Below are 56,234 nucleotides of genomic sequence, written 5' to 3' on the forward strand. Positions count from 1 at the left end.
CTTTCGGCTCGGGCAATGCCGAACCGGTGCTGGTCCTTCCGGCCCATACGGTGGCCTATGCCGAAGAGGTCGGCACCGCCCACGTCCGCACGCGCCTCACCGGCGGCGACAAGGCCAGCATCGATGCCATCGCGTTCCGGGCCGCCGGCCAGCCGATCGGCCGGGCGCTGGCGGAGAACCGGGGGCGGCCGATCCATGTAGCCGGCTCTATTTCCGTCGATCGCTGGCAGGGGCGGGAGAGGGTGCAGTTCCGCATTCTCGATGTGGCGGTGCCGACCGAGCGGGTCTGACCTTCCGCGCAACCCCGCGGGGCGCAGGCCCGCGGCGGTGACTTGCGCCTGTCGCGATGGCCGACCGCTGCGATCCGGCGTTCCGCGTGACCGCGAAGGTTGTCTTTTCCCTTAAGATATGTATCAAATAGGTTGTATCGGCGCGATGAAGAAGCTCTTGCGGCCAGCGTCGATGCAACTCCCGCGCGACATGCTCTCCGCGTGGCAGGAATGGGCTGACATGCTTTAGGGGGAGTATGTTCCTGTCTGTTTGCGATCGTCCCGCGGCCGATTGATCGAAAAACATCTGGTTCTTCTGGCCCTGTTCGGCCCGCAGAGGTGAGGCACCTCCGCCGCCATTCGCGGCATGCGGAATGCTGAACGGTGAATCAGGCGGCATCGGCATCGCGCGGCGGACGGGCATCCTTCCCAGGCATTCGGCGTCCTCGGCGGACGTCCCATCTGCATTGTCGCCGCGGCATCGCGCTCGCCGGCGATCGACATGGCCGGGCATCCCGCATGGAGAAGACGCGTAACGTTGCGGATTGAGTTGGATGATGCTTCCGGTCAAACCGGGTGGCCGCGCGGCCCTTCGCGTGGCCGTTCTCGATGCCGGCAGGCGCAGCGCCGAGGAAGCGCTGCTGCGCCGGACGCACGACATCGTCCACTTCCTGCAGAGCCGCGGTGCCGCCGTCGATTGGTACGTGGACCGCGGCGATCCGTTGGAAGATCACGCCGGCATCTCGATCCATCGAGTCCTGCCGGCCGCGTTCAACGCGGCCGGTGGGCGCGGCTCCGGCCCGATGCGCCGAAGGGCCGGCATCAAAGCTTGCCGTGGCCTCCCGCGGCGACGCGCGCCGGTCGCACGCGATGTCTCGATGTCCCGGATATCATGGCTTGCAAGGATCGAGCGGGCGGATCGCTGGGCGCGCGCCACCTGGCATCATGGCGATGCCGCCATTCCAGCGCGCCTTGCCGCGCTGGGGCTCTGGGCTTTCGTGCGGTGCTTCTACCAGGCCCGCTGGTCGGTCCATACGGGCGGATGGTATCTCGGCGCGATGCTGCGCGCGGCCTGCCGCCACGTCCGCTGGCGGATGATCCATCCGTTCGCAAAACAGGCGCGGGACCAGGCGAGGCGCTTTTATTGGACCTTCCTGTTCCCGCGGATCGTCGAGCCTGCCGCGGGAGCCGCGAAGGGGCTGCGCTGGCGCGTCGTCCATCCGATCGGGCAATGGGCGGTGGCGCAAGCGCGAGGCTTCTACTGGCAGGTGCTTTTCCGCGTCGTCGTGGAGCCCGGCAGCGCTGCGGCGAAGCATGTCCGCTGGCATATCGTCCATCCCGTGGGGCGGGGGGCGGCATCCTTTGCACGGCGGCTCTATTGGCAGGTGGTCTTTCGCTTCGTGCGTGAGCCGGCCGCCGCTGCGATGCGATATCTGCGCTGGCGCGCCGTCCATCCGGCAGCGCAGCGGACGGCATCCTTTGCGCGGTGGCTCTACTGGCACGTGCTGTTTCGCGGCACGGCCGAGCCTGTCGCCATGGCCGGACGGCATCTGCGCTGGCATTGCTTGCATCCCATGGGGCAGGCCGTCGCGCGGCGCGCACGGCGGCTCTATTGGCAGGTGCTCTTCCCCTATGCCGTTGAACCGGCCGCCGAAGCCTGCGGACGAGCGAGGCGGCAGGTCATCGGCCGGCTTTCATGGGCTGCGAAAGGCCGGCTTGGCCGTCCGAGCGGCGCAATCGGGCGCCGCTTGCGGCCCAGGCGCCATGGGTTCCGCTGGTGGCTCCTCCAGCGTGGGCGGTTCGCGTTGCGCCTTGCCCGGCATGGCTTGCAAGGGGTGTGGCCGGGCTCCGGGAGCAGCCGGAACACGGCCGGCGCGCCGCGCGAAGACCTGGCTTGGATCGGAATGTTTGCGGCCGCGGGCGCGGACTGGCGCGCGCGAGGCCTGCCCCAGGTCGTCCTGCTGCCCGACGCGACACCGGAACGTCTGGAGGCCCTGTTCGATCTCGTGCCGTGCCTCGGCCTCGACGCGCCTCTCGACGTTCCGCTGGTCGCGCTCTTCGACCCGGACGGCATGCCGGCCTGCGGCCAGAACCTGCGTGAGCGCTGGCCAGTCGGGGCGCCGTTCCGGACGCTGCATCCGCTGACGATCCAGGGACCGGTGGCCGGTCGGGGACCTGCCTTGGCCCGCGGCGTGGCCGGCGCTCTGAAGGCGGTGAGGACGGCCACGGCCCGGGATGTGGCGCGGGCGATCCTGCGCATCGGCGGAAATCCCGAATGCGATACGCCGGGGAAGCTGGTCTGTGAACGCTTCGGCCCGCTCGCGGTCGTGCTCAGCGCGCTTTGGGGCCGGGTCGGCAGCACGGCGATCTTCGAAACCCAGACGGGCGTCCTGATGCGGCGGGGCTATCGCGTCGCGCGCGTCTATGTCGAACACTGGCCACACCGGGGCCTCGACCGCGCCAAGCGCCTGCGCGCGCTCGTCGAGGCGGATCAGGCGCGGCATCGCCCACATCTGACGCTGGTCATGGAGCGGAACGAGCGGCTGATCCCACCCCGGAGCCTCGCCGGGACGGTCGGCTTCAAGCCGGCGTCGTCGGTCGGTCGTTTTGCCCAGGCGCTCGCCAATTGCACGCTGCCCGACCCGGTGGCGGCGGGCTATATCGCCAGCCGCGCCGTCGTCGCCGTGGTCAATCACGCCCAGCACATGGCCGCGGCTCGCAGCCTGACGGCCGCTCCGGTCATTCTCGAAACGCACGACGTCCTGACCGATCTCCTCGATCTCCACGGGATTCCGGCCTTTGTTCCCGGGGGCCGCGACAGCCGCAGCGCGCGTCTCGCGGACGAGCGCGCGCTGTGGGCGCAGGCCGCATGCTGCGTCAACCTGTCGGCGGCCGATCACGCCGAGATCGCGCCCTTCGCCCGGCAGGCGGCGCTGATCCGGCCCTGTCGGCCGCTGTCCGGGGCGACAGGCAGGACCTGGCCGGAGATCGTGCAGGCCCATGACCGAGCCGGCTGGAGCGCCAATGCCGCGGGTTGCGGCAATTTCGACCTCATGCTGTGGGGAAGCTGGCACGACAACAATGTCCGCAGCATCCGGTGGTTTCTTCGGGATGTCCTGCCGCAGCTCGCCGGCGCGAGGCGGCTGCGTATCGTGCTTGCGGGAGCCGTCGTCCGCGCCATGGGTGATCTGTCCTTCGCGGCCTGCGATCTCGTGGCGTGTCCCGAGGTCGACGTGCTGGAAGATCTCGCGGCGCGCGCGTCGGTCCTGGTCATTCCCGATCAGGGCGGGACAGGCATCTCGATCAAGATGATGGACGCCCTGGCATGGGGCGCCTGTTTCGCCGCGACGCCCGGCGCGTTCCGCGCCCTCGACCTGACGGACGAAGAGCACTGCTGGTCCGCCACGGCCGCGGAGCTGGCAGAGGATATTAGCCGGCTTTTGAGCTCGATGCCGGAGCGCACGGCGCGGAGCATGGCCGGACGGCGCATCTTCGCCCGGAACTATTCGGTCGGCCGCTATGAAGCTGCCTGGGGAGAGGTGCTCGATCGCCTGGGGTTCGGAGGCGAGGTGCGCGGTCCCTCCGCCGGCACGGGCGCGGTGGCCGCCCCGCGACATCCGCGCGGGCCGCGCCTGAACCCGATGCGCACCGAAGCAAGGCGAGGACGGCCGCGCCTCTCCGTCGTCGTTGCGACCTGCGAGCGTTACGACGTGCTGCCCGACACACTCGGCGCGCTGCAGGCGCAGCGCGCTCCCGCGTCGATGGAGGTGATCGTCGTCGACCATTCCCCCGATACGGTGGCTGCCGCGCGGTTCCGCGCCCGCTATGCCGGATGCCCCGGCCTCCATTTCGTCGCTGACCCGGCCTTGCGGCTTTCCGAGGCGCGCGAGGCCGGCCTTCGGCGTGCCGCCGGCGCGATCGTCGCCTTCATCGACGACGATATGATCGCAGCGCCCGGCTGGGCGAAGGCATTGATCGCCGCCTTCCAGACTGACGGAGACACGGTTGTGGCGGTCGTCGGGTCCATCACGCCGCTCTGGGGCAGGGCCAGGCCGCGATGGCTGCCGGACGAGCCCCTGCTCGATGCCGCGGCGATCGGCGCACCGGGGGAAACGCGCGAGCCCGCCGGCCAGGCGTGGACTTGCGGCTGCAACCTGGCCGTCCGCCGCGAAGCGATCATCGAGGCCGGCGGCTTCGCCCCGATGCGTGGCCGCCAGGGCCCGCTGCCGTCGCATCAGCAGGCCGAATTGCTCGGACGCCTGAAGCGCGACGGCGGCCGCATCCTCCACGCGCCGAAGGCCGTGGTCGAGCAGGTCGTTCATCCCGAACGGCTGAGCCAGGACTGGTTTCTTCGCCGTGCGGCCTGGCAGGCGGTCTCCGATGCGATCGGGCGCGGTCACAGCACGTCCGACGGAGGGGGCGATGCCGGCGGCGCCTCGCCGAGCCGCGCCGGTCAAAGGCCAGGACGCGCGCTGCTGCCCTTCAGGGAGTGCGCAGATCCTGACAGCTTCGCCGCCGAGGCCGGGATCGCCTATGCGACCGTCGCCAGCCTCCTGGCCGGTGGGCGCGAGGAGGCCGGAACGCGGGACGCCGCCGTGGAGCGCTCCTCCCGGCGGCTGCCCGATCCGGTGCGAGCGAGATCGGCGGGCCGGCGCGTTGCCCGTCGAACCGCGGGAGAATTGTGTCTTTCGGTCGTCGTGGCGACATATCAGCGCTACCGCGACCTGCCGCGCGCCATCGCGTCGCTGCTGGCGCAGGACCTTGCCCGCGGAAGCCTCGACATCATCGTGGTCGACAATTCGCCGGACGCTGCGCGCGCCAGGGCCTTTGCCGACCGCTATGCCGGCATCGACGGGCTGACCTATCTCGTCGAAGCCAGGCCGGGTCTGTCGAACGCGCGAAATGTCGGGCTCGAACGATCACGTGCGCCGATCGTCGCCTTCATCGACGATGATGCCGTGGCCGCGCCCGACTGGGCGCGGCAGATCGACAGGGCCTTCGGCCTCTCCGACCAGAGGGTTGCGGCCGTGGGCGGGCGGGTCCTGCCGCGCTTCGTCTCGGCCAGGCCAGCCTGGCTCGCGGACGAGCTGATGGGCTATCTTTCGATCATCGACTGGAAGGGTGGGCTGCGCGAACTGGCACGGCACGAGTGGATCGCCGGCTGCAACATGGCGTTTCGCCGCGATCGGCTGGTCGATGCCGGCGGATTTCCATTGCAGCTCGGGCGCAACGGCCACGGCCATATGCTGCTCTCCAATGACGAGAGCGCCGTCGTGGCCCGGCTGCGCGAGCAGGGGCACGTCGCGGTCTACGCGCCGGAGGCCTGTGTCGAGCACGTCATCGATCCGGCTCGTCTCGATCGCGCCTGGTTCCGCCGGCGGGCGGCGTGGCAGGCCGTGTCGGACTGCATCCAGGACGATGTCCGCGCGGCAGAACATGTCGCCGCCTCCATGCAGCATGTGCGGCGGGCGGCCCGATCCGGGCTGTCTCCCGTCATGAGCGGCGCGTTTTCGCCGACGGTCGATCCCGATGTCTTTCGCCAGGAGGTCGCGCTCGCCTACGACATGACGTTGGTCGCGCTCGCCGGCCCTGTCGACGGCGCGCCGGGCCTCAATGGCAGGCGCATCGGCCTTGCCGACATTGCGGGCGAGGCGCGAGCGCATATGCTGTCGCATCCGCGCATGGCCCGGCTGGGCAAGCGCGTGCGCGACAGCGTCGTGGGCTAGCGTGGTTGCGCTCGGCGTTCGCGCATGCGGACAGCGCGGTCCGGCCAGCGCCGGCGGGGATGAACCGGTCGTCGGGGCAGGGAGCCATCGCATGGTGCTTGACGCCGCACGGTTGAGGCAGAAGCCCTGGCTGGACGACCCGGCCATTCCCGATCGTGTTCACGACGCCGTCGGCATGATCGGACCGGAGGAGCGGCGCTGTTACTGGTGGCTCGCGCGCAACTGGCTCGGCGAGCGTGGCTGCATCGTGGATGCCGGCGCCTTCGTTGGCGCGTCCAGCGTCGCCTTCGCCGATGGTGCGGCGGCCGCGGGGCGCCGTTCGTTTCGGGGACAGCCCATCGTCCATGCCTTCGACTATTTTTCCGTCGTCGACACCTATGTCCAGCAGAGCATCTCGGACGCGTTCCGCCGCATCCAGATGGGCGACAGCTACCTGCCGATCTATGAAAGGCAGACCCGAGGCTATCGGGACATGATCGCGGTGCATCCCGGCGATTTTCTCAGCCATCGCTGGGATGCGACACCGATCGAGATCCTGTTCGTCGACCTTGCGAAGACGCCGGCCCTCAACGGCCATGTCGTCGCGCAGTTCTTCCCGAGCCTCCTGCCGGGCCACTCGCTGGTGCTGCAGCAGGACTATTTCCACTGCTGGCACCCCTACATTCACATCACCATGGAGTATCTCAAGGATCATTTCGACCTTGTGGATGAGCGCGTCGATTATCAGACTGCCGTCTGGCTGCATTCCAGACCCATTCCTCCGGAGAAGATCGATCGCGTCGTGCGGTACGACTTCGATGCCGCGGAGCGGCTGGTTCTGCTCGATCGCCTGGGCGGCAGGTCGTCGGCCGCGATGCGGCCGATGATCGAAACGGTGAAGCTCTGGCAGCTGTGCCTGGATGAAAGCTACGGCGCGGCGCGGCACCAGCTCGGCGCGATGGACGAAGCCTATGGACTGCACGGCAACGAAGCCTTGTGGGCACGGCAGGCGCTGGAAATCGAGGCGCTGATCCCGCAGCCGATGCGCCACGGCGCGGGCCCGCCAGTGCCGCCGCCGGCGGCGTCTTCGGCAGGCGCGATCGATGCGCATGTGTCGTTCGACGCCATCATCGCGGACTATCCGCGTTTTCACCGCAAGCCGGATGGAACGCCCTGGTTTCTCGGCGTGAGCGGCGACACCCTCAAGGCGCTCGCGAGCCATATCGAGCCCGGCATGCGGACGGTCGAGACCGGCGCCGGCTTTTCATCGCTGGCTTTCATCCTGAAGGGCGCGCAACACATGGCGATCTGCCCCGATGACGACCTCGAGGCCTCCATCCGGCAATGGTGCGACGCCAAGGGGATCGATCACTCCCGCTTCGACTACGTGCAGGCGCTGTCCCAGGATGCGGTGCCCGCCCTGACGGGCGAGTTCGACTTCGCCTTTATCGACGGCGACCACGCCTTTCCGATCCCGCAGATCGACTTCTACTATCTGGCGCGCCGGCTGAAAGTCGGCGGCTGCCTGGCCATCGACGACACCAATATCTGGACCGGCATGATCCTCGCACAGCATCTGGCGACCGACAGCGATTGGCGGCTCGAGAGCGAGCACGACGGCAAAACGAGCATCTTCAGGCTGGTCGCGCCGTTCCGGGACAAGGGCTTCGGCAACCAGCCCTTCGTCCTGGCGAATTCCCGCGGCCTGCCCGAGGACTACTATTCGGTCTTCAAGCGGTAAGGTCGCCGGCGCGGCGCGGATCGATCAGGGATGCGACGCGTTCGATGCGCGCAGGCCACCGAAGAGCCGGGCGGTGGCGCGGCTGAAAAGGCCGGTGCGCGTACGGCCGGCCCCGCTGGGCGGGCTCATGGCGCGCTGGGCTTCCAGCGCGACGACCCGTGCGCGCGGCGCGAGGGCCGGATTGGCGGTCACGGCATCGCGCAAGGCCGCGAGCACGACAGGCGCACCGGCGGCCGGGTCCACGCAGGCCTGGGCATCATCGAGAAGGTCGCGAAACGAGGGTTTCCAGGCAGGATCGGCAAGGCGCCAGCTCACCAAGGCCCGGAGACCGTCATCGGGCTCCGTCGGATCCGGCGCAGGGCCTATGGCTGTCGACGTCAGGTCCACGGCACACCCATCCCGCTGTCATGCACTGTCCGAGGCCGGCAAGAGCGCCGGCCACACGACCATTCAGCGCGGGCAGAGGGATTCGGGCAACGGAATACCGCCCGGCCGGGCCGCTTTTCCACAGGTCGCCTTGGTGCAATGCGACTGAAAAACCTTCCGTTTTAGGGAAGGCGAGGCCGCCGGCGGGCCCGTCGTCGGCGGGGCGGGCCATGCTGCGTCGCGAAGCGGCGGCCCGATCGGGCAGGGATGCCCGACGCGGCGAGCCTTACGCGGGCGGGCCCGTCCTTCGGGCTTCGGGGGTCAAGGCTCCGGTTCCAGCCCGGCCACGATGCCGGCTGCGATGAACTGCTCGATGGTCTCTTCCGCATAGCCCGCCTCCCGCAGCACGTCCCGGCCATGCTCGCCGAAGCGTGGCGCGGCCCTGCCGGGCGCGGGCTGGCTGGCGCTCCAGCGCGAGGCGACGCGCATGGTCCGGACGCGCCCCTCCGAGGCGTGCTCCGACACGGGGAAGAAGCCGACTTCCGCGAGGTGCGGATCGCGGAGCAGCGATTCCAGCGTGTGCATGCGGGCATGCGGAATGTCGGCTTCGCTGAGCAGCCGTTCCCAATCGGCCGTCGGGCGGCCGGCGAAGATCGCCGCGATCGCCGTCATGATCTCGGCCATGTGGCGCGTGCGGCTGGCATGGCTGGCAAAGCGCGGATCGCCGCGCCAATCCTTGCGTCCGGCGATCTCCATGAAGCGCTGCCAGTGGCGATCGGTATAGATGACCGCGCAGAGATAGCCGTCCGCGGTCCGGAACGGCCGGCGGTCCGGGGCGAGCAGGCGCGCATAGCCGCCGCCGTCCAGGGGCGGGTCGTAGGACAGGCCGCCGAGATGATCGCCGAGGACGAAGCTCGCCATCGTCTCGAACATCGGAATGTCGATGCGCTGGCCCTGGCCGGTCCGGTCGCGATGGCGCAGGGCGGCAAGAATCGCCGCCAGCGCATGCAGGCCGACGACGCGGTCGGCAATGTTGATGGGCGCGTAGCGCGGCGTGCCGTCGCCGGCATCGGCGATCAGCGCCGGCACGGCGCAGAGGCCCTGGACGAGATCGTCATAGGCCGGCTTGGCGGCATAGGGACCGTCCTGGCCGAAGCCGAACGTGCCGACATAGACAATGTCGGCCCTCGCTGCCGCCACGGCCTCGTAGCCGAGGCCCAGCCGTTCCATCGCCTGCGGCCTGAGATTGTAGACGAGGACGTCGGCGGTCCGTGCCAGCGCGAGCGCGACGTCCCGGCCCGCCGCCTGCTTCAGGTCGACCGCGATGCTGCGTTTGGACCGGTTGGCGTGCATGAACATGCCGCCCATCGTGCCACCGCGGCTCGGTCCGACCTGGCGGATGAGATCGCCCTCGGGCGATTCGAGCTTGACGACGTCGGCTCCCATATCGCCGAGGATCGAGGTCGCGTAGGGACCCATCAGCACGGAGGTCATGTCGAGGACCCGGATGCCAGCCAGGGGACCGCTCATGGCAATTCGCTCGCTTCGCTGGGGAAATGACCGGCGCGGATCGGCCGCCGATCCTCATTATGCCCGGCCGGCTGAACCATGATGACGTGACCGCGGCGGCCTCGCGCCCACCGCCGTCGCTGCAGGCGAGGGAACGGCGCCTCGTGGCGCCGTGGGAAAGGCCGCGCGGCCGCGAAAAAAGGGTTCATGCACAACTTGCCTGATGATGCAGGGCGGTGACCGGTCCGGCGATATTGCTGAGCGAGCTTCGATCGGTCCAATATCCCGCCCGCGCGTTTTCGAGAATTCAGACTTCTTACAGAAAGGCATGTCCGATGGCGGCTGGCCGACGTCCCAGCAGCGCGATGCTCGAGCTCAGGCATCTGCGCTATTTCCTCGCCACCGCCGAGGAGCTGAACTACGGCCGCGCGGCCGAGCGGCTGCGCATCGCTCAGCCGGGCCTGAGCCAGCAGATCAAGAACCTGGAGGCGATCGTCGGAACACCCCTGTTCGACCGCACGCGCCGCTCGGTGAAGCTGACGCTGGCCGGCGAGCTCTTCGCCGAGGAGGCGCGCAAGGCGCTGCAGCAGACCGAGACGGCGCTTCTGGTGACGCGCCGGGCCGGACGGGGCGAGCTCGGGCGCATCGCCATCGGCTATGTCGGCTCGGCCGCCTATACCGGCGTGCTGACCACCATGATCGGGGAATTCCGCAAGGCCTATCCGGAGGTCGAGCTCGACATTGCGGAAATGGAGATGGCGCAGCAGCTCGATCAGCTCGACCAGGGCAAGCTCGATATCGGTTTCATCCGCCCGCCCGTGCCGCTGCCGCTCGGCATCGCCTCGACGCCGGTCCTGTTCGAGGAGATCATGCTTGCGCTGCCGGGGAACCACCCGCTGGCGGGAGCGGATGCGGTGCCGCTCTCGGCCCTCAACGGCGACATCTTCATCACGCCGCGCCACCCGGCGGGCGTCAGCTTTCACGCCCATACGACCGCGGCCTGCCGGGCCGCCGGCTTCTTCCCGCGCCTCGGTCCGCAGGGGCGCGACTTCGTCACCATAGCCAGCATGGTCGCGGTCGGTCTCGGCGTCGCGCTGGTGCCGCAGTCGCTGAGGAGCATCCAGGTTCCGGGGCTGCGCTACCGCGCCATTGCCGGCGAGCCGGTGCTGGCCGAGCTTGCCGTGGGCTATCGGCGCAACGAGCCCTCGCCGGTGGCGCGCGCCTTCGCTGCCCATGCGCGCAAGAGCGCGCAGCCGGCCAATCAATAAGCTCAAATTATCAAAAATCCGCCAGCCACGTATTGGACCGATTTGAAAGTCCGGCCGAATAATCGCTGATCATCGACAGCGGGTTCGTGGCTATGGATTGGCGCGATCGGGCGGGAAGCCCCTTCATTTGTGAAAAGACGGCCGTCGCGTCGCATCGTGGCATGGCCGTGACCAACCATCCGCTGGCATCCGCCGCGGCCGTCGAAATGCTGGCGGCCGGCGGCAATGCCATCGATGCCGCGGTGTCGGCCCTGTTCACGCTGACCGTGGTCGAGCCGATGATGGTAGGCATTCTCGGCGGTGGCGTCGCCCTGATCCGCCTCGCGGATGGCCGCGAGATCGTGCTCGACGGCCTGTCGACGGCGCCGGCGGCGGCTCGCCCGGACAGCTTCACGCCGATTTCGGACGCATGGCCCGACTATATGGAGGCGAGGGGCCGCGCCAACCGCGTCGGACCGAAGGCCGTCGCCGTGCCGGGCACGCTGAAGGCCTGGTGCGAGGCGGCCGAGCGGTTCGGCCGCCTGCCGCTGCCTGATCTGATCGCGCCGGCGATCCGCCACGCCGAGCGCGGCTTCCGGCTGTCGCCCTATCTTGCCACCTGCATCAACGAGATCGCGCCCGATCTCGCCCTCGACCCGGAGATCGCGGCCGTCTTCCTGCCGGGCGGCAAGCCGCTGCAGGCGGGCGACCTGCTGGTTCAACGCGACTATGCCGGAACGCTCCGCCAGATCGCGGCGGAAGGGCCCGCTGCGGTCTATGGCGGCGCGCTCGGCAGGCGCATCGCCGCCCATCTCGAACAGGCCGGCTCGTTCCTCCGGTTCGAGGACCTCGCCGCCTATCGGACGATCCAGCGCGAGCCGGTCCGCGGCCTCTATCGCGGCGTCGAGATCGTCGGGCCGCCGCCGCCATGCTCGGGCGGCGTGCAGACGCTGCAGATCCTGAACCTGCTGGAAGCCTATGACGTGCGGCAGCTCGGCTTCGGCACGGCCGAGACGCTGCATCTCGTGCTGGAGGCGCTGAAGATCGCGGCCGCCGACCGGCGCGCGGTCACCGCCGATCCCGATTTCGTCGACGTTCCGACCGATAGGCTGATCTCCAAGGATTATGCGGCGTTGCGGCGCACGGAGATCGACCCCGGCCGGGCCGGAACCTTCGATGCCCGCATCCTGTCGAACGAGTCGGCCAATACCACGCATGTCACGCTCGCCGACGCCGAGGGCAACATCGTCACCTCGACGCAGACGATTAACAGCCTGTTCGGCGCGCGCATCATGATCCCGGGAACCGGCATCATCCCGAACAACTACATGTATCTGTTCGATCCGCATCCCGGAAAGGCGCTGTCGCTGGAGCCCGGCAAGCGCATCACGAGCGGCATCACGGCGCTGATCGGCAAGCGCGACGGCCGGCCGCTGTTCGCGCTCGGGCTGCCCGGCGCGCACCGCATCCCGGCCTCCGCCATGCAGGCCGTGCTCAATCTCGTCGACCACGGCATGAGCCCGCAGGAGACGGCGGAAGCGCCGCGCGTCTTCACCTGGGGCCAGGAGGCCGAGATCGAACTCGGCGTGCCGGAGGCCGTGCGCGCGAAGCTTGCCGCGCTCGGCCATCGCATCGCGCCGGTCGATCACGTCGCCGGCGGCATGGCGATCATCGGCTTCGGCGCCGACGGTGCGATGGAGGGTGCCGCGTGCTGGCGCGCCGACGGCGTGCCGATGGGAATGGGCGGCGGTGCGGCGCGCGCGGGCACCTCGTTCTGGCCGGACCCCCGCCGGGGCCGCAGCTACTGAGCCGACGACGCATCACCGACGAAGCGGGCGCCAAGCCCGCCCGAGACAAGGGGGAACGGAGCCCATGCTGATCCATCGACGCGATGCCCTGGCCCTGTCGGCCGGAGCCCTTTTCGCCGCCATGAGCCCGGCGCGCGCGCAGGGAAAGAAGACGCTGCGGCTGGCGCCGCATGCCGCCCTGCGTGTGCTCGACCCGGTCGTGACCAACGCCTACATCACCCGCAACCACGCCTTCATGGTCTATGACACGCTGTTCGCGGTGGATGCGCGCTACCGGCCGCAGCCGCAAATGGTCAGAGAATGGTCGGTCAGCGCGGACAAGCTGTCGTGGACCTTCGTGCTGCGCGATGGCCTCGCCTTCCATGACGGGCAGGAGGTCACCGCGGAGGACTGCGTCGCCTCGATCGCGCGCTGGGCCAAGAAGGACGTGGTCGGCCTGCGCCTTGCCGCCGCGATCACGGCCATGCGGGCGGTCGACGGCAAGACCTTCCGCATCGACCTGAAGGAACCGTTCGGGCCGATGCTGGAAGCTTTCGCCCGGCCGAGCTCCATCCCGCTTTTCGTCATGCCGAAACGCATTGCCGCGCTCGCGCCGGACAAGGTGCTGGAGGAGGTCGTCGGTTCCGGCCCGTTCCGCTTCGTGCAGTCCGAATTCCGCCCGGGCGTCAGCTGGGCCTATGAGCGCTTCGAGAAATATGTCCCGCGCGCCGAGCCGCCCGATGGCCTGGCCGGCGGCAAGCAGGTCAAGGTCGACCGCGTCGAGGTCGTCTGGTTTCCGAGCAAGCAGACGGCGATCAACGCGCTCGCCAAGGGCGAGATCGACCTTCTGGAAAACCTGAACGCCGACCAGCGTTCGCTGCTGCAGGGCAACCGGGACGTGGTGATCCGCCGCCGGCCCGGGCCCAATGCCTCGACCATCCGCTTCAACTGGGCGCAGCCGCCGTTCAACAATGTGAAGGTGCGCCAGGCGGTGCAGGCGGTCGTCACCCAGCGGGACTATATGGACGCCTCGATCGGCGACCCGGAATCCTATCAGATCTGCCCGGCCTTCTTCGGCTGCGGCACGCCGCTGGAAACCGCCGTCGGCTTTCCCGATACCGGCAAGCCCAATATCGCCAAGGCCAAGGCGCTGCTGCAGGAGGCCGGCTACAAGGGCGAGAGGATCGTCATCATCACGCCGGGCGACATCGCCTCCTTCGCGCCGCTGGCGCCGCTGACCCAGCAGCTCCTGCGCCAGATCGGCATGCCCGCCGATATCCAGACCATGGAATGGAGCGCATTCCTGGCGAGGCGCGCCAAGACCGATCCGGTCGCCGAAGGCGGCTGGAACCTGGCCCATGCGGTGTTCGACCGGATCGACCTGATCTCACCGCTCGGCAATCTCAATTTCGATGCGCGGGGCAGGGGCGCCTATACCGGTTTCGTCGACGATCCGGAAACGGAGGCTCTGAAGGACCGCTACCAGCGCGAGACCGATCCGGAGCGGCAGAAGGCGATCGTCGAGGCCATGCAGAAGCGCGCCTACGAGCTCGTCTTCTACATCCCGCTCGGCACCTATTTCGACTACGAGGCCTTCCGCTCCAACGTCTCCGGCTACGTGCCGTCGCCGGTCATGGTCACCTGGGGCGTGGACAAGGTCTGATGCTGAGGCTGATCGCGCTCAGGATCGCGATGGCTGTGCCGGTCATGCTGGTCGTCGCCACCATCGTCTTCCTCCTGCTTCGCCTGAGCCCGGGCGATCCCGCGCTCGTCATTGCCGGCGAGACGGCCGGGCCCGAGGCCCTGGCGCGCATCCGCACCGATATGGGCCTCGACCGGCCGCTCGCCGTGCAATATCTCGCCTGGCTCGGTGAGATCGCGCGCGGCCATCTCGGCATGTCCATCCTGTCGAAGATCCCCGTGCTCAGCCTGATCTTCGACCGGCTGGAGCCGACGCTGGTGCTGGCGGCGAGCGCGATCCTGATCACTGTGCTCGTCGCCGTGCCGCTCGGCGCGATCGCCGCCTGGCGGCACAACAGCTGGATCGACCGGGCGGTGATGATGCTGTCGGTGGTCGGCTTTTCGGTCCCGGCCTTCGTCATCGGCTACATCCTGATCCTGCTGCTGGCGGTGAAGGCCGACATCTTCCCGGTCCAGGGCTATGTCAGCCCGTTCGAGGATCCGCTCGCCGCGCTGCGTCATCTCGCCTTGCCTTCGCTGACGCTCGCCCTCGTCTTCATGGCGCTGATCGCCCGGGTCACCCGCTCCAGCCTGCTCGAAGTGCTCGGCGAGGATTTCGTGCGCACGGCGCGGGCCAAGGGCAATATCGAGCGCCGCGTGCTCTGGCGCCACGCGCTGCCGAATGCCGCCGTGCCGATCATCACGGTGATCGGGCTCGGCATCGCCCTCCTGATCAGCGGCGTGGTGGTGACCGAAAGCGTCTTCAACATTCCCGGCGTCGGCCGCCTGACCATCGACGCGATCCTCGCCCGCGACTATCCGGTGGTTCAGGGCCTGATGCTCTTCTTCGCGCTGATCTATGTCGGCGTGAACCTCCTGATCGACATCGCCTATGTGATCGTCGATCCGCGCATCCGGTATTGAGGCCGGTCATGTCGGTCACGGAACGCACCCTATCCCGCGCGCGCCGCAGCCCGCTCGTCGAGGCGCTGCTGGCGAACCGCGTCGCCCTGTTCAGCGGCGTGCTGCTGATCGCGATCGTGCTCTCGGCCGTCTTCGCGGCGCCGATCACGGGCGACGACGCGCTGCTGATCCGTCCGCGCCAGCGGCTCAGGCCGCCGGGTGCCGACTTCTGGTTCGGCACCGATGCGCTCGGCCGCGACGTCTTCGCGCTCGTGCTGCATGGCGGCCGGATCTCGCTGCTGGTCGGCCTGCTGGCGGCGCTGGCGGGCGCCGCGATCGGCACCGTGGTGGGGCTCCTGACCGGCTATCTGCGCTGGCTCGATCCGATCGTCATGCGGATCATGGACGGCATCATGGCCATTCCCGGCATCCTGTTCGCCGTGGCGCTGGTGTCGTTGGTCGGACCGAGCCTCGTGACCATCGTCGCCGCGATCACCTTCGCCGAGATCCCGCGCGTGACGCGGCTGGTGCGCAGCGTGGTGCTCAGCGTGCGCGAGGAAGCCTATGTGCGCGCGGCCGAGGGCCTCGGCATTCCGCCGCTGCGCGTGCTCGTCCGCCACATCCTGCCGAGCTGCATCGCGCCGCTGATCGTGCAGACGACCTACATGTTCGCGGCGGCGATCCTGTCGGAAGCCGTGCTCGGCTTCCTCGGCGTCGGCTTCCCGCCGGACCTGCCGAGCTGGGGCAATGTCCTGGCCGAGGGGCGCGCGGTGTTCCAGCGCGCGCCGTGGACGATCATCGCGCCGGGGCTGTTCCTCGCGGTCACCGTCATGGCCGTCAACCTGCTTGGCGATGGCCTGCGCGACCGGCTCGATCCGCGTCTCTCCCGCGCCGCGAAAGTCTCGTCATGACCGCGTCAGAGCCGATCCTTCGCATCGAAAACCTGAGCGTCGCGCTTCCCGAAGGACTCGACCGCACCCATGCGGTTCATGGGCTCTCGCTCGAGGTCCATCGCCGCCAGATCGTCTGCGTGGTCGGCGAGTCCGGCTCGGGCAAGTCGGTGACGGCCGCCGCCGTCATGCGTCTCCTGCCCGAGACGGTGCTGCGCATTACCGCCGGCACGATCCGCCTGGAGGGCGAGGACATTGCCGCCGCTTCGCCGGCGCGCCTGTGCGACCTGCGCGGCAACCGCATGGCGATGATCTTCCAGGAGCCGCTGACGGCGCTCAATCCGGTCATGCGGGTCGGCGAGCAGATTGCCGAGGTGCTGCGCATCCATCGTCCGGACATGGCGCGCGAGCGGGTGGCCGCCCGCGTCGGCGAGCTGATGGCGGATGTGCATCTGCCCGATCCCGCGCGGCTCGCCGGGGCCTATCCGCATCAGCTCTCCGGCGGCCAGCGCCAGCGCGTGATGATCGCCATGGCGCTGGCGCTGGAACCGGCGCTGATCATCGCCGACGAACCGACCACGGCGCTCGACGTCACCACCCAGGCGCAGATCCTCAGGCTGTTCCGCGAGCTCCTGACCAAGCACGACAGCGGCATCCTGATGATCACCCATGATTTCGGCGTCGTCGCCGATGTCGCCGACCATGTCGTGGTCATGCGCCAGGGCGAGGTGGTCGAGCGCGGCGCACCGGCGAAGGTGCTGAACGCGCCGGAGCATGCCTATACGCGCGCGCTGATCGACGCCGTGCCGCGCTTCCGTTACCGGGCCGAGCCGGAGGCCCGCGACCGGCCGCTGCTCGCCGTCGAGAACCTGACGCTGACCTATCGTTCGACGAGCTTTCTCGGCGCGCGCCGGGAGACGCGCGCGCTCGACGCCGTCTCGTTCAGCCTCGCGCCGGGCGAGACGCTCGGCATCGTCGGCGAATCCGGCTCCGGCAAGACCAGCCTCGCCAAGGCCCTGCTGCGCTTCGAGACGCCCGATTCCGGCCGCATCCTGTTCAGGGAGCGCGACGTCGCGGGGCTTGCCGGCGCGGCGCTGCGCGAGATGCGCCGGCATATCCAGATGGTCTTTCAGGACCCCTACAAGTCGCTCAATCCCCGCCGTCGGGTCGGCCAGTCGCTGATCGAGGGGCCGGTGCAGCATGGTCTGCCGCGCGCCAGGGCCATCGCGCGCGCCGCGGAGCTGATGGAGCTGGTCGGGCTTCGGCACGACGCGCTCGATCGTTTCCCGCACGAATTCTCCGGCGGCCAGCGCCAGCGGATCTGCATTGCCCGCGCGCTCGCCATGGAGCCCTCGGTGATCGTCGCCGACGAGGCGGTCTCGGCGCTCGACGTCTCGGTGCAGGCGCAGGTGCTGCGGCTGTTCGAGGACCTGCAGCTCAGGCTCGGCTTCGCGATGATCTTCGTCACCCACGACCTGCGCGTCGCGTCCAACATCTGCGACCGCATCGCGGTGATGCAGCGCGGCCGGATCGTCGAGATCGGGCCGTCGCGGCGCGTGTTCGAGCAGCCCGACGCCGCCTATACGCGCGAGCTGCTCGCCGCCGTGCCCGGCTTCGTGCGCGAAGCCGCGGCCACCTGACCTGCCGTTCGCTCGCCCCGCCGGGCGTCGAGCGGCCTGAAACCATCCGGTGCGACATGACGAACCATGAGACAGCGCCCGCCTACAAGGCCCGGTCCGGCTGGAACGCCTTGCTGCCGGAACGCGTGCCGCGGGAGGAGGTGCCGCGGCAGCGCCGGTTCCGGACCATCGTCGTCGGCGCCGGTTATACCGGCCTCGCCGCGGCCCGGCGTCTCGCCGAGCTCGCCCCGGGCGAGGAGGTGCTGCTCCTCGATGCGGCGACGATGGGCGAGGGGGCTTCGGGGCGGAATTCCGGCTACCTGCTGATCAATCCCGGCGAGCCGAGCGCCAATGCCGCAGGCTTCACTGCCGATTGGGCGGCGCGCCAGATCGCGCTGGTTCAGGCCGGGCTCGACTGGCTGCGCCAGCTCGTCGCGACCCATGCGATCGCCTGCGACTGGCAGGAGGATGTGCCGGCCATCACGGCGGCGGCGACAGCCGGCGGCGAAAGGACCGTCCGCGCGACGCGCGACCGCTACCTGTCCTGGGGCATCGCATCGAAGGACTATGCGGCCGAGGAGCTCAGGCGCATCTTCGGGACAGGCTATTATCGCCGCGGCATCCAGTCGCTGACGCGCGCGCTGGTGCAGCCGGCCGCGCTGCACCGGGGGCTTGCCGACAGCCTGCCGGCGGCGGTGACGCTGGTCGAGAACACCCCGGTGCTCGCGCTCGGCAATGAGGCCTCCTTCACGGTGCGCACGAGCCGCGGCGACTTCGTCGCTGACCGGCTGTTCCTGACCAACAATCTGCATGCCCGGGCTTTCGGCCTCGGCGGCGACCGGATGGTCGGGATCTACACCTATGGCGCCTTCACGCCCGAGCTCGACGCGGCGACGCTCGAACGTTTCGGCGAGGCGCCGCAATGGGGCGCGCTGCCGGCCCACCGCATGGGCTCCACCTTGCGCAAGACGATGGGTCGGCTGCTGGTGAGGAGCGGCGATTCCTATGAGCGCGAACTCGAGCCCGATGCGGCGCGGGCCATGCTGACGCAGCTCTACCGCAACCGCTTCCCGGGGTTGAAGAGCTATGCCTTCGAACATGTCTGGGGCGGGCTGACCGCGGTGACGCATAATGGCGCCTTCCTGTTCGGCGAGGTCAGGCCGGGCCTTTTCGTCTCGGCCGGCTGCGGCGGCGCCGGGGTCACCCGCGGCACGATCCACGGCAGGCTGCTGGCGGAGCTCGCCCATGGCGTGCCGTCGCAATTGCTGAGCGACCGGCTGGCGCTCGACGGCCCGAACTGGCTGCCGCCCGAGCCGCTGCGCGGCATCGGTGCGAGAGCCCAGATCGTCTGGGAGACATGGCTTGCGGGGGCCGAGCGCTGACGCCAGGCGGCCGAAAGGGCCGGTCCGCTCCGGTGAGGTCACGGAACCAACGCCGGTTCGCAGCTTGCGACGGCCTGCCTTCCGCATGTTTTCCGGCATGGCCGGAGGCATTCCCGAACGCGTCGAGGTTGCCGGCCGTGGCGCTGCCCGGACAGCGCCGAGGCCGTTTGCGATTTGCGCGGGGGGGCCGGGCTCATGCCGTGCCGCCTGCGGCGGCCGGTCAGGCCGCCCTGGCAAGCGTCGTGCGGGTCGCCTCGGCCAGCCGGCGCACCCCTTCGTCGAGCTTGTCGGGAGCGTTCAGGGTGAAGTTGATACGGATCGACCGGCGGTTCCGGCCTTCGGGATCGAAGACGCTCGACGGCGTGATGCAGACGCCGTGCGCGAGCGCTTCGCGGAGCAGGCGATCGGTGTCGAGCGCGGCATCGCGCGCCGTCGCCCAGACGAACATGCCGCCCGCCGGGATCTCCCAGTCGAAGAGGTCGCCGAGGTGGCGCGCCATGGCCGCTCCGAGCGCATCGCGGCGCGCGCGGTAGAGCGCGAGGACATCGGGCAGGATGCGCTCGGTCAGCCCCATCGCGAAAGCCTCGTGCGCGATGCGCTGGCTGAGGCCTGAGCTCGACATGTCCGAACCCTGCTTGGCGCTGATCAGGGCCTGGATCATGTCGGGCGCGGCGACGACCCAGCCGATGCGGAAGCCGGGGGCGAGTTCCTTCGACAGCGTGCCGAGATAGACGACCGGTCCGTCATAGACGGCCGCGCCGCCGGCCGAGAGGCTCAGCATCCGCGGCAGCGGCGCGCCATCGTAATAGAGCGTGCCATAGGGATCGTCCTCTATGAGCCAGGTGCCGGTGGCTTCGGCCGCCGCGACCAGCGCGCGGCGCTCCCCGAGCCCGACCAGCCGGCCGGTCGGGTTCGAGAAATTCGGCACGGTATAGGCGAACTGCGCATCGCGCAGCGCCAGCGCCGGGTCGAAATCGCCGGCTTCCAGGCACATCGGCCGATAGCGGGGATAGCGCGGTTTCCAGGCGTCGAGCGCGCCGAGATAGGCCGGGCTCTGCGCCGCGACCAGCCCGCCCTGGTCGAGCAGCACCTTGCCGATGAGGTCGAGAGCCTGCATCCCGCCCGACGTGATCAGCACATTGTCGCGCGTGAGATGGAGGCCCGGAGAGCTGAAGCGCGCCGCGATCAGGTCGCGCAGGCCCGTGAGGCCCTCGATCGGGGCATAGGCGAGCGCCTCGCCGGGATGGTCGGCTATCGCCCTGGCGGCGAGCGCCGAGAGATCGGCCACCGGCCAGGTCGCCGGGTCGGGCAGGCCGCCGGCCATGTTGATGAGGTCGGGGATCCGGCCCGCCGCCAGGAAGATCTGCGTGACGTCGTTGGTCTCGGCGAGCCAACCGGCAAATGTCGGGCGTCGGGCAGGGGGCGGCATGGTCGTGTCCTCGGATCGGGTTGGGCGGCCGGCGAGGCGCGGCCGCCAAGGACAGTCTAATCGGCAAGACCCTGATGAAACTCCGCGATTTCCGACGTTCATTGCGCCATCTGCGCGTGATATCACTCCCGATGAGAAGATTCTGAGAGTTTTTCACTCATGGCCGTTCTCGATGCGATCGACCACCGGATTCTCGACGTGCTGCGCCGGGACGGGCGGATTTCCATGCTGGATCTCGCCGAGCGCGTCGGCCTGTCGGCCACGCCCTGCGGGCGCCGCGTCAAGCGGATGGAGGAGGAGGGCGTCATCAAGGGTTATGCCGCCCGGATCGACCCGGCGGCGCTCGGGCTGACGGTCAGCGTGCTCTGCTCGGTGCGGCTGGCCCGCCATGGTACCGAAGGAACCGAGCAGTTCCTCTCGGCCATAGCCAAGCGGCCGGAGATCACCGAATGCCTGCTGGTGGCCGGCAATGTCGACTATGTCCTGCGCATCTGGGTGCGCGACCTCGATGAGCTCGGCACCTTCATCCGCGACGTGCTGCAGTCCATCCCCGCGGTCGGGGAAACCACGACCATGGTGATCCTGAAACACGACAATCCGCACTGGAAGGCGGCGCCGTGAGGGGGACGGTCACGTGCTCTCCAAGGTTTCGAGCGTCAGTCGGTGACGCTCCGCGTTCTGATCGACCAAGGCGGCGGGCGCGAGTTGCCGGGTCACCGCTGTGTCCGGATCCGACGGGGCACCGACCAGCTTTGCCAATGGGAGTTCGAAAGGAGCGACAGGGCGGTCGCGCTCGCCGCGCCCGGCACATTGACCGTTGATGCAAGCCATGCCTCGATCGGTCTGGGCCTCGGTGGAGCCGGCATCATTGACGGCGCGGAGCCTGTCCTTCGCCCGCACATCCGGACGGGGCCTGATGGCCGTGCTCGGCGACTGGGCGTCGGTGGCGAGCGGCCTTCACGCCCGCCATCCCGGCCATCGCCAGGTCCCGGCCGCCTTGCGCCTTCCCATCGATCTCATTCGGGACATGCGGCGCTGGCCGGCCGAGGCGGACGTCCGCTGCCGCTTCACGGATCGGCCGCCGCGGCGTTCAAGACGGCGCATGAGCCCTGGCAAGAGATCAGCCACGGACGTGGTGGTTCGCATTTTTCCACCAGCAGACACTGCCGCATCGGCGCGTTTCACGCAGGCTGTCACCTCGCCCTATGGACCAAGATCGCCTCCGAGGCGAACGTGTAGATCTCCCTCGTCCATCCCTCCCATCTGGCAAGGGGTGGTACCGGCGGCGCTGCCAGACCGCCGCCGGCTATTCCACCTCGTCAGCTCTTGATCGCGATCCGCTTTGCCTGCGATTGTGCTTTCGCGCTCTTGGGCAGGGTTATGGTCAGCAAGCCGTTTCGAAAGCGCGCCTCGACCTTGTCCGGCTCGACCTCGATGCCGAGCGGAATTCGGCGCTCGAAATGACCGAAGAAGCGTTCGGAGAACTGCTTCTCCTTGTCTTCTGTCTCCGAACGCTTTTCGCCTTTCAGCGTCAGCACACCGTCATCGAGCAGCACCTCGATGTCCTTCTCCTCAAGTCCGGGAATCTCGGCCGTCACCTTGAGTTCTGTGCCGGTGTCGGAAATCTCGACGGTGGGCCAGATGACTCGAGGCACGGAGCCCAGGGCCGGCAGGCGGCTGTCGAATGAACGGAAGACATCGTCGAACAGCCGATTCATCTCGCGATGCAGTGACAGGAACGGGTTGCGGTCATCCTCACCATAGAGGACCGGGACGTGGCTGCTGGCCGAGCGGCCCCAGGGGATCAGGTCGCGAACACCCATTGTATCCTCCTCCTGTTCATTGAATTGCCATAGCGATCCCGTGGCGCCGGGCAGTCAGCCCGGCGCTCTGTGCGAACAGCTATGGCGGGAAGATCTGCCTCAGGCAGCAGCCCGCGTCTCGGGCTGGCTCTGCTTCGTCTCGACCTTCGGAAGTGTGGCGCCGGTCGCGATCTCGATCCGGCGCGGCTTCATCGCCTCGGGCAGTTCGCGCTTGAGGTCGATGATCAGCAGTCCGTTTCCGAGCTTGGCACCGACGACCTTGACATGGTCGGCGAGCTCGAAGCGACGCCGGAACGCCTGGTTGGCGATGCCGCGATGCAGATACCGCGCGTCGTCATCCTCGGGCCTTTGGCCAGACACGATGAGAAGGTTCTGTTCCTGCATGATGGTCAGATCGCTCTGCGCGAAGCCGGCCAGCGCCATCGTGATGCGGTAGTCGTCCTCGCCCACCTTGATGATGTCGTAAGGTGGCCAGTCATTGAACGGTTCGACTCGGCTTGCTGCCTCGAGCGCGTTCAGCATCTGGTCGAAGCCGATGCTCGACCGGAACAGCGGAGAGACGTCCAGAGTGGTTCTCATAGCCACATCCTCCATTGAGCAACATGGATACAAGCGTCACCCGCCGGCGCGTGTGTGCGGCGGGCCGGCCCCTATCGGCGACCGGTGTTTAGGGATTTAGGGCAGGCCGCCGCCCTTTCAAGAGTTCCGCGTATGACCGCTCGGCGCCCGCCTCGGGCACGCGCCAAAATCGCCTCAACGGCGCGTAAGCGCTTCGAACTTCTTTACCGACAAAAGCGCCGATTCGACGCCTTCATGCCTCGGCATCAGCCGCTCCCGGCAAGGGCTCGGTTTCGGCAGCAATAGCGTGCTGGGGGCGGGCCGTCGGCGGAAATTGGCGCTCCCTAGGGGATTCGAACCCCTGTACCCAACGTGAAAGGCTGGTGTCCTAGGCCTCTAGACGAAGGGAGCGCGACCGCGATGCGGCGCGCCGGTTTATAGGGATGTTCGCAGCCGTCATCAACCCGTCTTGTCAAAGTTTTCCCACAGGCCGTTTTTGGGCGACCGGCAGGCTGCGGACGGTCCAGGCGTGCCGGGCAGGGGCGTTTCAACAGGCGACGGCAGGCCGATCGCTGCAGCGTGGCATACACGCCGCGCCAGCCTGTCATGATCCCGGCGGCGGAGCGAGGCGGCATTCTGCCGACAGGATCCGGCAATCTGTAGGGGACTTGTGCAAAATGGCAGTCGCCTCCGGCGGCGGAATGATTCTAGGCTGCGTCTCAACAAGAAGAGCCGGCGCGGGTCGTCACCTGCGATCGGCATGTCGGAGCCGGCGAGGGCCGGCTCGTGGAAGCCGCAGCCAGGCGGCTGACGGTCCGGGGGAGTAGAGGCCTTCATGAGGAAGTCTTTTGTTGCGATGGCGTTCGCCGCCGTCATGGGAGTGGCCGGGCTCTTGGCCACGGCCGCCGATGCGCAGACGCCGCGACGCGGCGGCACGATCCGGTTCACCGCGCCCTACGGCTCGAGCTTTGCGAGCCTCGACATCCATACGACGCCGCGCAGCCAGGACGAGATCTGGGCGCGGGCGATCCACCGGACGCTCTACAGCTGGGACGCGAACGCCAACAAGCCGGTGCTGGAGCTTGCCCGCGAGGCGCAGGTCTCGGCGGACGGCCTCGTCTATACGTTCAAGCTGCGCGACGACGCCTATTTCCACAACGGCCGGCGGATGACCGCCGACGACATCATCTGGACCTATACCCGGCTGATGGACGCCTCCAAGGCGTTTCCGGGCGCGCGCTACGCCCGCATCATCAAGGGCGCGGTCGAGGTCGAGAAGGGCCAGGCGCGCGAGATCTCGGGCCTGCGCAAGATCGACGACTTCACCCTGGAAATGACGCTGACCGAGAAGGTCGACCCGGCCTTCAACTTCTTCCAGGCCACCACCTCGATCTATCCGCAAGGGGAGGGCAACAGCGAGGCCTTCCTGTCGCGGCCGATCGGCCTCGGCCCGTACAAGTTCGTCGAATATGTGCCGGGCTCGCGCCTCGTCGCCGAGCGCTGGGAGCGCTACTACAAGCCGGGCCGGCCCTATGCCGACCGGGTGGTGATCTCGATCATGGGCGAGGCCGCCGCGCGCGACGTCGCCTTCCGCAGCCGCGAGATCGATGCCTCGATCCTCGGCGCCGCGCAATATGTCGCCTATCGCGGCGATGCCCAGCTCTCGCGCGGCCTGCTCGAAGTGCCCGAGGTGTTCACCCGCTCGATCGGCATGAACCCCACCTTCAAGCCGTTTTCCGACCGGCGCGTGCGCCAGGCGATCGCCTATGCCATCGATGCCGATCTCATCATCAAGCGCCTCCTGCGCGAGAAGGCGTTCCGCGCGACGAGCTGGCTGCCGATCTCCTCGCCGGCCTACGACAACGCGCTGAGGCCCTATGCGCATGATCCCGCCAAGGCGCGCCAGCTGCTCGCCGAGGCGGGTTATCCCAACGGCTTCGAATTCGAGTTCACCGCCACGGCGAACGAGAGCTGGGGCATCGTGGTGGTCGAGGCGATCATCCCGATGCTGCAGCGCGTCGGCATCCGCGCGACGATCAAGCCGGTCGAATCCACCGTGCTCGCCGAGGTGCTGCGCAACGGCCAGTACCAGGCCTTCATGTACTCCATGCAGTCGGGGCCGGATCCGGCCACCGCGCTGCGCTGCTTCCATTCGGCGACGCCGCAATCGGCCTGCAATTACGCGCTGTTCCGCAACGCCGATTTCGACCGGCTGCTGGACGAGGCCGGCCGCACCGACGACCAGGCCAAGCGCCTCGATCTCCTGCGCCGCGCCAACGCCATCCTCTACGAGGAGCTGCCGTTCTGGTTCTTCAACTACAACAAGGCGGTGATGGCCTATCAGCCCTGGGTGCACGGGCTGCAGCCGAACGCCACGGAGCTTGCCGTCCAGAACTACGAGGACATCTGGATCGACGAGACCTCGCCCGCCAAATAGGCGCGCACCGGGCCCGCACCTCCCTGGGGGCGGGCCCGTCCACGATCGATCCGACCGTCACGTCGCGCGTTCCGGGCCTTGCCTGAGCCTTGCCGGAGCGTCTGGCCGGAGCCCTCCATGATCCGTTTCGTCGTGCGCCGCCTCGTTCAGGCCGTACCCATCATCCTGGCCGTCGCAGCCCTCATCTTCATCCTGTTCAGCGTCATTCCCGGCACCTTCGCCTCCAGCCTCGGCGACGACGGCCGCACCGTCATCGACCCGGCCGTGATGGAGCGCATGAACAAGGAGCTCGGCCTCTCCGACCCGGTTCATGTCCGGTTCGGCAACTATGTCCTGAAGCTCGCCCAGCTCGATCTCGGCACCTCGTTCCGCACCCGCCAGTCGGTCGGCTCCATGCTGATGGCCCGGCTCTGGCCGACCGCCCAGCTCACCTTCGCGGCCATGGTCTTCGCCATCGTCTTCGGCGTCGCGCTCGGTTTCATCGCGGCGCTGAAACCCGGCAGCCTGCTCGACACATTGTCCATGGTCGGTGCCGTCTCGGGACTGTCGCTGCCGAAATTCTGGCTCGGCCTGCTGCTCATGTATCTCTTCGCGCTGCAGCTCGGCTGGCTGCCGAGCTTCGGCTACGGCAACGGGGGCTTAAGCCACCTGATCCTGCCGGCGGTGACGCTCGGCGTCGCGCCGATGGCGCTGCTCGCGCGCACCACCCGCGCCGCGGTGCTCGACATCATGAATGCCGACTTCGTCCGCACCGCCCGCTCCAAGGGCATGAGCGAAAGCCGGGTGGTGCGCTGGCATCTCGCACGCAATGCGCTGGTCATCGTGCTCACCACGATCGGCCTGCAGTTCGGCACGGTGATCGGCCAGGCCGTGGTGGTCGAGAAGCTGTTCGCCTGGCCGGGCCTCGGCTCGCTGCTGGTCGACAGCGTCACCCTGCGCGACATTCCGGTGGTGCAGGGCGCGATCCTGTTCATCGTGCTGCTGTTCCTCGTCATCAACACGCTGGTCGACGTGCTCTGCGCCATCGTCGATCCGCGCATCAAATATACCTGAGGGCGCGCCCATGAAGCTCAATGCCAGTCTCGTCATCGGCGGCATCTCGCTCGCGGTCGTGGTGGTGGCCGGGGTGTTCGCGCCCTGGCTCGCCCATTCCGACCCGGTGCTGGACGCCAACCTGATGAATGCCGAGCTGCCGCCGGGCGCCGAATTCTGGTTCGGCACCGATGCCCAGGGGCGCGACATCTACAGCCGCGTGCTCTACGGCGCGCGCATCTCGCTCACCGTCGGCATCATCTCGCAGCTCATCAACACGGTGATCGGCGTCGCGCTCGGCCTGTCCGCCGGCTACTGGGGCGGCTGGTGGGACGATTTCGTCTCTGGCCTCACCAATATGATGCTGTCGATCCCCTCGCTGATCTTCGCGCTGGCGATCATGGCCGTGCTCAGTCCCGGCCTCACCAGTCTCCTCATCGCGCTCGGCCTCACCAACTGGTCGTTCACCTGCCGCCTGGCGCGCGCCTCGGCGCTGTCGCTGAAAAGCCAGGGCTATGTCCAGGCGGCGAAGACGCTCGGCTACAGCGACATCCGGATCATGCTGACCCAGCTCCTGCCCAACATGCTCGGCCCGATCATCGTCATCGGCACGCTCGGCATCGGCGGCGCGGTGCTGGCGGAGGCGACCCTGTCCTTCCTCGGCCTCGGCATCCGCCCGCCGTTCCCGAGCTGGGGCAGCATGCTCTCCGACGCCCGCGAGCAGATCTCCACCGCGCCCTGGATCTCGGTCTTCCCGGGCCTTGCCATCTTCGTCACCGTGCTCGGCCTCAACCTGCTCGGCGACGGATTGCGCGATATTCTCGACCCGCAGTCGCGGAGCCGACGGTCATGACCGATCAGCCGCTTCTCGAGGTCGAGAACCTGAGGATCGACCTTTCCGTCGGCGAGCGCCGCTTCGCGGCGGTCGAGGACGTCTCCTTCAGCATCCGGCGCGGCGAGACCTATGGGCTGGTCGGCGAATCCGGCTGCGGCAAGAGCATCACGACGCTCGCGCTGATGGGGCTGCTGAAGCCGCCGCTCAGCATCGGCGGCGGCACCATCCGCTTCGAGGGGCGCGAGATCCAGGGCCTCGGTCCCTCGGAACTGCGCAAGCTGCGCGGCGACCGCATCTCGATGATCTTCCAGGAACCGATGACGGCGCTCAATCCGCTGCAGCCCGTCGGCCGGCAGATCGCCGAAATGTTCGTGCTGCACCGCGGCGCATCCTGGAGCGACGCCCGGCGCCAGGCCGTCGAGGCGCTCGCCAGCGTCAAGGTGCCGGCGCCCGAGCGGCGGGTGAAGGACTATCCGCACCAGCTCTCTGGCGGCATGCGCCAGCGCGTGATGATCGCCATCGCGCTCGCCTGCGGGCCGGATCTCCTGCTCGCCGACGAGCCGACGACCGCTCTCGACGTGACCGTGCAGGCGGAGATCCTCGACCTCATCCGCGAACTGTCGGCGGCGAAGGGGACCGCCGTCCTGATGATCAGCCACGATCTCGGGCTGATCGCCAACATGTGCCGGAGGGTCGGCGTCATGTATGCCGGCCGCCTCGTCGAGGAGCGCGCGGCGGCCGACGTGTTCAAGAGCCCGAGCCATCCCTATACGGGCGGCCTCGTCGCCTCGCTGCCGCTGCTCGGCGCGCGCGGACGGCACGGGCAGAAGAAGCTCAACGAAATTGCCGGCGTCGTGCCGCCGGTCACCGCCTTTCCGGCCGGCTGCCGGTTCAATCCGCGCTGCGGCGCCCGGACCGACATCTGCGAGCGGCAGGATCCGGATGCGACGCCGCTCGACGGCGGCGGCCTCGTGAGGTGCCACCATCATGCCTGAGTCCGTCATCCTCAAGGTGGAAGACCTCGCCGTGCATTTCCCGCTCGGCGGCGGGCTGCTGGGCGGGCCGCGGCGTGTGGTCCATGCGGTCAACGGCGTCGACCTCGAACTGAAGCGCGGCGAGTGCCTTGGCCTCGTCGGCGAGTCCGGCTGCGGCAAGTCGACGCTCGCGCTTGCCATGCTCGGCCTGCAGCCGCCGACTCGCGGCCGCATCGTGGTCGACGGCACCGAGGTCGGCAGCGCCGCCATCGACCGCAAGGCGCGGGCGCGGGTCGCCCAGATGGTGTTCCAGGATCCCTATTCCTCGCTCAATCCGCGCCAGACCGTGCGCAAGACGCTGGCCGATCCGCTGCGGCTGCACGGCATCAGCGCGGCTTCCGAGATCGACGGGCGGGTCGAGGCCATGCTCGCGCGCGTCGGACTGCGAGCCGATGCCGCGGAGCGCTATCCGCACGAATTTTCCGGCGGCCAGCGCCAGCGCATCGGTATTGCCCGCGCCCTGATCCTGGAGCCGAAGATCGTCATCCTGGACGAGCCGGTCTCGGCGCTCGACGTGTCGATCCGGGCGCAGATCATCAACCTGCTGCTCGAGCTGAAGGCGACGCTCGGCCTCTCCTACATCATGATCAGCCACGATCTCGGCGTGGTGGAGCATATGAGCGACCGGGTCGCGGTCATGTATCTCGGCCGGATCGTCGAGAGCGGACCCTGGGAGGAGATCTTCGCCAGGCCCGGCCATCCCTATACGCGGGCGCTGATCGCCGCGATCCCGGACCCGTTCAAGCTGAGCCGCGGCACCAGGATTTCCGGCGAGATCCCCAATCCGCTCGATCCGCCCGCCGGCTGCAGCTTCCATCCGCGCTGCCCGGAGGCGCGGGATGCCTGCCGCGTGCCGCCGATCCCCGATCTCGACGAGGTTGCGGCGGGCCATTTCGTCCGGTGCCGCCGCTTCCATGAGATCGGCCGAATGCAGCCGGCCGCCGCCGAGGCCTGACCATCCGGACACATGCGCATGACACTCGACCATCTGCCCCGCCTGCCGCTCGGCGCCGCGCCGACCCCGGTCGAGCCGCTGGCGCGGCTCGGCGCCGAGCTCGGCATCGATCTCAGCGCCAAGCGCGACGATTTCACCGGCTTTGGTGGCGGCGGCAACAAGGTGCGCAAGCTCGAATTCCTGATGGCCGATGCCAGGGCGAAGGGAGCGAGCGTCGTGCTCACCGCCGGCGGCCTGCAATCGAACCATGCGCGCATCACCGCGGCGGCGGCGCGCCGCTGCGGCATGACGCCGGTCCTGGTGCTGCGCGGCGAGAGGCCGCCGGCGGCGCAAGGCAACCTCCTGCTCGACCATCTGTTCGGCGCGGAGATTGACTATCTCGACGCGGCCCGCTTTCCGGCCGAGCACGAGGCGCGCATGCAGGCCCTCGGCGCCGCGGCGGAGGCGCGCGGCGAGACCCCCTACGTCATTCCGGTCGGCGGCTCCAATGCCCTCGGCGCGGCGGGCTATGTCGCCTGCGCCCGCGAACTGGCCGAGCAGTACCGCGCGGCCGGGCGGCCTGCGCCCGACGTGCTGGTCGTGCCGGTCGGCTCCGGCGGCACGCTTGCCGGCCTCGTCGCCGGCTGCGCGCTGGCCTGGCCGCAAACCCGGATCGTCGGGATCCCGGTCAGCATCAGCCCGGTGCCTTTCGCGGAGCGTGTCGCCAGGCTCGCCAATGCGGTGGCCGCGCTCGTCGGCATCGACCGGCGCTGGCAGCCCGCCGAGATCATCGTCGACGAGAACTATGTCGGTCCCGGCTACGCGATCATGAGCGAAGCGGGCAATGCCGCGATCCGGCATGCCGCCCGGGCGGAGGGCCTGCTGCTCGATCCCGTCTATACGGCCAAGGGTTTTGCCGGGCTCATCGGCTCGGTCGAGGCGGGTGTCATCCGGCGCGGCAGCTCCGTGCTGTTCCTGCATACCGGGGGCACGCCGGCGCTGTTTCATTACGGCGAGGCGCTGCTCGGATAGGGGGCGTCGCGGGGGCTCAGGAACCCGGCAGGCAGAGAATGCCGGTTTCCGGCCCGACCCAGAGCGACAGGCCGGCATAGGCGGCGATGGCGAGGCCGATGGCGCGGCGGGCAGCCGGCGCGCGGGCGGCCAGGCGCAGCCTGTCGAGCGCCAAGGAGGTGCCGATCACGGCGGGCAGGGTGCCGAGGCCGAAACCGAGCATCAGGGCGCCGCCGCCGGCGCCGGAGCCGGTGAGCAGGGCCGTGAACAGCGCGCCATAGACCATGGCGCAGGGCATGAAACCCCAGGCGATGCCGGTCACCAGCGCCGGCAGGCCGGCGGCGCCGGCGGGCAGGGCGGCGATGCGCCGGCCGATCGGCAGGGCGAAGCGATCGAGCGCGGCGAGCGGCGGCAGGAGGCCGGCGGTGGACAGGCCGATCCAGCCGACGGTCGCCGCAGCGGCCCAGCGCAGCAGCCGGTGCGCCGCGGCCTGGTCGAACAGGCCGGCAAGGCCCGAACCGGAGGCGCCGAGAATGCCGCCGGCGAGCGCATAGGCGGCGACCCGGCCGGCCTGGGCGAGGAGCAGGCTGCGCGTCCGGTCCGCCGCGGCGTCACGCGGCGTGGTGGCGAGCATCAGCGCCGAGGCGATGGAGCCGCACATGCCGGCGCAGTGCAGACTTGCCGCCAGCCCCATCATGAGGCCGACAAGCAGCGGCAGTCCCGAGGCGGTCATGGCGGCGGCCGCTCCGGTCAGACGGCGCGCGAATGGCGCCCGGCGCGGCCGAGATGGCTGTCGAAGGCCGAGGCGACGAGACGCAGATAGGGCCGGCCGGCCTCCGGAACGGTGACGCGCCGGCCGTCGAACCGCACGACGCCGTGCTGCGCCAGCGGCGCGAGCGCCGCGGCGTCGGCGTGGAGCGGGCGCGGGTCGGCGGCGAACCGGCCGGCCGCCTGGTCGAGATCGGCGCCGAGATCGCACATCAGTCGTTCGATGACGGCGCCGCGCAGCCGGTCCTCGGGCGTGAGGCGCAGCCCGCGGGTCGTGGCGAAGGTCCTGCCGTCGACGGCGCGGGCATAGCCGGCGAGATCCGGCGCGTTCTGAACGAAGCCCTGCGGCAGTCGCCCGATGGCCGAGGCGCCGAGCCCGATCAGGGCATCGGCGCGATCGGTCGTATAGCCCTGGAAGTTGCGCCTGAGGCGGCCGGCGCGCGCGGCCGCCGCCATGGCGTTGCCGGGCCGCGCGAAATGGTCGAGGCCGATCGCCTCGTAGCCGGCGGCGATGATGGCGGTCCGCGCCGCGGCCTCCTGGCCGAGCCGGTCGACCGGCCGGGGCAGGGCGGCCTCGTCGATCAGCCGCTGGTGCCGCTTCAGCCAGGGCACATGGGCGTAGCCGAACAGGGCGATCCGGTCGGGCTTCAGCCGCAGCGCAGCGGCGGTCGACCGTTCGACATCGCCGACGGTCTGCCCGGGCAGGCCGTACATGAGGTCGAAGCTGATGTCGCGCAGGCCGGCATCGCGCAGTGCCACGACCGCCGCGGCCACGGTTTCGACCGGCTGGATCCGGCCGATCGCCGCCTGGACATGCGGGTTGAGGTCCTGGACGCCGAGGCTGGCCCGGGTGACGCCGATCCGGGCGAGATCGCCGGCAAGCCCCGGCGTGACCCGGCGGGGGTCGAGCTCGATGGCATGGTCGAGGGCCGGCTGCAGGTCGAAGCACAGCGACAGCCGCTCGACGATGGCGGCAAGACCCTCGGCGCCGAGCATGGTCGGGGTGCCGCCGCCCCAGTGCAGATGCGTCACCCGGCGAGCGACGGTCGCTGCGGCGACCAGGTGGATCTCGCGGATCAGCCGGTCGCGATACTGCTCGATCGGCTGCTCGCGCCGCGTCACCTTGGTGTGGCATCCGCAATAGGCGCACATGGCGGCGCAGAAAGGCACGTGCAGATAGAGCGACAGGCTGGCGCAGGGCGAGAGTTCGCCCAGCCAGCGGCGATAGGTCGCCTGGTCGACGCCGGCATGGAAATGCGGCGCGGTCGGGTAGGAGGTGTAGCGGGGCACCGGGCGGCCGGCGAGGGCGACCAGCGGCGGGGGCGGGGCTTGCAATCTGCCGGGCATGGCAAGGCCTGGAATGGGCGGGTGATCCCGAACCGCCGGGCCGCCATGCCGCCAACAAGGCGCCGGCGCGCCGCCGCCGTCCTTGATCCGGATCAAATCGCCCGGCGGCGTGGCCGAAGCCCGCCGCGCCATTGATTTGCATCAATGTCGGCCGGTGCCTCGCCGGGAATGGTCGCGCCGGGAGCGGGCGGAAGGCCGCCGCGCGCCGCGACATTTCCGGCAGAGGCGAACCATGGGGCAGGCGATACCGCACAAGCAGATGACCGTCGGCGAGGCTTTCGCGCTCGCCGGCTTCGCGGCGATGGCGCTTCTGTCCATCACCGTCGCCAGCAAGGCCACGGAGGGCGGCTATGCCTTCCATGCGCTGCTGTTCGCCGCCGCCTCGGTCGCCGCGGTCATCGCCGTCGGCAACCGCTATCTCGACCGGCCGGCGGTGATCCCCGAGACGATCGACGGACGGCCCAACTATGCGTTCGGTCCGGTCAAGTTCGCCGTCGCGGCCTCGGTGTTCTGGGGCATAGCCGGCTTCAGCGTCGGCCTGCTCATCGCCTCGCAGCTCGCCTGGCCCTCACTCAATTTCGACCTGCCCTGGACCAATTTCGGCCGGATGCGGCCGCTGCACACCTCGGCGGTGATCTTCGCATTCGGCGGCAACGTGCTGATCGGCTCGTCCTTCTACGTCGTGCAGAAGACGTGCCGGGCGCGCCTCGCCGGGGATCTCGCACCCTGGTTCGTGGTGCTCGGCTACAACCTGTTCATCGTCATCGCCGGCACCGGCTATCTGCTCGGCATCACCCAGGGCAAGGAATATGCGGAGCCGGAATGGTATGCCGACCTGTTCCTGACCGTCGTCTGGGTGACCTATCTCATGGTCTTCCTCGCGACGATCTGGAAGCGGCGGGAGCCGCATATCTTCGTCGCCAACTGGTTCTATCTCGCCTTCATCGTCACCATCGCCGTCCTGCATCTCGGCAACAATGCCGCCGTGCCGGTCTCGCTGTTCTCGCCGAAGAGCTACATCGTCTGGTCGGGCGTGCAGGACGCGATGTTCCAGTGGTGGTACGGCCACAATGCCGTGGGCTTCTTCCTGACCGCCGGCTTCCTGGCGATCATGTACTACTTCATCCCCAAGCGCGCCGAGCGGCCGATCTATTCCTACCGCCTGTCGATCGTCCATTTCTGGGCGCTGATCTTCCTCTACATCTGGGCCGGGCCGCACCACCTGCACTATACGGCGCTGCCCGACTGGGCGCAGACGCTGGGCATGACCTTCTCGGTGATGCTGTGGATGCCCTCATGGGGCGGCATGATCAACGGGCTCATGACCCTGTCCGGGGCCTGGGACAAGCTGCGCACCGACCCGGTTCTGCGCCTCATGGTCGTCTCGCTCGCCTTCTACGGCATGTCGACCTTCGAGGGCCCGCTGATGTCGATCAAGGCGGTCAATTCCCTCTCGCACTATACTGACTGGACCATCGGCCACGTCCATTCGGGCGCGCTCGGCTGGGTCGCCTACGTCTCCTTCGGCGCCATCTACTGCCTGGTTCCCTGGCTGTGGAACCGCCGGCTCTATTCGCTGCGCCTGGTCGACTGGCACTTCTGGATCTCGACCATCGGCATCGTCTTCTACATCTCGGCCATGTGGGTCGCGGGCATCATGCAGGGCCTGATGTGGCGCGCCTATACCGCGCTCGGCTTCCTCGAATATTCGTTCATCGAGACCGTCGACGCCATGCATCCCTACTACGTGATCCGTGCTCTCGGCGGCGCCCTGTTCGTCATCGGCGCGCTGATCATGGCCTACAACCTGATCATGACCGTGCGCCAGGGGGAGGCCGAGGCGGCCGAGCCCCGCGGCGCCCTGGTCCCGGCCGAATGAGGCGATCGGACATGTCTCTCTGGAACAAGCACGCCATCTTCGAGAAGAACTCGATCATCCTCACCCTCGGCATCGTCGTGGTCGTCGCCATCGGCGGCCTCGTCGAGATCGCGCCGCTCTTCTACCTGCGCAGCACGATCGAGCGGGTCGAGGGGGTGAGGCCCTACACGCCGCTGGAGCTCGCCGGCCGCGCCATCTATGTCCGCGAGGGCTGCTACAACTGCCACAGCCAGATGATCCGGCCGCTGCGCGACGAGGTCGAGCGCTACGGCCACTATTCGCTGGCCGCCGAAAGCATGTTCGACAAGCCGTTCCAGTGGGGCTCGAAGCGCACCGGCCCGGATCTTGCCCGCGTCGGCGGCAAATATTCCGACGAATGGCACGTCGCGCATCTGCGCGAGCCGCGGTCGATCGTGCCGCAGTCGATCATGCCGGGCTACGCCTTCCTCGCCGCGGCGCCGCTCGACGTCGCCGCCCATGCCGCGCATCTCGCCACCAACCGCGCAACCGGCGTGCCCTACAGCGCCGAACAGGTCGCGGCGGCGGCGGCGGACCTGCGCAGCCAGGCCAACCCCGACAGCCCGGACCTGCTGGCGTTCCAGCAACGCTATCCGGGCGCGGCGGTCCGCAATTTCGGCGGCGGCACGGGCGGCGTGGTCACCGAGATGGACGCGCTGATCGCCTATCTCCAGGTGCTCGGCACCATGGTCGACTTCAAGAGCTACGACGCCAGCGCCAACATCCGCTGAGCCGCCGGAGATATCCATGCACGCCTATTCCCTGCTTGCGACCTTCGCCCAGACCGCCGGCCTTCTCTATTTCGTCGGCATGTTTCTCGCCGTCGCGGTCTACGCCTTCTGGCCGAGCAACCGCACCCGCTTCGATGCCGCCGCGCGCATGCCGCTCAGCGAGGACTGATCATGACCGACCACAGCAAGGGCGAATTCGACCCGGTCAGCGGCCGCACCACCACCGGCCACGAATGGGACGGCATCAAGGAGCTCAATTCGCCGCTGCCGCGCTGGTGGCTCTATGTCTTCTACGCGACCATCGCCTGGTCCGTCGCCTATTGGGTCGTCTATCCGGCCTGGCCGCTGATATCGAGCCATACCAGGGGCCTGTTCGGCTATGCCTCGCGCCAGGACGTGGAGGCCGAGCTCGGCGCGCTGCGCCAACTGCGCTCGACGCGCAGCGCTGCGCTGGCCGCGACGCCGCTCGGCGAGATCGCGCGGGATCCGGTTCTGCTGACCTTCGCGCTCGCCCAGGGCAAGGCCGCTTTCGGCGACAATTGCGCGCCGTGCCACGGCCTCGCGGCAACCGGCTCGCGCGGCTATCCGAATCTGCGCGACGACGCCTGGCTCTGGGGCGGCACGCTGGAGGATATCAGCCAGACCATCAGCCATGGCATCCGCACCGGCGATGATCGCTCGCGCCAGGGCGCCATGCCGGCCTTCGGCGGGGCGAACGGCATGCTGAAGGCCGACGAGATCGTCGCGGTCGCGAATGCCGTCAGGGCGCTGTCCGGCCTTGCCCCCAGGCCGGGCGTCGACCTCGACAAGGGGCGTGCGCTTTTCGCCGCCAACTGCGCCGCCTGCCACGGCGAAAACGGTCGCGGCAATCGCGAGCTCGGCGCGCCCAATCTCGCCGCGCCGCTCTGGCTCTACGGCGGCGACGAGAAGACCCTGATCGAGACCATCACGCTCGGCCGCGGCGGCGTCATGCCCGGCTGGGCCGGGCGGCTCGACGCGACGACGGTGAAGGCGCTGACGGTCTACGTTCATTCCCTCGGAGGGGGCCAATAAGAAGCAAGAGCGTTCGGGGGACACTCGCGCGCGCCGGCTGGCCGGCGCGCGCCCTTTTTTGCGGGTCGCTTGACCCAGGTCAAAGCCGATCGCCCGGGGATTGCCGATGGTGCGGGACATCGGCGCCGTCGCGGCGCGTGTGACCAGGATCCTGCCATGCGGGGCGCGCGCAACCCCACCGTCCCCGGCCAGCCGGGCCCGAGCCCTGACGACGACGAGCTCTATGCCGCCCGGCCCGAGATCTATCAGCAGAGCGTCGCGGGGCGCCTGCGCACGATCAAATGGGCGATCCTGTTCGGCTGCCTCGGCATCTATTATTTCCTGCCGTTCGTGCGCTGGTATCGCGGCCCCAACCTGCCGAACCAGGCGGTGCTCGTCGATCTCGCCAACAACCGGTTCTATTTCTTCTTCATCGAGATCTGGCCGCAGGAAATCTACTATGTCACCGGCCTTTTGGTGCTGGCCGCGCTGGTGCTGTTCCTGATGAACGCCATCGCCGGCCGGGTCTGGTGCGGCTATCTCTGTCCGCAGACGGTCTGGACCGACCTGTTCATGACCGTGGAGCGCTGGCTGGAAGGCGACCGGCGCGAGCGAATGCTGGCCGACAAGGGGCCGATGACCGCGGAACGCTTCCTGCGCAAGGTGGCCAAGCACGCGCTCTGGCTGGTCATCGCCTGGTGGACCGGCGGCGCCTGGGTGCTCTATTTCGCCGACGCGCCGACGCTGGTCAGGGAGCTCGCGACCTTCCAGGCTCCGGCCGTCGCCTATGCCTCGATCGCGGTCCTGACCTTCACGACCTATGCGCTCGCCGGGCTCATGCGCGAGCAGGTCTGCCTCTACATGTGCCCCTGGCCGCGCATCCAGGCGGCGCTGACCGACGAGTATGCGCTGAACGTCACCTATCGCCGCGACCGGGGCGAACCGCGGATGTCCGTGAAGGCCGCCGTGCGGGCCGCCGCCGCGGGCGAGCCGGCGGGTGACTGCGTCGATTGCCGGCAATGCGTCGTGGTCTGCCCGACCGGCGTCGACATTCGCGCGGGCTCACAGATGGGCTGCATCCAGTGCGGGCTGTGCATCGACGCCTGCAATTCGGTGATGACCAAGGTCGGCCGGCCGCAAGGCCTGATCGCCTATGACAACGACGTCAATATCGAGCGCCGGGCGGCCGGGCTCGAGGAGATCTATCCGATCGTCCGCGTCCGCACGGTGCTCTATGCCGTGCTCATCGCGGTGGTCGGCCTCGTCATGCTCTACGGCCTCTGGAACCGCTCGTTCACGGATATTTCGGTGATCCACGAGCGCAACCCGATGTTCGTGCGGCTTTCGGACGGCGCCGTGCGCAACGCCTATACGATCCGCGTGCTCAACAAGCGCTCTCAGGCCCGGCTGTTCCTGCTGGCGGTCGACGATCTGCCGATGGCGACCCGTGTCGGCGCCGTCGGCAGCCTGCCGAGCGACGGCCCCTGGCCGCTGCTGGAGGTCGGGCCGGACCAGACCCGCGACTTCGTGGTGCACGTCACCGTGCCGGCCGGCGCGGCGCTTGCGGCGTCGACCCCGATGGCGTTCCGCCTGACCGAACTCGGCACCGGCGACGTCGCCGTCGGCCAGGACCATTTCGTTTCCCGCTGACCTTCGGATGGAGCTTTGGCGATGATGCAGGACGCGCAGGCGAGGCGAGGGCGGCCGCTGACCGGCCGGGCCGTGCTCGCCATGATGGTCGGCTTCTTCACGGTGATCGCTTCCGTCAATGCGGTGATGATCGCGCTGGCCGTCGACACACTGCCTGGCACGGTCACCGACAGCGCCTACCGCTCGAGCCAGCGCTTCAACGCCGAGCTTGCCGCCGCCCGCATGCGCGCGGCCGGCGGCACCCGTGCCGGTGCCCATGTCGAGCGCGCGGCCGACGGCGAGGCGCGGCTCGACCTGACCCTGCGCGATGCCGGCGGACGGCCCCTGGCGGCCTCCGACGTCGCGGCGAGGCTCGTGCGGCCGCTGGAGCCGCGCGCCGACCGGTCCTTCGTCCTGGCCGCGGCCGGGGAGGGCCGTCTTGCCGGCACAGCCGCGGATGTCGCGCGCGGCGCCTACGATCTCGTCATCGAGGCGCGTGACGGAGGCCGGCTGGTCTTCCGCTCGCGCGACCGGGTGATCCTGCCATGAGCATGGTTCTGTCCGTTGCCGAGGCGCGCGGCCGGTCCGGCGCCGCTGCGGTGCCGGGCGCCCGGGATGCCGGAGCCGGCGAAACCGACCTTTCGCTGTTCGTCCAGCCCCTGGCCGATGGCCGCGCGCGCATCGATCTCGCGGTGGACGGCATCACCTGCGCCGCCTGCATGCCGATCATCGAGTCCGGATTGCTGTGCGAGCCGGGCATTGTCGGCGCGCGCGTCAATCTCACCCAGCGGCGCCTGACGGTGGAATGGCAGGAGGCCATGCTCGGACCGGCACGGATCGTCGGCCTCCTCGCCCGGCTCGGCTTCCGTGCCTATCCGTTCGACCCGCGGCTCGCCGAGGGCGCGGAGCTGCGGGAGACGCGGCTCCTGCTGCGCTGCCTCGGCGTCGCCGGCTTCGCGATGATGAACATCATGCTGCTCTCGGTGTCGGTATGGTCGGGCAATGTCACCGACATCACACCGGAGCAGCGCGACTTCTTCCACTGGCTCTCCGCGCTGATCGCCGTGCCGGCGGTCGCCTATTCCGGCCGGCCGTTCTTCCGCTCGGCGCTGGCCGCGCTCAAGGCCCGCCAGCTCAACATGGACGTGCCGATTTCGCTCGGCGTGCTCCTGGCGGTCGGCATGTCGCTGGCGGAAACCTGGAGGCATGCAAGCCACGCCTATTTCGACAGCGCGGTCATGCTGCTGTTCTTCCTCCTGACCGGCCGCTACCTGGAAGCGCTGATGCGGCGCAAGGCCCATGCGGTCGCGAGCCATATCGCGGCGCTCAAGGCCGAAACGGCGGTCAAGCTCATCGACGGGCGGCTGCAGGACGTGCCGATTGCCGCGATCCTGCCGGGCGACCTCGTCCTGGTCAGGCCGGGCGAGCGGATCGGCGTCGACGGCGTCGTCGTCCAGGGCGGATCGACGGTCGACCAGAGCCTCGTCACCGGCGAGACCCTGGCGGTGGCGGTCGGCCCGGGCACCGCCGTCTATGCCGGTACGCTCAACGGCGCCGGGGGCCTGACGATCCGGGTCTCGGCGGCCGCCAAGGGAACCCTGCTCGACGAGGTGACGCGGCTGGTCGACGGCGCGATGCAGGCACGCTCGCGCTATCTGAGGCTGGCCGACCGCGCGGCGCGGCTCTATTCGCCGGTCGTGCATGTCGCGGCGCTCGCAACCTTCATCGCCTGGCTCGCGGCCGGGGCGACCTGGCAGTCCGCGCTGATCATCGCGATCACGGTGCTGATCATCACCTGCCCCTGTGCGCTCGGCCTGGCGATCCCGGCCGTGCAGGTGGTCGCCTCCGGCGTGCTGTTCCGTGCCAATGTGCTGCTTCAGTCGGGCGATGCGCTGGAGCGGCTCGCCGAAGCCGACACGGTGGTCTTCGACAAGACCGGCACCTTGACGCTGCCGGCCGCCGGCCTGATCGACGCCGGCCATGTGCCGGACGCGGCGCTGGCCCTGGCCGGCCGGCTGGCGCTCGGCTCCAGCCATCCCCTGGCCCGCGCGCTGGCGGTCGCGACCGGTGCCGACGTGCCGCTCGACGGGATCGAGGAAGTGTCGGGGCAGGGCGTCATGGCCGTCGTCGACGGCCACACGGTCCGGCTCGGCAGCCCGGCCTTCTGCGGTGCGGCGCGCGAGGCCGAAGCCGTGCTGGCGCGCCACCCGGAAGCCTCGGTGATCGCTTTCTCCCACGGCGAGGGGCGGCATGCCTTTGCCGTGGGCCAGGTCCTGCGCCCGGATGCCCGGGCCGTGGTGGCACAGCTGCAGCAGCGGGGCCTTGCCGTCGAGATCCTGTCCGGCGACCGGCCCGAGGCGGTGCGTGCCGTCGCGGCGGCGCTCGGCGTCGCGGCTTTCGCCGGCGGCTTGAAGCCGGCCGACAAGATCACGCGGCTCGATCGGCTGAAACGGGCGGGGCGGTGCGTGCTGATGGTTGGCGACGGCCTCAACGACGCGCCGGCGCTGGCGAGCGCCCATGTGTCGCTGTCGCCGGTCACGGCCGTGCAGCTGACTCAGGCCGCGGCGGATGCGGTCTTCCTCGGCGATCGGCTGGCGCCGGTTGCCAACGCGTTGGCGGTCGCCCGCCGGGCGCGGGCGCTGATGGGCCAGAATCTCTGGCTTGCGGCGCTCTACAACCTCGTTGCCGTGCCGATCGCCATGGCCGGCTTCGTCACGCCGCTGATCGCCGCGCTCGCCATGTCCGGCTCGTCGATCCTGGTCACCGCCAATGCCCTGCGCGCCCGGCGTGCCGTCTGACGCGCCGGGTCGCCGCAACGGAGACTGAAACGATGGATGTCCTGGTGTTCCTGGTGCCGCTCGCGCTCGGTCTTGGCCTGCTCGGCCTCGCCGCCTTCCTCTGGGCGCTCGGCAACGGCCAGTATGAGGATCTCGACGGCGCGGCCTGGCGCGCGATCATGGACGAGGACGGCGATATGGCGGGGGCCGATGCGCCGGCCGGGGGTCAGCCGGCGAGGGGCGCCGGCGCTACGGCCTTCTCGAAACCGATGGCGCCTGGCCTGAAGTGATGGGCGGCGAGATCGTCGCCGAGATCGGTCCAGGTCGCCAGGGCATCGCGCGCGATGCGCGCCTGGCTGTCGTGCACGACGATCGCCTTGCAGCGCTGGGCCTGGGCCAGCTCGTCGACGAAGGCGAACAGCACCTCGGTCGCGGTGCTGGCCGGCAGGTCGGCCTTGGCGAGATAGGAGATCTCCAGCCGCCGGCCGGCGCCGGGATCAGGCAGGATGCGGTAGAGGCAGGCGGCATGGGTATAGCCGCGCTGGTCGCTGACGACGACGCAGCCGGCCCGGCTCGCCCGGCCGCGGCCGAGCCGGGCGAGGTGCGCCCGCCAGGCCTGGGGCTCGATCTCGGGGTAGCAGAGCCTGACCAGTCCGAGGACGGCCATGGCTTCTTCCGCGCGGATGATGCGGGCGCTGAACATGTCGAGGCGTTGTCCCAAGCTTCTCCAATGTGGGACGGGACGATGCGGCGCGAAATTGCTAATGTCCTTGCGCTGGATCAAGGACCGCGACAGCGCGGCGCCCTAAGGTGCGGACGTTCCGCTGCCATGGTGACGACCGGCAATGGACCTGATTGCTGGGAGCCGGCCACGGTGGAAGACCTGCTGACGATCAAGGCGTGCGCCCATCACGGCGCGGTCAGCTATTGCGAGACGTGCGAGGTGCGGTCGCTGGCCGTGTGCGCCGCCATGGCGCCGCACGAGCTGCGCGAGCTCGACGCCATCGTGCGGCAGGTGAGCCATGCGCCCAAGACCACCTTCGTGCGCCAGGACGAGGAGGCGCAGTCGGTCTTTTCCGTCACCAAGGGCATGGTCCGGCTCTACAAGATGCTGTCCGACGGCCGGCGCCAGGTGATCGGTTTCGCCATGCCCGGCGACTTTCTCGGGCTCGCCCTGCACAACCGCTACGGCTTTTCGGCCGATGCGGTGGACGAGGTCACGCTCTGCCGCTTCGCGCGCGCCGATTTCGACCGGCTGGTGACCGAGAAACCGCATTTCCTGCTGCGCCTGCACGAATTCGCGACCCACGAACTCGTCATCGCCCAGGAGCAGATGACGCTGATCGGGCGCCGCTCGGCTGAAGAGCGCATCGCCGCCTTCCTCGTCGCCATGCGCGAACGCTGGACGCGTGTCAGGGGCGCCTCGGTCACCATCGAGCTGCCCATGCAGCGCATCGACATCGCGGATTTTCTCGGCCTGACCATCGAGACGGTGAGCCGGACCCTGACCAAGCTCGCCCGCGACAAGGTCATTCTGATCGTGCCCGACGCCGTGCGCGTGCTGGACGAGGCGCGCCTGCAGAGCCTTGCCCGCGCCTGAGCGGCGGCCCGCGCCGGCCGGCGTCCGGGCGGGCGAGGCCACGCGTAGTATCGGAATAACACCCGCATCCGGCAGTCCTCGCCTAGCCTTCCTCGCAACCATCAGCGAGGGAGGATGTGCGATGGCGAAGATCCTGATGATCACGGGCGATTTCACCGAGGACTACGAGACCATGGTGCCGTTCCAGACGCTGTTGGCGACCGGCCACAGCGTCGATGCGGTCTGCCCTGGCAAGACGGCCGGCGACAGCGTCAAGACCGCGATCCACGACTTCGAGGGCGACCAGACCTATTCGGAAAAGCCGGGCCACAATTTCACGCTGAACGCGGATTTCGACGCCGCCGATCCCGCCGGCTACGACGCGCTGGTCATCCCGGGCGGCCGCGCGCCGGAATATCTCAGGATGAACCCGGCGGTCATCGCGAAGGTGCGCCACTTCTTCGACGCCAACAAGCCTGTCGCCGCGATCTGCCACGGCGCCCAGCTGCTGGCGGCCGCCGGCGTGCTGAAGGGGCGGACCTGCTCGGCCTATCCGGCCTGCGCCTACGAGGTGACGGCCTCGGGCGGCACCTTCGCCGACATTCCCGTGACAGAGGCGGTCACCGATGGCAACCTGGTGACCGCCCCGGCCTGGCCCGCGCATCCGGCCTGGCTGAAGCAGTTTCTGGCGATCCTCTGACGGCAGCGGAAAGGGAGCCCCTCGATGTGCGAGCTCTTCATCAAGGCCGCCGCCACGCAATGGCAGAGCCGGACGCACAGTTTGCGCATCGACGGAGTCGCCACCTCGATCCGGATCGAGAACCATTTCTGGGACACGCTGGCCGAGATCGGCCAGCGCGACGGCATGACCGTCACGCAACTCATCACCCGGCTCTGGCACGAGGCGATGGACGCCGACCATGACCTCGGCAATTTCACCTCGTTCCTCAGGGTCTGCTGCGCCCGCTACCACGCGCTGATCGCCGCGGGCGAGATTTCGGCCGACCTCCGTGTCCCGATCGCCGACCATTCCGCCCGCGAGATCCTCGCGCGGGAGGCGGCGAGGCGCGACGCGGTCATCAACTGACCGCATCGGCGCGCGCTTCGGCCACCACCGCAAGCGCGGGCACAGCGGTCAGGTCGAACCGATCGACGATCTGGGGCATGGCGCAGCCGCCGCGCGTCGATCGGGAGCTGAGACCGGCATCCCCCGCCAGCGCGCGTCACGCGGGCGTCCGCCCCCAGAGCCGCCGCGTCGCGATGTCCGCACCGGCGCGGCAACTGGCGAGCTTGGCCCAGACGACGTCCTCGGCCACGAATTCGTGTCCGGCAAACGTTCCGAAGCCGCAATCCGTGCTCGCCACCACCCGTTCGCGATCGCCAACGGCCGCCACGGCCTCGCAGATGCGATTGGCGACGACTTCCGGGTGCTCGACATAGTTCGTCGTGGAATCGATGACGCCGGGCAGGAGATACATCTCCGCCGGCAAGGGTGCGCTCCTCAGCGCCTGATATTCATGCTGGTGGCGCGGATTGGCGAATTCGAGGCTCAGGCCGCCGACCTTGGCCTGGTAGAGCAGGGGCAGCACGTCGCCGAGCGGCACGTCGTGGACATGCGGTCCTTCCCAGTTGCCCCAGCAGCAATGCAGCCGGATGCGCTCGCGTGGCAGCCCCTCTATGGCGGCATTGAGCGCCGCGACATGGGTTTCCACCACGGCCAGGAATTCCGGAATGGTCCTGTCCTGGAACAGCATGGTGCGTTCCATCGCAAGATCCGGCGCATCGAGCTGCAGGATGAAGCCTTCCGCCAGGATCAGTTCGTATTCCCTGCGCATCTCGCGGGCGAGGGCGAAGACATAGTCTTCGTGTGAGGCATAGTGCGCGTTCAGCATCGTCGTCGCGATGATGCCCGGCGAGGCGGCGGTCATGAAGGCGCCGGCCGGCTGCCGGTCCTGTTCGCCGAGCGCCGCCGCCATCAGCGCGCATTCCTCGCGCGCGGCGGTCAGGTCCTCGTAGCGGACGGCGGCGATGGCCTGCGGCGCGTTGCTGACCTTGGAGCGCCGCGGAAACCGTCCGGCCAGCTGCCGGGCAAAGGCGGGAAAGGCGATGAAGTCGGCCGGGCTCGGCCGGTGCGAAGCGCCGCCGAAGCCCTGCATGCGCTCGGCGACATAGGTCTGGAAGCCGACCCGCGGCTGCTCGCCGTCATTGACGATGTCGACGCCGGCCGCGATCTGCTTGGCTACGACACGCGAGACCGCCTCCGCGCTCACGCGTCCGAGACGGCCGAGATCGATCGCTTCGCCCGCCTCCTTCCTGATCAGCAGATCCGACAGTTCGGCGGCGCGCGGCAGGCTGCCGACGTGGGTGATGAGAATGCGTTCCTGCGAGGGCATCATTGTCCCGGCTCCGGAGATGAAGGTGATTCTGGTCTTTTCGCTTGGCCGCACCGCTCGCGCCGCGCCGCTCAATAGCTTGCGAGGGCGGCGCCGGCGTCGTTGCTCCGGGCGTAGCGCGACAGGTGCTTGTCGAGCGCGGCGGCAAGGCCGCCGCCGGCCTCCGCCTGGGCACGGAGCCGGGCATTGGCCTCGGTCAGCAGGCGGCAGGCCCGGCTTTCGTCCGCGACCAGACGATGGTCGCGCTTGACGAAACGGCCGCCGACCAGAACCGTCGCGAGCGTGTCGACGCCGCACTGGAGGATGAGCGCCCCTTCGGGCTGGTTTCGGTCCCACCCGGCCATCATGATGCCCCTTGCATCATGCAGCAGCAGATCCGCCTGCTTGCCCGGCGTCAGGGAACCGATCCGGTTGTCGAGGCCGAGCGCCCGCGCGCCGCCCAGCGTGCCCCAGTGGAGAGCACGCGCCGCATCGATGGCCACATGTGGCGACAGCACACCGGTCGTGCCGGTGCTCCGGCGCCAGCGTTCGGCCTGCAGCAGGAAGCGCAGCTGAAAGCGCAGATCGACGCTGTTGTTCGAGATGATGTCGATGCCCAGGCCGACATTCATGCCGCGCACCTCCGCCTCGGCGAGGATGGGCCAGCCCATGTTCATCTGCATCTCGGTTTCCGGCGTCATCGACACATGGCAGCCGCAGGCGGCGACCGCATCCCATTCGTCCGGCGTGGTCTGGGTCATGTGGACGAGGACGACGTCGGGACCGAGAAGACCGCCTGCCGCCGCGCGGCCGGCGTCGTTGCGAAAGACGCCACGCAGGATGTCGCGTGTCGAATTGGCGTGCCAGAAGATCCGGGCGCCCAGCTCCCGCGCCAGCGCAAACTGCCGGCCGCCATAGCCGGTGTCGGGCCAGAACCAGGCCTCCTCCGGGGATACGCCGAGCGTGACGAGATCGTCCGTTCCCGTGAAGTGCCGCGCGGCGGTGCGCTTCAGGTAGGCCGAGCGATCCTCGAGGCTGGAAAAGCCCGGATCGGGCAAGGGCGGGCGGTTGAAGCCGTAGCACCAGACGATCCGGGCGCCCGAATCCCTGACCCCGCGCACCGCCTCCTCGACATGATCGGGCGAATTGAGATTGTGACAGTAGTCGGCCGTGGTCGTGACGCCGGCGTTGAGCGCCTGCAGCGCGCCGTTGAGCTGGGCCGCATAGATGTCGTCGGCCGTGTAGTGGCTGGCGATGAACATGCGGATGCCGGCGAGGTAGTCGTTCAGCGACCAGTCCGCGGTGATGCCGCGGATCGCGCTCTGCCAGAGGTGATGATGGCTGTCGACATAGCCGGGCGAGGCGATGAAGCCCTCGGCGTCGACGATCTCGGCGTCCGCCGCCGCGATGCCGGGCGCGACCGCCGCGATGCGGTCGCCCTCGATCAGGATGTCGCATCGTTCGACATTGCCGATGGACGGGTCGACCGAGACGACGAAGGCGTTCCTGATCAGCTTTCTCATCGTTCATACTCCTCATGGGCGACGACCGGGCCGGCGCTGCGCCGGCCGTCCTGCACGCCGCGGATTGCGTTGCTGGCGGCGTTATCAGTCGTTCGAACGACCGATGTGGCGAAAGTCGGAGAATACCGTGCTGCGGCGCCTCACCGTGTGCCGCGGGCGAGCGCCAGTATGGCTGCGGCCGAGATCGCGAGCGCCAGGCCGCCGAGCTGCAGGGGCAGGGCATATGAGCCGCTGGCGTCGAAGAGGAAGCCGGCCGCGCCCGGGCCGACCGCGCCGCCGACGAGGAAGACGCTGAACAGGCCGGAATAGGCGGCTCCATAGGCGTCGGCTGGGAAGAAGCGGGCGGCGAAGAAGGCGAGCAGGTCCATTTCCGCGCCGAGCACCAGGCCAAGGATGAGAGCGGCCAGCAGTGCCATGGACGGCATCGCGACCAGCAGCAGGACGATGCCGCAGAGCGCCAGGGCGAGCAGCGCCAGCGCCAGGCGTTCGGTCGCCACCTTGTCGAGCAGGAAACCGGTCAGGAGCCGTCCGCAGATGGAGGCAAAGCCGAGCGTCGAGGCAAGGCGGGCGGCTTCCGGCAGCGACAGGCCCGCGTCAGTCAGCATCGGGACGAAATGGACGACGATGCTGATCACGCAGAGCGGCATCGCAAAGAAGGCGGTGCCGAGCAGCAGGAAGCTGCGGCTCCGCCAGATCTCGCGCGCGGCGGTCCGGCCCGCGAGGCCCTGACGCTCCGCCTGCTCGCGCGCGAGGATCGTCCCGCGGGCCGACGCCAGCAGGCCTGCGAGGATCGCGGCTCCGGCGACGAGGGCCGCGGCCATCGCGAGATAGGTGCTTCTCCAGCCGAGTGACTGGATCATCGGCACGACGCCGAGGGGCACGATGACCGCTCCCGTGCCGATCCCGGTCAGCATGGCGCCGAGCGCCATGCCGCGGCGCTGCGTGAAGGTCACGAAGACCAGCCGACTATAGGGCAGGGCGGTCGAGCCCGCGCCGAGGATGGCGACCGCCGCGGAACAGAGGAGATAGCTCAGAAGATTCTGCGCCGCGGCCGCCAGCAGGACATAGGCTGAGGCCAGGCCGAGGAGCGACAGGACGGCGATGGGGATGGCGCCGGCGCGGTCCATCAGCCTGCCATAGAAGGGCAGAATGGCCGCCGCCGTGAGCCAGCAGACCAGCGGGCCGAGCGTCGCGGCGCCGCGGCTGAGCCCGAGATCCTGCGCGATCGGCAGGATGAACAGGCCCGAGGAATAGAAATAGGAGGAGCTGTAGCCGAGCGCGACGCCGGTGAAGCTTGCCGCGAGCACGGTCAGCGCGACGGCCGGGCGAGGCTGGGCAGCATCATCGAAGGCGGCCCGGGCCGTGCCGGGACGTGTCAGATCTGAAGCGTTGGTCATGGTTCCTCCCGCGATCGTTGGCGCCGCCGGACTTGCCACGGCGCGGTAACAGGTATAGTCAGTCGTTCGTACGACTGACAAGGGAGATTTAACGATGCTGCCAGATCCGCTGCCGCTCACGCGGCGCGTCGTCACCGGCCATGACGGCGAGGGCCGGTCCATCATCGAGCATGACGGGCAGTCGCCGGCGCTGCTCACCGTCGAGCGTCGCCCCGGGTTCCGCAACCACAATATCTGGCGCACGCTCGGCGCGGATGCCTCGGCCGAGGCCGCCGATACGATCCTCGATCATCGCGGCGTCCTGCCGCCGCCGGGCGGCACCGTGCTGCGGGTCATCGATTTCCCGCCGCGGCCGGCCGATCCCGCCGAGCGCCGGCGGCAGGCGGCAAGCTCGCTCGAGACCCTGTTCGCCGACGCGGTGCGTCCCAGCGGCTCCGAACACCCGGGCATGCACCGCACGCGCACCGTCGACTATGCGATCGTGCTGCACGGCGAGATCACGGCCATCCTGGACGCGGCCGAGACGGATCTTCGTGCCGGCGACATCCTGATCCAGCGCGGCACCAACCATGCCTGGGAAAACCGGACGAGTGCGATGGCGCGCGTCGCGTTCATCCTGGTCGACGCGAGCTGAACCCTCGCACATCGTTTACGCGACCGGCCGGGCGACTGTATGTGTACCTGATGCGCCGCCGCGCGGCGGCGCCCTTCCAGGGAGATCGAGGCTTGGCTGCGATCAAGGGTGACAGCCGTATCAAACTGCTCGATGCGGCCGAAGAGCTGTTCGCCCGAAAGGGATATGACGCGACGACGACCCGCGAGATCGCAGCCAAGTCGGGCGATACGCTGGGCACGCTCAACTATCATTTCGGCTCGAAGCGCAACCTGCTCGAACAGATCCTGCAGCGCCGCTTCGTCGTCGTCGCGGAAGGACGCGAGCGCTATTATCGCGATGCCTGCGCCGAAGGAACGGACGGCCGCCCTTCGCTCGACGGCGTCGTGCGGGCGATCGCGCTGCCCTATTTCGATCTGGCGCTGTCGGGAGATCCGGGCTGGCGCCACTATGTCGCCCTGCTCAGCCGGATACGCGAGGCGGGGGACAACGACCTGCAGCGCTTCTATTTCAACTTCGCCGAGCCGACGATGCGGCAAGGCATGATCTGGCTCGGGGAGGCCGTGCCCATGGCCAGCGCGCGCGCGCTGGCCTACTGCTACGAATTCTCGACGATGCTCGCTCTCGGGACCTGCACCGATATTGCGCGCGAGCGGCTGCACAAGCTGTCCGATGATCCCGCGAGCGGGGCCGATGCGCATCGGCATGCGCTGCTGAGCTTCGTCGTCAATGGCGTCCGGGCGGTTCTGGACCAGGATTTGCAAAGGGCCAATGCAGTCAAGGCCGACGCGGTCAAGGCTGCCCGCCGGTAGGACCGTGCCGGCTGGATTTGGTGCGCGATCCCGGGCGCGATAGTTTGCCGGCCGCCGATCGGCGAAGGTCGGGCGGCAGGAGGCGAGGGGCCGGATGGATTTCACCCAGTTGCGCTATTTTCACGAGGTCGCCCAGCTCGGCACGATCCGCAAGGCCTCGGACAAGCTCAGGGTGGCGCCCTCGGCGCTCAGCCGACAGATCCAGCAGCTCGAGCATCAGGTCGGCATGCCGCTGTTCGAGCGGCATACCCGTGGCATGCGCCTCACCGATGCCGGCGAGATCTACGCGCTGCACGCCAAGCTCGTCATGCTCGATGCCGAGCGCGCCCGGTCGGAGCTTGCGGCGCTGCGCGGGCTGGAGCGCGGCGGCGTGCGCCTGGTGGTGGTCGAGGGGCTCGTCTCCAACTACCTGATGGACGCGATCGGCCGGTTCCGCCGCGACCATCCGGACATCCAGTTCGAGCTGCTCGTCTCCGGCACCGCCGATGTCGTCGGCGCCGTGCGCAAGGGCGAGGCCGACATCGGCATCGCCTTCAACGCCAAGCCCGATCCGCAGGTGGAGTTCCTGTTCCAGCTCGACGACGAGGTGCGGGCGATCTGCCGTATCGACCATCCGCTGACGCGCATGGAGCGGGTGACCCTGAAGGACGTCTTCAGCCATCCCGTCGCCATGCCGGTGACGAGTTTCGGCATCCGCGCCCTGGTCGACGAGACCTGCCGGGTTCAGCGGCTGCGCGCCGCCCCGGCGCTCGTCACCAACAGCATCGACGCCTTGCGCAGCTTCGCCAAGGCGGGCCACGGCGTGGCGCTGATCACGGCCCTGTCGTGCCAGGCCGATGCCGCCGCCGGGGCGCTCGCCTCCGTCCGGCTCGCCGATCCGGTCCTGGCGGCCTCGATCGACATTCTGGTGCTCGGCGGCCGCCGGCTGCCGCTGGCGGTGGAAGCCTTCCTGCGCACCTTGCGGGGGCTCGCCGACGAGCGGCGGTAGGCGGCCGTTGGTTCGGGGCGAAGCTTCCTGCAGGCCGGCCTCGGCGCAGCGCATCCGCTCCGACTGATCATGCGCTCAAATCCACGGCCGGGCCTGCGCCGCGGGCTGCCGGCAAACGCGCCGCCCGGACTCTCCCGGGCGGCGCGCGACACATCACGCCACGTGTTCGATGGCGAGGCCGCGGCAATCCATCTCGTATTCCAGCTCCTGCACCGGCGGACGGTTGAAATGCCAGGTGAGGCCGGCACGCATCGCGCCGCGGCGGGCGATCTCGTCGGCGAGGAACGGATGGACGTCGTGCACGGTGTAGAGCTGAGCGGCGGTGGCGTCGGCCCAGGTGAAGCCGAGCGCTGCCATGCGCCGCTCCATCTCCGCGAGCACGAAACGCGCCTTGCCGCGCAGGCCCTCGGGGCTGACGTCGCCGCGGTTGACGATATGGTCGTGATAGGTGGCATGGCCTTCGGGAGCCTCGCCGCTGCCGGCGACGACGAAGGAGGGCGGCGCGTCGGGCGCGGCCGTCGTGAACGAGAAGGCGTAGAAGCTCGGCTCGGCCGGCGGGAACACTTCCGGGCAGACATTGCTGCGCGCGATCGGGTTCAGGCCGTCGCGGAACAGGCCCCATTCCTTCAGGGTCGTGATGTAGATGGCGTTGAAGTCGATGAAGCCCTGTTCGGTAAAGGGGGCCGGCGAGCGCAGCTCGCAGGCCGCAAAGGCGGTCAGCGGGCGGCCGGCGGCCTTGATGATCGCGGCGATCCGGTCGAAGCCTTCGGCCAGCGGCACGGGCCGGGCGAAGCGCACCCGCTCCAGCCGGAAGCCGGGCTGGGCCGCGACGCCGGCGGAATATTGCGACACACCCTTGATGAAGCGGTAGCCGCCGGGGGCGAAGTCGATCACGTCTGCCATGGCAAATCTCTCTTGCAAGCAATGGGAAAGGGGGAGGGCGCGGCACGCCGGCGGGCCTCGACGGCGGCCCGGCGCGCGAGCGCTCGCGGCCGTCGGCCTCAGGCGTAGTTGACGACGAGATGCTTGATGTCGGTCATCTCTTCCATGGCGTAGACGGTGCCTTCGCGGCCGAGGCCGGACTGCTTCCAGCCGCCGAAAGGCATGTTGTCGAGCCGGTAGATCGGCACGTCGTTGACCATCAGGCCGCCGACGTCCCAGTCCTCGATGGCGCCGAAGGCGCGCCTGATATCGGCGGTGAAGAGGCCGCCCTGCAGGCCGTACTTGCCCGAATTGGCGCGCGCGACGGCATCCTCGAACCGGTCGAACGGATTGACCGTCACCACCGGACCGAAGATCTCCTCGTCCTCGACCTTCATGCCGGGCGTCGTCTCGGTGAGCACGCAGGGGCGGATCACCGCGCGTTCGCGCTCACCGCCGGCCAGCACCTTGGCGCCGGCCGCGGCCGCCTCCTGGATCCAGCTTTCGATGCGCCGGGCCGAGCCCTCGTCGATGACCGGGCCGACATCGACGCCTTCTTCCGTCGGGTTGCCGACCTTGAGCGCGGCGACTCGCGCGAGCAGCCGTTCGAGGAAGGCCTCATGGACCGGCCGCTCGACCAGGATGCGCTGGACGCCGATGCAGTACTGGCCGCCATAGACCATGCCGCCGCGGACGCAGCGTGCCGCCGCGAGATCGAGGTCGGCATCGGCGCAGACGATGACGGCGCCGTTGCCGCCAAGCTCGAGCGCGACCTTCTTGCGGCCTGCGATCGCCTTGATGTGCCAGCCGACCTTGGCCGAGCCGGTGAAGGTGACCATGGCGAAGCGCTCGTCCCTGACCATCCGCTCGGCGAGCGGGACCGGGCAGTGCACGACGGTCAGCGCCTCGTCCGGCAGGCCGGCCTCGCGCAGGATGTCGGCGAGCAGCAGCGAGGTCAGCGGCGTCTGCGGCGCGGGCTTCAGCACCACGGAATTGCCGACGGCGAGCGCCGGGGCGACCTTGTGCAGGACGAGGTTCAGCGGGAAGTTGAACGGCGCGATGGCGAGGATCGGGCCGATCGGAAAGCGGCGGGCGATGCCGACGCGCCGGCGCAGCGCCGCGAGCGTCTCGACGGGTGCCTTGGCGAGGTCGAGCTTGGCGCCGTCAGCGGTCGTCGTCTGGTATTCGAAGACGCCGGCATCCATGTCGAGCGGCACTTCATGGCCGCCGAAACGGCGCGTCTCGGCGGCGGCATTGGTCAGGTTGAACAGCGAGCGGGCGACCTCGCCGCGCGCATCGTAGAGCGGCTTGCCGGCTTCCGCCGCGATGGTGCGCACCACCTCGTCGCGGCGCGCGCGCAGAATGCCGGCCGCGCGGTCGAGAATGTCGGCGCGGGCGAAGCGGGGCAGGCGGCGCATGACCTGGTAGCCGCGCTCGGCGGCGGCCATGGCCGCTTCCACTTCGGCCTCGCCGGCGACCGGCATCTGGCCGACCGGCGAGCCGTCGAAAGGTGAACGGATGACCTCGAAGGACGCTTGCGTCATGATGGTTGTCCAGGGCTGATGGAAGCTCCGGCTTTGCCGGAATGGCCGGGGGTTGAGGGAAGCGCTAGGCTTCGCCGAGATAGGCGGCGCGAACCGCCGGATCCGCCGCGATGGCGGCGCTCGGGCCGGTGCGGGTCACGCGGCCGCGGTCGAGCACGACCACGGCGCTGGCGAGTTCGAAGGCGACCGCGACATCCTGTTCCACGACCAGCAGGCCGAGGCCGTCGTCGGCGACCTTCTTCAAGGCGGCGACCAGGACGTCGACCGCCACGGGGGCGAGGCCGAGCGACAATTCGTCGATCAGCATGACCTTCGGCTTGGCCATCAGGCCGCGGCCGATGGCGCACATCTGCTGCTCGCCGCCGGACATCGACACCGCGTCCTGCCGGCGCCGCTCGCCGAGTCGCGGAAAGATCGCATAGACCGCGTCGAGATCGCGCTTCAGCTCGGCCGCCGGAACCCGGCGCGAAAAGGCGCCCATCATCAGGTTGTCTTCGACGGTCATGCCGGCGAACAGCCGCCGGCCTTCCGGGACATGGGCGATGCCGGCGGTCACGAAGCCGTCGGGGGCGAGGCCCGAAAGGTTCTGGCCGGCGAGAGCGATGCCGCCGGCGGTCGGGCGGATCAGGCCCGACAGCGCCCGCAGCAGGGTCGTCTTGCCGGCGCCGTTGGAGCCGATCACCGCGGTGATGCCGGGCGCCTCGACCGAAAAGGAGACGTCGGTCAGGACCGTGACGTCGCCATAGCCGGCGGTGAGGCCTTCGACGGAAAGAGCGCTCATCGGAAAGGCTCCAGCATGCCGGCGCCGGAGGCGCGGTGGGAAAGAGCGCTCATCGGGCGGTCTCCAGCATGGCGGCGCCGCGCGCGCCCAGATAGGCGTCGATGACGGCGGGGTCGCGGGCGACCTGGTCGGTCGGGCCGTCGGCGAGCAGCGCGCCCTGATGCAGCACGACGAGCCGTGTGCAGAGGCCGCGCACCACCTTCATCAGGTGCTCGATGACGACGATGGTCACGCCTTCGGCGGCGATCGACCGGATCATGTCGAGAACGGCGTCGATCTCGGCCGAGTTGAGGCCGGCATTGACCTCGTCGAGGAACAGCATTTTCGGCCGCGCCGCGAGCGATTTCGCCAGTTCCAGCCGCTTGCGCTCGGCCAGCGTCAGGTGTGGCGGCAGGCGGTCGGCGACATGGGCGATGCCGAGGCGCTTCAGCGCCGCCTCGGCCGCCTCGCGCGCGCCGGTCATGTCGGAGGCGGCGCCGCTGAACAGGGCGGCGGCCGCGACATTGTCGCGCGCGGCAAGCTGGGCGAAGGGCTGCACCACCTGGAAGGTGCGCAGCAGCCCGAGCCGGGCGAGCCGGTAGGGCGGCGCGCCGGTAATGTCGCGGCCGGAAAAGGCCACCTTGCCGGCCGAGGGCTTGAGATGCCCGGTCACCAGGTTGACCAGCGTGGTCTTGCCGGCGCCGTTGGAGCCGATCAGGCCGACGATCTCGCCCTCGCCGAAGCGCAGCGAGACGTTGTTGACCGCGGTCAGGCCGCCGAAGCGGCGCGTCAGACCATCGAGCTCGAGCAGGGGAGCGGTCATGATGCCCTCCGCTTCATCAGCGAGGGGATGATGCCGCCGGGCATGATCAGCACGAGCAGGGCGATGAGGATGCCGAGCGCGCCGGTGCCGAAGGTCAAGAGGTTGCGCCACATGAGCTCCTCGAAGACCATGTAGACGACGGCGCCGACCACCGGGCCCATCACCGTGCCGACGCCGCCGATCAGCGTCGCGATGATCGGGCGCACCGACCACATCACGTCATAGACGTCGGAGGGGTCGATATAGCCGATCCAGCGGGCATAGGCGGCGCCGGCCAGGCCGCAGATGGCCGCCGAGAGCGTGAACGCGATGGTCTTGAGGCGCGGCGCGTCGATGCCGGCGCCAAGCGCCGCGGTCTCGTTCATCCGGATGCAGGCGAGGCCGAAACCGAGCCGGCCGCGCGCGACGACGATCGACAGCGCGATGGCCGCGGCGGCGAGCATCACCATGGTCTGCAGCGCGATGCGGGCGATGACGATGGGGTCGCCGCCGGCGCCGGGAAGATTGATGCCCATGCCGCCGCCGGTGAGCGAGGCCCAGCCGGTGGTGACCTCCTTCAGAATGGTCACCAGCATGAGGCTGGCAATGGCGAAGTAGTGGCCGCGCAGGCGCAGGATGGCGAAGCCGAAGGGCGCCGCCAGCAGCGCGCCGCAGAGCGCGGCGAGGGCGAAGGCGAGCGGCAGCGGCCAGCCGGCTTCCTGCGCCACCGCCGTCGCATAGGCGCCGAGCCCGAAAAAGGCGGCGGTCGCGAAGGACGGATAGCCGGTGAAGCCGCCGACGAGGTTCCAGGCGACCGACAGGGCCACCAGCAGGGCGAGCTGTGTGGCAAGGCGCAGCAGATAGGTTTCGCCGCTGAGCGCGGCTGGCGCGCCGAGGGCGATGGCGGCGCCGAGGGCGAGCACCAGGGCCGGCGGGAGCCAGGAGGAATTGAGCGCGGATCTCATGGAGAGCTCACTCGTAGCCGGCGCGGCCGAGCAGGCCTTGCGGGCGCCACAGCAGCATGATGATGAGCAGGACCGAGGCGACGGTGACGCTGTATTCGGGGCCGACGAAGATGGCGCCGAAGCTCTCGACCACGCCGAGCACGAGGCCGCCGACAATGGCGCCGACGACGCTGCCGAGGCCGCCGAGCACACAGGCCACGAAGGCGACGCCGAGATAGCCGGGGCTGTTCAGCGGCGAGATCGGGAAGACCGCGGCCATCAGGCAGCCGGCAATGCCGGCCAGCGCCAGGCCGATGCCGAAGGTCGCGGCATAGATCTGCTCGACCTTGACGCCCATCAGCATGGCGGTCTCGCGGTCCATGCGCACGGCGACGATGGCGCGGCCGAGCCGCGAGCGGGTGAGATAGGCGTGGACGGCGAGGGTGGCGGCAAGGCCGGCCAGAGCCGCCAGCAGCCGGTCGACCGGAATGCCGACCGTGCCGAAGGTGAGGGGCGGCAGGCCGGAGACGCTGGCGATCTTGCGGTAGTCGGCGGAGAACGAGGCGATCATCGCGTTGTTCAGGATCAGGTCCAGCGCGAAGGTGAGCACGAGCGTGATCAGCACCGGCGCGGCGATGACGCGCGCGACGAGGTAGCGCTGGATCGCCCAGCCGAAGGCGCCGATGGCCGGGCCGGCGATCAGCGCGGTGAGAAAGGGATTCAGCCCGAACTTCTGCCAGCCGAAGAACGCGGCGTAGGAGCCCAGCACGATCGCCGAGCCGTGCAGCATGTTGACGACGTTGAGAACACCCCAGACCAGCGAAAAGCCGGCGGCGACGGCGGCATAGAGGCCGCCGAGCAGGAGTCCGTTGACCAGGACCTGCGCAAAGAGGGAGGCGCTCATCGGTCAGGCGAGACCGAACTTGAGTTCGCCCTGGCGGATCGCGTCGGGCAGCAGCACTGCCGTCTTGCCGTCCTGGATCTGGAACACCGGCGGGGTGAGGCTGTCGATCTGGCCGGTGGGGCCGAAATGGACAGGGCCCCAGAAGGTGTCGACCTTCAAGGCGGCCAGCGCGTCGCGCACGACCGGGCCCTCGAGCGTGCCGGCCTGCTTGAGCGCGAGCTGCAGGATGGCGCCGGCAGCCGAGGCGGAGGCTTCGGCATAGTCGGGCGTCTCGCCGTTATAGGCGGCCTTGAAGGTCTCGACATAGCGGGCGGTCGAACCGAACAGATCGGCGCCCTCGTAGCGCACGGCCGGGTGCCACCAGGAGGCGCTGGTGACATTCTCGGCGGCGCCCTTCAGGGCCTGGATATATTCCTCGTAGGCGGGACCCGCGATCATCGTGCAGACCTTCGGCTTGATGCCGAGGTCGCGCATCTGGGCGCGCACCTGGACGAGGTCGTTGATATAGCCGCCGACGAAGACCCAGTCCGGCGCGGCGGCGCGGATCTGCGTCAGGGCCGAGGCGAAGTCGAGCGTGCCGATGGCGAACTTCTCATCGTAGACGATGTTGAGGTTGCGCGCCTGGCAGGACTTGCGCATCTCGACGGCGAGCGACAGCGGCAGGAGGTCGTTGCGCGAGAAGATCGCGACCTTCTTCACGTCG

49 protein-coding genes and 1 tRNA gene (2 of these 50 running past the window's edge) are annotated in these 56,234 nt (G+C 69.2%); 31 read left to right on the forward strand and 19 right to left on the reverse strand.

Annotated elements, in window-relative coordinates:
- The 3 genes from recJ to OZ671_RS04280 form a co-directional block, all read left to right on the forward strand.
- Positions 1 to 290, forward strand: partial view of a single-stranded-DNA-specific exonuclease RecJ gene (gene recJ, locus OZ671_RS04270; RefSeq protein WP_268859574.1) — the end only. The gene continues 1,516 nt to the left of window position 1, outside the view; the window shows 290 of its 1,806 coding nt (coding positions 1,517–1,806); its start codon lies off the left edge, out of view; the stop codon is at positions 288 to 290.
- Between the two features lie 1,883 nt (positions 291 to 2,173).
- Positions 2,174 to 5,995, forward strand: coding sequence for a glycosyltransferase family 2 protein (locus tag OZ671_RS04275; RefSeq protein WP_268859575.1), 3,822 nt, complete (start codon positions 2,174 to 2,176; stop codon positions 5,993 to 5,995).
- A complete protein-coding gene (locus OZ671_RS04280; RefSeq protein ID WP_268859576.1) occupies positions 5,901 to 7,715 on the forward strand; it encodes a class I SAM-dependent methyltransferase in 1,815 nt (604 codons plus the stop codon). The genes OZ671_RS04275 and OZ671_RS04280 overlap by 95 nt, the downstream gene beginning before the upstream one ends.
- 24 nt (positions 7,716 to 7,739) lie before the next feature.
- Here OZ671_RS04280 and OZ671_RS04285 read toward each other — a convergent pair whose 3' ends face one another.
- Together OZ671_RS04285 and OZ671_RS04290 are read right to left on the reverse strand one after the other, a co-directional pair.
- Positions 7,740 to 8,102 carry a hypothetical protein gene (locus OZ671_RS04285; RefSeq protein ID WP_268859577.1) on the reverse strand — a complete coding sequence of 121 codons (363 nt, stop codon included), beginning with the start codon at positions 8,100 to 8,102 and terminating at the stop codon, positions 7,740 to 7,742.
- A 300-nt stretch (positions 8,103 to 8,402) separates the two neighbouring features.
- Positions 8,403 to 9,611: a CaiB/BaiF CoA transferase family protein gene (locus OZ671_RS04290; RefSeq protein WP_268859578.1), complete on the reverse strand. Its 1,209-nt coding sequence runs from the start codon at positions 9,609 to 9,611 to the stop codon at positions 8,403 to 8,405.
- 344 nt (positions 9,612 to 9,955) lie between these two features.
- On the opposite strand from OZ671_RS04290, the gene OZ671_RS04295 reads away from it, so the two are divergent.
- The 7 genes from OZ671_RS04295 to OZ671_RS04325 all read left to right on the forward strand — a co-directional run bounded on the left by OZ671_RS04295 (position 9,956) and on the right by OZ671_RS04325 (position 19,098).
- A complete protein-coding gene (locus OZ671_RS04295; RefSeq protein ID WP_268859579.1) occupies positions 9,956 to 10,858 on the forward strand; it encodes a LysR substrate-binding domain-containing protein in 903 nt (300 codons plus the stop codon).
- Positions 10,859 to 10,950: 92 nt separating this feature from the next.
- Positions 10,951 to 12,645, forward strand: a complete 1,695-nt coding sequence (gene ggt / locus OZ671_RS04300; RefSeq protein ID WP_038312619.1) for a gamma-glutamyltransferase — start codon at positions 10,951 to 10,953, stop codon at positions 12,643 to 12,645.
- A gap of 64 nt (positions 12,646 to 12,709) precedes the next feature.
- Positions 12,710 to 14,287 (forward strand): ABC transporter substrate-binding protein, encoded by a 1,578-nt coding sequence (locus OZ671_RS04305; protein WP_268859581.1) that lies wholly within the window; start codon positions 12,710 to 12,712, stop codon positions 14,285 to 14,287.
- On the forward strand, positions 14,287 to 15,228 hold the full coding sequence (locus tag OZ671_RS04310) for an ABC transporter permease (protein ID WP_268859582.1): 942 nt from the start codon (positions 14,287 to 14,289) through the stop codon (positions 15,226 to 15,228). Before OZ671_RS04305 ends, OZ671_RS04310 begins: the two co-directional genes overlap by 1 nt.
- 8 nt (positions 15,229 to 15,236) lie before the next feature.
- Positions 15,237 to 16,118 carry an ABC transporter permease gene (locus tag OZ671_RS04315; RefSeq protein ID WP_103168521.1) on the forward strand — a complete coding sequence of 294 codons (882 nt, stop codon included), beginning with the start codon at positions 15,237 to 15,239 and terminating at the stop codon, positions 16,116 to 16,118.
- Entirely contained in the window at positions 16,115 to 17,737 is a 1,623-nt protein-coding gene (locus tag OZ671_RS04320) for a dipeptide ABC transporter ATP-binding protein (RefSeq protein ID WP_268859583.1), read from the forward strand. The genes OZ671_RS04315 and OZ671_RS04320 overlap by 4 nt, the downstream gene beginning before the upstream one ends.
- Positions 17,738 to 17,793: 56 nt before the next feature.
- On the forward strand, positions 17,794 to 19,098 hold the full coding sequence (locus OZ671_RS04325; RefSeq protein ID WP_268859584.1) for an NAD(P)/FAD-dependent oxidoreductase: 1,305 nt from the start codon (positions 17,794 to 17,796) through the stop codon (positions 19,096 to 19,098).
- A gap of 220 nt (positions 19,099 to 19,318) precedes the next feature.
- Here OZ671_RS04325 and OZ671_RS04330 read toward each other — a convergent pair whose 3' ends face one another.
- On the reverse strand, positions 19,319 to 20,527 hold the full coding sequence (locus tag OZ671_RS04330; RefSeq protein ID WP_268859585.1) for an aminotransferase-like domain-containing protein: 1,209 nt from the start codon (positions 20,525 to 20,527) through the stop codon (positions 19,319 to 19,321).
- Between the two features lie 159 nt (positions 20,528 to 20,686).
- On the opposite strand from OZ671_RS04330, the gene OZ671_RS04335 reads away from it, so the two are divergent.
- Positions 20,687 to 21,148: an Lrp/AsnC family transcriptional regulator gene (locus tag OZ671_RS04335; RefSeq protein WP_268859586.1), complete on the forward strand. Its 462-nt coding sequence runs from the start codon at positions 20,687 to 20,689 to the stop codon at positions 21,146 to 21,148.
- Between the two features lie 698 nt (positions 21,149 to 21,846).
- Here OZ671_RS04335 and OZ671_RS04340 read toward each other — a convergent pair.
- The 3 genes from OZ671_RS04340 to OZ671_RS04350 form a co-directional block, all read right to left on the reverse strand.
- Positions 21,847 to 22,350 carry an Hsp20/alpha crystallin family protein gene (locus OZ671_RS04340; RefSeq protein ID WP_268859587.1) on the reverse strand — a complete coding sequence of 168 codons (504 nt, stop codon included), beginning with the start codon at positions 22,348 to 22,350 and terminating at the stop codon, positions 21,847 to 21,849.
- 99 nt (positions 22,351 to 22,449) lie between these two features.
- On the reverse strand, positions 22,450 to 22,929 hold the full coding sequence (locus OZ671_RS04345) for an Hsp20 family protein (RefSeq protein ID WP_268859588.1): 480 nt from the start codon (positions 22,927 to 22,929) through the stop codon (positions 22,450 to 22,452).
- Positions 22,930 to 23,243: 314 nt separating this feature from the next.
- Positions 23,244 to 23,319, reverse strand: a tRNA-Glu gene (locus OZ671_RS04350).
- A 424-nt stretch (positions 23,320 to 23,743) separates the two neighbouring features.
- Here OZ671_RS04350 and OZ671_RS04355 point away from each other — a divergent pair.
- The 6 genes from OZ671_RS04355 to OZ671_RS04380 all read left to right on the forward strand — a co-directional run bounded on the left by OZ671_RS04355 (position 23,744) and on the right by OZ671_RS04380 (position 30,212).
- A complete protein-coding gene (locus OZ671_RS04355) occupies positions 23,744 to 25,345 on the forward strand; it encodes an ABC transporter substrate-binding protein (RefSeq protein WP_268859589.1) in 1,602 nt (533 codons plus the stop codon).
- Between the two features lie 117 nt (positions 25,346 to 25,462).
- Entirely contained in the window at positions 25,463 to 26,398 is a 936-nt protein-coding gene (locus OZ671_RS04360) for an ABC transporter permease (protein ID WP_038312646.1), read from the forward strand.
- Between the two features lie 10 nt (positions 26,399 to 26,408).
- A complete protein-coding gene (locus tag OZ671_RS04365; RefSeq protein ID WP_038312649.1) occupies positions 26,409 to 27,230 on the forward strand; it encodes an ABC transporter permease in 822 nt (273 codons plus the stop codon).
- Positions 27,227 to 28,207, forward strand: coding sequence for an ABC transporter ATP-binding protein (locus OZ671_RS04370; RefSeq protein ID WP_268859590.1), 981 nt, complete (start codon positions 27,227 to 27,229; stop codon positions 28,205 to 28,207). Before OZ671_RS04365 ends, OZ671_RS04370 begins: the two co-directional genes overlap by 4 nt.
- Positions 28,200 to 29,201 (forward strand): ABC transporter ATP-binding protein, encoded by a 1,002-nt coding sequence (locus tag OZ671_RS04375; RefSeq protein WP_268859591.1) that lies wholly within the window; start codon positions 28,200 to 28,202, stop codon positions 29,199 to 29,201. Before OZ671_RS04370 ends, OZ671_RS04375 begins: the two co-directional genes overlap by 8 nt.
- 18 nt (positions 29,202 to 29,219) lie before the next feature.
- Positions 29,220 to 30,212, forward strand: a complete 993-nt coding sequence (locus OZ671_RS04380; RefSeq protein ID WP_268859592.1) for a 1-aminocyclopropane-1-carboxylate deaminase/D-cysteine desulfhydrase — start codon at positions 29,220 to 29,222, stop codon at positions 30,210 to 30,212.
- Between the two features lie 16 nt (positions 30,213 to 30,228).
- On the opposite strand, the gene OZ671_RS04385 is transcribed toward OZ671_RS04380, so the two are convergent.
- Together OZ671_RS04385 and hemN are read right to left on the reverse strand one after the other, a co-directional pair.
- Entirely contained in the window at positions 30,229 to 30,924 is a 696-nt protein-coding gene (locus OZ671_RS04385; protein WP_268859593.1) for a sulfite exporter TauE/SafE family protein, read from the reverse strand.
- A 17-nt stretch (positions 30,925 to 30,941) separates the two neighbouring features.
- Positions 30,942 to 32,306: an oxygen-independent coproporphyrinogen III oxidase gene (gene hemN / locus OZ671_RS04390; RefSeq protein WP_268859594.1), complete on the reverse strand. Its 1,365-nt coding sequence runs from the start codon at positions 32,304 to 32,306 to the stop codon at positions 30,942 to 30,944.
- Between the two features lie 232 nt (positions 32,307 to 32,538).
- Between hemN and ccoN the strand changes: the two genes are divergently transcribed.
- The 8 genes from ccoN to ccoS all read left to right on the forward strand — a co-directional run bounded on the left by ccoN (position 32,539) and on the right by ccoS (position 40,662).
- Complete coding sequence (gene ccoN, locus OZ671_RS04395) at positions 32,539 to 34,185, forward strand: cytochrome-c oxidase, cbb3-type subunit I (protein WP_268859595.1); 1,647 nt, start codon at positions 32,539 to 32,541, stop codon at positions 34,183 to 34,185.
- An 11-nt stretch (positions 34,186 to 34,196) separates the two neighbouring features.
- On the forward strand, positions 34,197 to 34,934 hold the full coding sequence (gene ccoO, locus OZ671_RS04400) for a cytochrome-c oxidase, cbb3-type subunit II (protein ID WP_268859596.1): 738 nt from the start codon (positions 34,197 to 34,199) through the stop codon (positions 34,932 to 34,934).
- A gap of 16 nt (positions 34,935 to 34,950) precedes the next feature.
- Positions 34,951 to 35,103, forward strand: a complete 153-nt coding sequence (locus tag OZ671_RS04405) for a cbb3-type cytochrome c oxidase subunit 3 (RefSeq protein WP_268859597.1) — start codon at positions 34,951 to 34,953, stop codon at positions 35,101 to 35,103.
- Positions 35,104 to 35,105: 2 nt separating this feature from the next.
- The gene (gene ccoP / locus OZ671_RS04410) at positions 35,106 to 35,987 is read left to right on the forward strand and encodes a cytochrome-c oxidase, cbb3-type subunit III (protein ID WP_268859598.1); all 882 of its coding nucleotides are present in this window, start codon (positions 35,106 to 35,108) and stop codon (positions 35,985 to 35,987) included.
- Between the two features lie 156 nt (positions 35,988 to 36,143).
- The gene (ccoG, locus tag OZ671_RS04415; protein WP_268859599.1) at positions 36,144 to 37,616 is read left to right on the forward strand and encodes a cytochrome c oxidase accessory protein CcoG; all 1,473 of its coding nucleotides are present in this window, start codon (positions 36,144 to 36,146) and stop codon (positions 37,614 to 37,616) included.
- 21 nt (positions 37,617 to 37,637) lie between these two features.
- A complete protein-coding gene (locus OZ671_RS04420; RefSeq protein WP_268859600.1) occupies positions 37,638 to 38,144 on the forward strand; it encodes a FixH family protein in 507 nt (168 codons plus the stop codon).
- The gene (locus OZ671_RS04425) at positions 38,141 to 40,393 is read left to right on the forward strand and encodes a heavy metal translocating P-type ATPase (RefSeq protein ID WP_268859601.1); all 2,253 of its coding nucleotides are present in this window, start codon (positions 38,141 to 38,143) and stop codon (positions 40,391 to 40,393) included. Before OZ671_RS04420 ends, OZ671_RS04425 begins: the two co-directional genes overlap by 4 nt.
- 32 nt (positions 40,394 to 40,425) lie before the next feature.
- Positions 40,426 to 40,662 carry a cbb3-type cytochrome oxidase assembly protein CcoS gene (gene ccoS / locus OZ671_RS32035; protein ID WP_442957053.1) on the forward strand — a complete coding sequence of 79 codons (237 nt, stop codon included), beginning with the start codon at positions 40,426 to 40,428 and terminating at the stop codon, positions 40,660 to 40,662.
- Here ccoS and OZ671_RS04435 read toward each other — a convergent pair.
- Positions 40,599 to 41,093, reverse strand: coding sequence for a hypothetical protein (locus tag OZ671_RS04435; protein ID WP_268859602.1), 495 nt, complete (start codon positions 41,091 to 41,093; stop codon positions 40,599 to 40,601). The two genes, ccoS and OZ671_RS04435, sit on opposite strands and share 64 nt — an antisense overlap.
- Before the next feature lie 153 nt (positions 41,094 to 41,246).
- Here OZ671_RS04435 and OZ671_RS04440 point away from each other — a divergent pair, with 153 nt between their 5' ends.
- The 3 genes from OZ671_RS04440 to OZ671_RS04450 all read left to right on the forward strand — a co-directional run bounded on the left by OZ671_RS04440 (position 41,247) and on the right by OZ671_RS04450 (position 43,038).
- Positions 41,247 to 41,972, forward strand: a complete 726-nt coding sequence (locus OZ671_RS04440; protein WP_268859603.1) for a Crp/Fnr family transcriptional regulator — start codon at positions 41,247 to 41,249, stop codon at positions 41,970 to 41,972.
- Positions 41,973 to 42,093: 121 nt separating this feature from the next.
- Entirely contained in the window at positions 42,094 to 42,651 is a 558-nt protein-coding gene (locus OZ671_RS04445; RefSeq protein ID WP_268859604.1) for a DJ-1/PfpI family protein, read from the forward strand.
- A 24-nt stretch (positions 42,652 to 42,675) separates the two neighbouring features.
- Positions 42,676 to 43,038 carry a ribbon-helix-helix domain-containing protein gene (locus OZ671_RS04450; protein ID WP_268859605.1) on the forward strand — a complete coding sequence of 121 codons (363 nt, stop codon included), beginning with the start codon at positions 42,676 to 42,678 and terminating at the stop codon, positions 43,036 to 43,038.
- A 136-nt stretch (positions 43,039 to 43,174) separates the two neighbouring features.
- Here OZ671_RS04450 and OZ671_RS04455 read toward each other — a convergent pair whose 3' ends face one another.
- The 3 genes from OZ671_RS04455 to OZ671_RS04465 form a co-directional block, all read right to left on the reverse strand.
- Complete coding sequence (locus tag OZ671_RS04455) at positions 43,175 to 44,347, reverse strand: cobalamin-independent methionine synthase II family protein (RefSeq protein WP_268859606.1); 1,173 nt, start codon at positions 44,345 to 44,347, stop codon at positions 43,175 to 43,177.
- Between the two features lie 68 nt (positions 44,348 to 44,415).
- Positions 44,416 to 45,846 (reverse strand): amidohydrolase family protein, encoded by a 1,431-nt coding sequence (locus OZ671_RS04460; protein ID WP_268859607.1) that lies wholly within the window; start codon positions 45,844 to 45,846, stop codon positions 44,416 to 44,418.
- 140 nt (positions 45,847 to 45,986) lie between these two features.
- Positions 45,987 to 47,243, reverse strand: a complete 1,257-nt coding sequence (locus OZ671_RS04465) for an MFS transporter (RefSeq protein ID WP_268859608.1) — start codon at positions 47,241 to 47,243, stop codon at positions 45,987 to 45,989.
- 94 nt (positions 47,244 to 47,337) lie between these two features.
- Here OZ671_RS04465 and OZ671_RS04470 point away from each other — a divergent pair, with 94 nt between their 5' ends.
- The 3 genes from OZ671_RS04470 to OZ671_RS04480 all read left to right on the forward strand — a co-directional run bounded on the left by OZ671_RS04470 (position 47,338) and on the right by OZ671_RS04480 (position 49,656).
- Positions 47,338 to 47,877, forward strand: a complete 540-nt coding sequence (locus OZ671_RS04470) for a cupin domain-containing protein (protein ID WP_268859609.1) — start codon at positions 47,338 to 47,340, stop codon at positions 47,875 to 47,877.
- A gap of 50 nt (positions 47,878 to 47,927) precedes the next feature.
- Positions 47,928 to 48,668: a TetR/AcrR family transcriptional regulator gene (locus OZ671_RS04475; protein ID WP_268859610.1), complete on the forward strand. Its 741-nt coding sequence runs from the start codon at positions 47,928 to 47,930 to the stop codon at positions 48,666 to 48,668.
- A 94-nt stretch (positions 48,669 to 48,762) separates the two neighbouring features.
- Positions 48,763 to 49,656: a LysR family transcriptional regulator gene (locus OZ671_RS04480; protein ID WP_268859611.1), complete on the forward strand. Its 894-nt coding sequence runs from the start codon at positions 48,763 to 48,765 to the stop codon at positions 49,654 to 49,656.
- Positions 49,657 to 49,809: 153 nt separating this feature from the next.
- Here OZ671_RS04480 and cnbZ read toward each other — a convergent pair whose 3' ends face one another.
- From cnbZ to OZ671_RS04515, 7 genes are all read right to left on the reverse strand, one after another.
- Positions 49,810 to 50,559, reverse strand: coding sequence for a 2-amino-5-chloromuconate deaminase CnbZ (gene cnbZ / locus OZ671_RS04485; protein WP_268859612.1), 750 nt, complete (start codon positions 50,557 to 50,559; stop codon positions 49,810 to 49,812).
- Positions 50,560 to 50,657: 98 nt separating this feature from the next.
- The gene (locus OZ671_RS04490; protein ID WP_268859613.1) at positions 50,658 to 52,121 is read right to left on the reverse strand and encodes an aldehyde dehydrogenase family protein; all 1,464 of its coding nucleotides are present in this window, start codon (positions 52,119 to 52,121) and stop codon (positions 50,658 to 50,660) included.
- Positions 52,122 to 52,185: 64 nt separating this feature from the next.
- Positions 52,186 to 52,902, reverse strand: coding sequence for an ABC transporter ATP-binding protein (locus tag OZ671_RS04495; RefSeq protein WP_268859614.1), 717 nt, complete (start codon positions 52,900 to 52,902; stop codon positions 52,186 to 52,188).
- Positions 52,903 to 52,951: 49 nt separating this feature from the next.
- Entirely contained in the window at positions 52,952 to 53,704 is a 753-nt protein-coding gene (locus tag OZ671_RS04500) for an ABC transporter ATP-binding protein (protein ID WP_268859615.1), read from the reverse strand.
- Complete coding sequence (locus OZ671_RS04505; protein WP_268859616.1) at positions 53,701 to 54,648, reverse strand: branched-chain amino acid ABC transporter permease; 948 nt, start codon at positions 54,646 to 54,648, stop codon at positions 53,701 to 53,703. Before OZ671_RS04505 ends, OZ671_RS04500 begins: the two co-directional genes overlap by 4 nt.
- Before the next feature lie 7 nt (positions 54,649 to 54,655).
- Positions 54,656 to 55,531: a branched-chain amino acid ABC transporter permease gene (locus OZ671_RS04510; RefSeq protein WP_268859617.1), complete on the reverse strand. Its 876-nt coding sequence runs from the start codon at positions 55,529 to 55,531 to the stop codon at positions 54,656 to 54,658.
- Positions 55,532 to 55,534: 3 nt separating this feature from the next.
- Positions 55,535 to 56,234 carry the 3' portion of an amino acid ABC transporter substrate-binding protein gene (locus tag OZ671_RS04515; protein ID WP_268859618.1) on the reverse strand. The gene runs 515 nt beyond the window's last position, so the window shows 700 of its 1,215 coding nt (coding positions 516–1,215); its start codon lies beyond the right edge, outside the window; the stop codon is at positions 55,535 to 55,537.

It is taken from the genome of Phreatobacter sp. AB_2022a, assembly GCF_026847585.1.
In the GTDB taxonomy this organism is placed as follows: Bacteria; Pseudomonadota; Alphaproteobacteria; order Rhizobiales; family Phreatobacteraceae; genus Phreatobacter.

Excerpts from the sequence above, each read along its gene's own strand:
- ccoO (WP_268859596.1), top strand. The coding sequence starts at position 34,197 with ATGTCTCTCTGGAACAAGCACGCCATCTTCGAGAAGAACTCGATCATC.
- OZ671_RS04455 (WP_268859606.1), bottom strand. The coding sequence starts at position 44,347 with ATGATGCCCTCGCAGGAACGCATTCTCATCACCCACGTCGGCAGCCTG.
- OZ671_RS04425 (WP_268859601.1), top strand. The coding sequence starts at position 38,141 with ATGAGCATGGTTCTGTCCGTTGCCGAGGCGCGCGGCCGGTCCGGCGCC.
- OZ671_RS04505 (WP_268859616.1), bottom strand. The coding sequence starts at position 54,648 with ATGAGATCCGCGCTCAATTCCTCCTGGCTCCCGCCGGCCCTGGTGCTC.
- OZ671_RS04320 (WP_268859583.1), top strand. The coding sequence starts at position 16,115 with ATGACCGCGTCAGAGCCGATCCTTCGCATCGAAAACCTGAGCGTCGCG.
- hemN (WP_268859594.1), bottom strand. The coding sequence starts at position 32,306 with ATGCCCGGCAGATTGCAAGCCCCGCCCCCGCCGCTGGTCGCCCTCGCC.
- OZ671_RS04305 (WP_268859581.1), top strand. The coding sequence starts at position 12,710 with ATGCTGATCCATCGACGCGATGCCCTGGCCCTGTCGGCCGGAGCCCTT.
- ccoS (WP_442957053.1), top strand. The coding sequence starts at position 40,426 with ATGGATGTCCTGGTGTTCCTGGTGCCGCTCGCGCTCGGTCTTGGCCTG.
- OZ671_RS04290 (WP_268859578.1), bottom strand. The coding sequence starts at position 9,611 with ATGAGCGGTCCCCTGGCTGGCATCCGGGTCCTCGACATGACCTCCGTG.
- OZ671_RS04325 (WP_268859584.1), top strand. The coding sequence starts at position 17,794 with ATGACGAACCATGAGACAGCGCCCGCCTACAAGGCCCGGTCCGGCTGG.
- OZ671_RS04445 (WP_268859604.1), top strand. The coding sequence starts at position 42,094 with ATGGCGAAGATCCTGATGATCACGGGCGATTTCACCGAGGACTACGAG.
- OZ671_RS04420 (WP_268859600.1), top strand. The coding sequence starts at position 37,638 with ATGATGCAGGACGCGCAGGCGAGGCGAGGGCGGCCGCTGACCGGCCGG.
- OZ671_RS04330 (WP_268859585.1), bottom strand. The coding sequence starts at position 20,527 with ATGCCGCCCCCTGCCCGACGCCCGACATTTGCCGGTTGGCTCGCCGAG.
- OZ671_RS04340 (WP_268859587.1), bottom strand. The coding sequence starts at position 22,350 with ATGGGTGTTCGCGACCTGATCCCCTGGGGCCGCTCGGCCAGCAGCCAC.
- OZ671_RS04460 (WP_268859607.1), bottom strand. The coding sequence starts at position 45,846 with ATGAGAAAGCTGATCAGGAACGCCTTCGTCGTCTCGGTCGACCCGTCC.
- OZ671_RS04500 (WP_268859615.1), bottom strand. The coding sequence starts at position 53,704 with ATGACCGCTCCCCTGCTCGAGCTCGATGGTCTGACGCGCCGCTTCGGC.
- OZ671_RS04490 (WP_268859613.1), bottom strand. The coding sequence starts at position 52,121 with ATGACGCAAGCGTCCTTCGAGGTCATCCGTTCACCTTTCGACGGCTCG.
- OZ671_RS04375 (WP_268859591.1), top strand. The coding sequence starts at position 28,200 with ATGCCTGAGTCCGTCATCCTCAAGGTGGAAGACCTCGCCGTGCATTTC.
- OZ671_RS04355 (WP_268859589.1), top strand. The coding sequence starts at position 23,744 with ATGAGGAAGTCTTTTGTTGCGATGGCGTTCGCCGCCGTCATGGGAGTG.
- OZ671_RS04385 (WP_268859593.1), bottom strand. The coding sequence starts at position 30,924 with ATGACCGCCTCGGGACTGCCGCTGCTTGTCGGCCTCATGATGGGGCTG.
- OZ671_RS04405 (WP_268859597.1), top strand. The coding sequence starts at position 34,951 with ATGCACGCCTATTCCCTGCTTGCGACCTTCGCCCAGACCGCCGGCCTT.
- cnbZ (WP_268859612.1), bottom strand. The coding sequence starts at position 50,559 with ATGGCAGACGTGATCGACTTCGCCCCCGGCGGCTACCGCTTCATCAAG.
- OZ671_RS04310 (WP_268859582.1), top strand. The coding sequence starts at position 14,287 with ATGCTGAGGCTGATCGCGCTCAGGATCGCGATGGCTGTGCCGGTCATG.
- ggt (WP_038312619.1), top strand. The coding sequence starts at position 10,951 with ATGGATTGGCGCGATCGGGCGGGAAGCCCCTTCATTTGTGAAAAGACG.
- OZ671_RS04360 (WP_038312646.1), top strand. The coding sequence starts at position 25,463 with ATGATCCGTTTCGTCGTGCGCCGCCTCGTTCAGGCCGTACCCATCATC.
- OZ671_RS04495 (WP_268859614.1), bottom strand. The coding sequence starts at position 52,902 with ATGAGCGCTCTTTCCGTCGAAGGCCTCACCGCCGGCTATGGCGACGTC.
- OZ671_RS04465 (WP_268859608.1), bottom strand. The coding sequence starts at position 47,243 with ATGACCAACGCTTCAGATCTGACACGTCCCGGCACGGCCCGGGCCGCC.
- OZ671_RS04510 (WP_268859617.1), bottom strand. The coding sequence starts at position 55,531 with ATGAGCGCCTCCCTCTTTGCGCAGGTCCTGGTCAACGGACTCCTGCTC.
- OZ671_RS04275 (WP_268859575.1), top strand. The coding sequence starts at position 2,174 with ATGTTTGCGGCCGCGGGCGCGGACTGGCGCGCGCGAGGCCTGCCCCAG.
- OZ671_RS04480 (WP_268859611.1), top strand. The coding sequence starts at position 48,763 with ATGGATTTCACCCAGTTGCGCTATTTTCACGAGGTCGCCCAGCTCGGC.
- ccoN (WP_268859595.1), top strand. The coding sequence starts at position 32,539 with ATGGGGCAGGCGATACCGCACAAGCAGATGACCGTCGGCGAGGCTTTC.
- OZ671_RS04335 (WP_268859586.1), top strand. The coding sequence starts at position 20,687 with ATGGCCGTTCTCGATGCGATCGACCACCGGATTCTCGACGTGCTGCGC.
- ccoP (WP_268859598.1), top strand. The coding sequence starts at position 35,106 with ATGACCGACCACAGCAAGGGCGAATTCGACCCGGTCAGCGGCCGCACC.
- OZ671_RS04295 (WP_268859579.1), top strand. The coding sequence starts at position 9,956 with ATGCTCGAGCTCAGGCATCTGCGCTATTTCCTCGCCACCGCCGAGGAG.
- OZ671_RS04365 (WP_038312649.1), top strand. The coding sequence starts at position 26,409 with ATGAAGCTCAATGCCAGTCTCGTCATCGGCGGCATCTCGCTCGCGGTC.
- OZ671_RS04315 (WP_103168521.1), top strand. The coding sequence starts at position 15,237 with ATGTCGGTCACGGAACGCACCCTATCCCGCGCGCGCCGCAGCCCGCTC.
- OZ671_RS04450 (WP_268859605.1), top strand. The coding sequence starts at position 42,676 with ATGTGCGAGCTCTTCATCAAGGCCGCCGCCACGCAATGGCAGAGCCGG.
- ccoG (WP_268859599.1), top strand. The coding sequence starts at position 36,144 with ATGCGGGGCGCGCGCAACCCCACCGTCCCCGGCCAGCCGGGCCCGAGC.
- OZ671_RS04380 (WP_268859592.1), top strand. The coding sequence starts at position 29,220 with ATGACACTCGACCATCTGCCCCGCCTGCCGCTCGGCGCCGCGCCGACC.
- OZ671_RS04345 (WP_268859588.1), bottom strand. The coding sequence starts at position 22,929 with ATGAGAACCACTCTGGACGTCTCTCCGCTGTTCCGGTCGAGCATCGGC.
- OZ671_RS04370 (WP_268859590.1), top strand. The coding sequence starts at position 27,227 with ATGACCGATCAGCCGCTTCTCGAGGTCGAGAACCTGAGGATCGACCTT.
- OZ671_RS04470 (WP_268859609.1), top strand. The coding sequence starts at position 47,338 with ATGCTGCCAGATCCGCTGCCGCTCACGCGGCGCGTCGTCACCGGCCAT.
- OZ671_RS04475 (WP_268859610.1), top strand. The coding sequence starts at position 47,928 with ATGCGCCGCCGCGCGGCGGCGCCCTTCCAGGGAGATCGAGGCTTGGCT.